The sequence below is a fragment of the Providencia sp. PROV033 genome (assembly GCF_028484855.1).
Lineage (GTDB): Bacteria > Pseudomonadota > Gammaproteobacteria > Enterobacterales > Enterobacteriaceae > Providencia > Providencia alcalifaciens.
Genome location: NZ_JAMPSW010000023.1, coordinates 1 through 46,524, shown reverse-complemented (window position 1 = coordinate 46,524; position 46,524 = coordinate 1). Strand labels below are relative to the sequence as shown.

The following is a 46,524-nucleotide window of genomic DNA, read 5'->3' as shown; positions in this document are numbered from 1 at the left end:
ATTTTTAATATAAAGCTTAATCAAACATCAATTATAACTTTATTTATTCCCTAGCATTAGTAAATTTAAAAAATAAAAAACCCGAAGTAAAAAATTATTAAAAAGTATTTCAAAATGTTATTACCTGCATTATAGCGCCCATGAAATGTTGCGCAAGTGTTTTTTTATTTTATTTAAGCAAAACTAAAAAATAAACAAAAAATAGTTTAATAACAATTAGATAAGCTTATTGCTGATAATAAAATCATCAAGGTGATATTTATAACAGCAATTACATATTTATATTTCATTATTTAAGGTGATTTAACATTGTTTTATTAATAACACTTATATTAATAAAATAAACTCGTTAATTTACTCTCTTTTTTATCCTTTCAATTCAGGTGAAATATATTAATTATTTTTTACCTTTTGTAAGCTAGGCTTTAGCTGGTTAACTATACATCTGTTTTGAATAGAGTGTATACATTTCTTATACTTCACTCTAATAATCAGTAAGTTCCACTGAAACCCACATTGCTCCCAGCCGAATCAATACCCTTAATTGGCGTATTTACTACTCTTACTCCCCTCATGAATAATCCCATACAATATAAATGGTTTATTTTCAATTAACCTTCTTCATTTCTTATTTGATAAGAATTTTATCTCGGCAGGATTTAAAATTACTCTAACTTAAATAAAATTTTAAGAAATACAGAATAAAATTGAACGTTTTATTTATGAAACTATAAGGATAAACAACAGTTTTTATCAGAAATATTGCAAAGATATGCAAGAAGCTTGGCGTGAAAAAAGTATTGATATGAAAATACGTTTTATCTCAAAACATCAGTGTCATGATGCCCACACGTGCTACTGAGATAAAACGCATGATTACGAGCCGCTATTTAGCGCTAGCGGCTGTTGCTTCCATCCCGACTAGGCCAATCTTGAGATATCCTGATTGACGTAATGCGTTCATCACATCCATCATCGTCTCATAATCTACGCTCTTGTCTGCTTGGAAAAAGATGGTAGTTTCTTTATTGGTATTCGTCGCTTGATCTAACGTTGAGCCCAATTGCTCTTTCGTAACTGCTTGTTCACCAATAAATAACTGACTATCTGACTTCACCGTTAAGAATACTGGCTTTTCAGGTCGAGGCTGAGGCTTCGCCGTGGAAGCAGGTAAATCAACTTTAATATCAACAGTAGCCAGTGGCGCTGCAACCATAAAGATAATCAGCAGAACCAACATAACATCGATAAACGGTGTTACGTTGATTTCATGCATTTCACCGCTATCGTCTTGTTCGTCACCTAAACGCATTGCCATAATGATTACCTTGCTTTGCTGTTTGCCAGATCGAGGTCACGCCCCAGTAACAACGCTGCCTGAGCCGCAACATCGCCCACTTGACCACGGTAGTTATTGATCATCCGAGCAAAAATATTGTAAATCACGACCGCAGGAATCGCCGCGATCAAACCAATTGCTGTGGCAAGTAGCGCTTCTGCAATTCCTGGAGCAACAACCGCTAAGTTTGTCGTTTGAGAATGGGCGATACCGATAAAGCTGTTCATGATCCCCCACACTGTACCGAACAGACCCACAAATGGAGAAATCGCACCGATTGTCGCTAAATAACCATTACCACGCCCCATATAGCGACTGATTGCCGCGACCGAGCGCTCTAAGCGAAAGGCAGTACGATCTTTGATTCCTGACAGATCTTGGCTACTCGCAGAAAGTGCTCTTTCTGTTGTCGCTTCCGCTAATAACATACGTGTAATACTGTTCGCTTTAAATCCATCAGCGATAGAAACCGCTTCATCAAGGGATTTTACTTCGGCGATTGCTTTGGCTTCGTCTTTTAAACGACGACGCGCAACTAAAATTTCGCTTCCCTTAGATAAGAATAATGCCCATGTGATCACTGATGCGAGTAACAGACCGATCATAACCGTTTTCACAACGACGTCTGCGTTCTGGTACATACCCCAAACAGATAAATCTTGGTCAAAACCACCGCCATGAGCTTCTGTAGCAATTTCCACGTTTTCAGTGACTGCGGTATTCGTAATGACAGTCTCAGTTGCTACCACTGGTGTAGACGCTGATTCAGGTGTGGAAGTCGTATTGACAGGGGTTGCTGTTGAACCTTGGCTTGCTACTGGTGTACTAGGAGTGGCAGCGGGTGTTGTTTCCGCGGATGCTGTGCCCATTAAGCCGATCGCCAATAGAATAGAAGCTGTTAATTTACGCATCAGTTGGCCTTTACTCTCTTATTTGTGTTGTATAAAAAAATTTATATCGATGATTGTGCCATTCATCGACTAACCATTAAAAGCGAAATTTGACTCGCGAATTCATCTCTTTTCGTCAAGATGTGCAGATAATATCAAACACAGCGCGAATTGATAGTAATTATCATTAGTATTCACAATTTTTTGTGACCTATCAACGTTGTCATTGATAGCGGTCACGCAATGCCATCATGATTTTGCTGGTTATAATGAAGAAAATTCAGCTAGCAACTTTTGTTCTTGCGTTAAGCAACTGAAATCATTTAACGTCAGGTGATAACTTAACCAATCATTTGGATTTTCTATCGGTAAATAAGGCATCGCTCAATGACAAAAATTAGACCCGAAACCCAGCTCGTACACCTTGGTAGAAACCCTACATTCACGCAAAAAGGGGTCAATCCCGTCATTCAACGTACCTCTTCCGTGATCTTTGACTCAGTAGAAGATAAAAAACATGCCGTACGTAACCGTGCTAATGGTGTTTTAATGTATGGTCGCCGAGGCACACAAACCCATTTTGCATTCCAAGAAGCCATGACTGAATTAGAGTGTGGTGCTGGCTGTGTCCTTTATCCTTCCGGAGCAGCGGCGATCACCAATGCCATCATGTCATTCATCAACGCAGGGGATCATATTCTCGTTACAGGCTCCGCATATGATCCGACCCAAAATTTTTGTGACAAAATTCTAACTGGTCTCAATGTCGAGACAAACTACTTTGACCCACTGATTGGTGACAAAATTGCCGATCTAATTCGCCCTAACACTAAAATCGTCTTTCTAGAGTCACCAGGGTCTATTACGATGGAGGTCCACGACCTTCCCGCCATTGTGAAAGCGGTTCGTCAGAAATCCCCTGAAATCATTATCATGATCGACAATACATGGGCTGCAGGCGTTTTACTCAAACCGCTTCTGTTTGATGTGGATATCTCGATTCAATCAGCGACTAAGTATATTAATGGGCATTCGGATGGCATGCTAGGATTGGCAGTTGCCAACCAGCGATGCATTGAAACATTGCGTGAAAACTCCTATCTATTGGGGCAAACCGCCGATCCAGATACCGTGTATATGGCTGGTCGAGGGCTTCACACCCTACCAACTCGCCTTAAACAACATGAAGCAAATAGCTTAACCGTCGCAAATTGGTTAGTAGAGCACCCATCCGTTGCTCACGTTTTTCATCCCGCGCTTCCAAGTCATCCGGGTCATGCCGTTTTTAAACGCGACTTTAGCGGCTGCAATGGATTGTTTTCATTCCAGTTAATATCCCGTTTATCACCTAAACAATTCAGTGATTTTCTCGATCATTTCAGTCATTTTAAAATGGGCTATTCATGGGGAGGATTTGAATCTCTGATTTTAGGTTATCAAACAGAAGATTTGCTCAATATGCGTCAATATGATTACCAACCAGATTCAGGGTCATTCTTCCGCCTACATGTTGGGTTAGAACATCCACAAGATCTTATCGATGATTTACAGCGTGCATTTGAACGTATTTAAGCGTCAACATTTCATCATGATTATTAGGCAGTTAATCACTGCCTTTTAATTAATTCCCTAAACAAATCAAACTAGGCTGAAATTTTTCCTGTAAGATAGACCCCAATGATTCGCTTTATGCAGATACAGGAACGGTTATGGAAGTCATACGCGAAATCGTACTGGCACTTTGGCAACACGATTTTATGAAGCTCTCCAACCCAGAGGTGCTTTGGGTTATTTACACCATTCTCTTCATGGTGATTGTCTTAGAAAATGGAGTGCTCCCCGCTGCATTTTTACCGGGTGATACCCTTTTACTGCTTTCTGGCGCGTTGATCGCTAAAGGCGTTTTACACTTTATCCCCACTATTTTGCTATTAGCAACTGCCGCCAGCTTAGGGTGTTGGCTTGGATTTATTCAAGGTCGCTGGCTAAGCGAAACCAAAGTTGTTAAACGCTGGCTTTCTCAACTCCCTGAGGAATATCATAAAAAAGCCAATGATATGTTTAACCGCCAAGGCTTATATGCCCTCCTCATTGGGCGTTTTCTGGCATTCGTCAGAACGCTGTTACCACTGTTAGCGGGATTATCCGACCTTAGTCACCGCCGTTTTCAGTTATTTAACTGGCTTAGCGGATTATTGTGGGTCGGTATTATTGTGACTTTGGGTTATGCAATTAATCAAATTCCCTTTGTCAAAGAACACGAACAAATCGTCATTACCGCTCTGATGATCATCCCTGTTATCCTGTTGGTCAGCGGCTTAATTGGTTCCATTATCGTTTACTGGAAACACCGTAAGGCCCTAAAAGGCAGTAAAGAAAGCCAATAGTAAATCTATAAAATATAGCGACCAGTGTAGGCCTAACTACTTGGTCGCCTTAGTAAACCTACATATTCACCTCCACTAAATACCTAATAAGGTAGGCGCATTTTATTACCTTGGAGTCACCATGTCATACGAGACCACACACGCATCAGAGTATGAAATCAACGTTTATCTTGTAAACTCATTTACCCGTGATAACACAGGTGGTAATCCCGCAGGAGTCATACTCAACCCGCCAGAACTCAGCGATACACAGAAAATAGAGATTGCTCGACAAGTAGGATTTTCCGAAACGGCTTTTGTCTATACCGGTGAAAGTGCAGGTGAAGAAACGGATTATAAAGTGGATTTCTTTACCCCTGAAAGTGAAGTCGACTTTTGTGGACATGCAACATTGGCTGTCTTTTTTACCCTATTTTCATTGAACCAGTTAGGCGCTGGCACCTACTCCCAAAAAACCAAAGCAGGTATTTTAAATGTTACGGTCAGTGCTGATGGCGTTATTATGGAGCAAGCACTCCCCATTACCCGCCAAGGACCCGATGTGAATGCCGTTGCTGCTGCATTAGGTATTCCAACCGAAACAATCACGAAAACGGGTTTGCCTATTGAAATTATCTCCACTGGATTACCTGATATTTTAGTTCCAGTGCAACCCAGTCAATTAGATAACTTAAAACCCAATTATGATGCTATCGCACAACTGAGCCGTGAATTCGATTCGATTGGTTTTCATGTGTTTGAGTTGAGCCAAGAGCTACCTTTCACCGCTCATTGTCGGAATTTCGCACCGCTGTATGGTATTAATGAAGAGTCCGCAACAGGCAGTGCTAGCGGTGCATTAGGGTGCTATTTGGTCAAGCATGTTTTCCCTACTGAAAATCATTTTTTGTTAGAGCAAGGGCGGGCAATGGGATGCTCCTCGCAAATTCAAGTGGAAATTTCTCATCAAGATCAGGCTATCAGCCGAGTTTGTGTGGGTGGACAAGCCGCAACAATCGGTATCCAAACCGTCCATTTTTAGTCCCCCTAAAAACTGAAAAGTCGCAACGTGTTTTGCCCGCGGTCTTTTGCTGTGACTATTTTCCCTTTATTTCATTTTCAATAACTCATAAAAAAACCCCAGTGGCAATAACGCCGCTGGGGTTAATAATTATCGAATCAATAATTATTTGATTAACGCATGCATCTCTTGCACAGAAATCACTTTATCAGTTGGATCTGCGCTGAGTGATAATGCCGTCGCGAAGCCGCCGTTTAGGGTTGTATCATAGTGAACTTTATAACGTAGCGCGCTACCACGAATGAGTTTTGAATCTTCAATCGCTTGTCGACCTGCTGTTGTATTCACAATGTAGTTATACTCACCATTCTTAATGCGGTCTTGAATGTGCGGACGACCTTCGTGCACTTTGTTGACCAGACGAGGGTTAATACCCGCTTCTCCCAGAACAATCGCAGTTCCGTGAGTTGCGTCTAACTCAAAGCCGTGCTTCAGCAATTTGGCAGCTAAATCTACAACGCGAGTTTTATCACCTTCACGAACTGACAGTAGTGCGCGACCTGATTTTTTCATAGTTGAGTTGCTGCCTAACATCGCTTTAGCAAACGCTTCAGCAAATGTGCGTCCCACCCCCATCACTTCACCTGTTGAGCGCATTTCAGGTCCAAGAATTGGGTCAACACCTTGGAATTTGTTAAACGGCAGAACAACTTCTTTCACCGAGTAGTAAGGTGGAATAACTTCTTGAGTCACGCCTTGCTGGGTCAATGTTTGCCCCGCCATCACGCGCGCAGCAACTTTCGCTAACTGCACACCTGTTGCTTTCGAGACGAATGGTACCGTTCTTGCTGCACGTGGGTTTACTTCAATCAGGTAAACTTCGTTATTCTTCACCGCGAACTGGACGTTCATCAGACCGCGAACGCGCAGTTCAAATGCAAGGCTACGCACTTGCTCACGCATGACATCCTGAATTTCTTGGCTTAATGTATAAGCTGGCAGTGAACACGCGGAGTCACCAGAGTGAACACCCGCTTGCTCGATGTGCTCCATAATTCCGCCGATTAGCACCATTTCACCGTCGCAGATGGCATCCACGTCAACTTCAATTGCATCATCTAGGAAGCGGTCTAACAATACTGGCGCGTCGTTAGAAACACTGACTGCGGTTTGGAAGTAGCGACGCAGGTCGATTTCATCGTATACGATTTCCATTGCTCGACCACCCAGAACATAAGATGGACGCACCACCAGCGGGTAACCAATCCCCGCAGCTTTTTCGACGGCTTGTTCGATAGTCGCAACCGTCGCGTTTTGTGGCTGTTTCAGGTTTAAGCGGTTAACAGCTTGTTGGAAACGCTCACGGTCTTCTGCACGGTCAATCGCATCTGGACTAGTACCAATCACCGGTACACCTGCAGCTTCTAACGCACGCGCTAATTTCAGTGGTGTTTGACCACCGTACTGAACAATGACGCCTTTCGGCTGTTCAATGCGCACGATTTCCAGCACATCTTCCAGTGTGACAGGTTCAAAATAGAGGCGGTCTGAAGTATCGTAGTCCGTTGAAACGGTTTCTGGGTTACAGTTCACCATGATGGTTTCATAACCATCTTCACGCAGCGCTAATGACGCGTGTACACAGCAGTAGTCGAATTCGATACCTTGTCCGATACGGTTTGGACCGCCACCTAATACCATGATTTTTGGCTTGTCGCTGTTCGGGTTAGATTCGCATTCGTCTTCATAAGTGGAGTACATGTATGCAGTGTCGGTTGCAAACTCTGCCGCACAGGTATCTACACGCTTATAAACTGGGTGTAAATCATAACCTTGGCGTAATTTACGCAACTCCGCTTCAGAAACACCCACTAAGCTTGCCAGACGCGCATCCGCAAAACCTTTACGCTTCAGGTGGCGTAAGAAATCTTTCGTCAGACCATTGATACCTAATTCTGCCACTTCGTTTTCTAAACGCACCAGCTCTTCAATTTGCACTAAGAACCAGCGGTCGATATTGGTCAGGTTGAAGATACCATCGATAGATAGGCCTGCGCGGAATGCATCAGCGATGTACCAAATACGGTCAGAGCCCGCATCTTTCAATTCTCGACGAATACGAGTTAACGATTCTGGGTCGTCCTGGCTCACTTTCGGGTCAAAGCCTGTTGCGCCCACTTCCAGACCACGCAGTGCTTTTTGCATAGATTCTTGGAATGTGCGACCGATAGCCATCACCTCACCCACTGATTTCATTTGGGTGGTCAAACGGTCGTTGCTACCTGCGAATTTTTCGAAGTTAAAGCGTGGAATTTTGGTCACAACGTAGTCGATGGACGGTTCAAATGACGCCGGTGTGCGACCACCTGTAATGTCATTCATCAATTCATCAAGGGTGTAACCTACCGCAAGTTTTGCGGCAATTTTTGCAATTGGAAAGCCGGTTGCTTTTGACGCGAGTGCGGATGAACGAGAAACGCGTGGGTTCATTTCGATAACGATTAAACGACCGTCTTTAGGGTTAACAGCGAACTGAACGTTAGAGCCCCCCGTTTCAACACCGATTTCACGCAATACTGCCATCGAGGCGTCACGCATGATTTGGTATTCTTTATCGGTCAGTGTTTGTGCAGGAGCCACAGTGATGGAATCACCTGTGTGGATCCCCATTGCATCAAAGTTTTCAATCGAGCAGACGATAATACAGTTATCTTTCTTATCGCGTACGACTTCCATTTCATACTCTTTCCAGCCAATTAACGACTCATCAATTAAGAGTTCGTTAGTTGGGGATAAATCTAAGCCACGAGTACAGATTTCTTCAAATTCTTCACGGTTATATGCGATACCACCACCAGACCCACCCATGGTGAATGATGGACGGATAATGCATGGGAAGCCGACATCATCAGCAACTGCATTCGCTTCTTCCATCGTATGGGCGATACCTGAACGAGCAGTACCTAAACCAATTTTTTTCATCGCTTTATCAAAGCGCTGGCGATCTTCTGCCTTATCAATTGCATCCGCAGTTGCACCAATCATGGTCACGCCAAATTCAGCGAGTACGCCTTGACGCTCAAGCTCTAGAGCACAGTTCAGCGCGGTTTGCCCACCCATGGTTGGTAATACTGCATCTGGGCGCTCTTTTTCAATAATTTTGCGGACCACTTCCCAGTGAATTGGCTCGATATATGTCGCATCAGCCATCTCTGGGTCGGTCATGATTGTCGCTGGGTTAGAGTTCACCAGAATAACGCGGTAGCCTTCTTCTCTTAGCGCTTTACACGCTTGTGCACCTGAATAGTCAAACTCACATGCTTGTCCGATAACAATCGGGCCCGCTCCAAGAATCAGAATGCTTTTAATATCTGTACGTTTTGCCATTGTCTTGCTCCCGATTATTTTGCGTTTGAACGTGGTGTGTTTTGACGATATTCATTAATTAAGTCAATGAAGTGGTCAAAAAGACCGGCAGCATCATGAGGACCAGAACTGGCTTCTGGGTGACCTTGGAAACTGAATGCTGGTTTATCTGTGCGATGAATACCTTGTAAGGTGCCATCAAACAGAGATTTGTGTGTCACACGCAATGTGTCGGGTAATGTGGATTCATCAACCGCAAAACCGTGGTTTTGAGCCGTAATCATCACAACATCTTTATCTAAATCTTTGACTGGGTGGTTAGCACCGTGATGACCAAACTTCATTTTCACGGTATTGGCACCGCTCGCTAATGCTAACAGTTGGTGACCTAAGCAAATTCCAAAGACTGGAATATCGGTTTTCAAAAATTCTTGAATTGCGTTGATAGCATAGTCACAAGGTGCAGGGTCGCCAGGTCCGTTTGATAAGAAGATGCCATCTGGATTCATCGCTAAGACTGTTTCTGCTGGCGTTGTTGCAGGCACAACGGTTAATCGGCAGCCACGGTCAACCAACATACGTAGAATGTTGCGTTTCGCACCAAAGTCGTAAGCAACAACGTGTAATGGCAACTCGTCTTCTTTACTCGCAGCGGGTTGCCCTTCATCTAAGTTCCAAGAGCGTTGAGTCCAGCTGTAAATCTCTTTGGTGCAAACTTCTTTTGCTAAATCTAAACCATTTAAACCTGAGAAGCTGCGGGCTTTTTCTAAAGCCAGCGCCGCATCTGGGTTATCCCCTGCGATAATGCAGCCGTTTTGCGCACCTTTTTCTCTTAACAGGCGGGTTAATTTACGCGTGTCGATATCAGCGATAGCCACCACATTGTGGCGTTTTAGATATTCAGACAAGCCTTCCTGACCACGAAAGTTACTGTAGATTAATGGTAAGTCGCGAATGATAAGGCCTTGAGCGTGTACGTTAGGAGATTCTTCGTCATCAGCATTAGTGCCGACATTACCAATATGGGGATAAGTGAGAGTAACAATTTGGCGGGAATAGGAAGGGTCAGTAATTATTTCTTGATATCCGGTCATTGAAGTATTGAAAACGACTTCTCCAATAGCGGCCCCTTCAGCACCAATGGCGCGCCCGTGGAATTGGGTTCCGTCTTCCAGAACCAATATAGCTGAGTTAATCAAAACATCCTCCGGAGAATAATCAATCATATTTTTTGCATATTAATTCAGATTTTACGATCTAAATCAATGCCAAAATGAGTTTTTAAGCAAATTTTTGGCAAATTGCGCGCATTCTAATGATGGGATAGAGTCTTGTCTAGAAAAAAATGCATTTTTTTCACTTTTAGCTTACTTTTTTGCATTCTTACCTATTTTTTCTATAGAAGGCTAATGAAATAACTATTCATGGGTAAAAAAGCAAACGATTAATAGCGAAGAAAAGTGCAAAATGGATAATAGCGCAGACAATGGAGGATCTAAAGTGCAATTTTTAAGTAAAAAAGAGACAAAACAACACAAAGACAACAAAAAATAAGAGTTACAATTATATTACATAAATAGACACCAATAAATCAGAGACTTCAAATGAAGTCATCTGATTTTAAAGAAAAAATTATTTTACAAAAAACTACAAACCATCAAGATTAAGGACATCCTTCATATTGTATAGACCATCTTTCTTACCATTAACCCAAGATGATGCCCTTATCGCACCTTTAGCAAAGGTCATACGACTGGAAGCCTTGTGGCTTATTTCTACACGCTCGCCAATATCAGCAAACATTGCAGTATGCTCACCAACAATATCGCCAGCACGTACAGTAGCAAAACCAATCGTGCCCGGTTCACGCTCTCCGGTATAGCCTTCACGTGCATACACTGCGCACTCTTTCAGATCTTTGCCTAATGCATCCGCGATAGATTCACCCATCGCCAGCGCAGTACCTGAAGGTGCATCGACTTTATGACGATGATGAGCTTCAATAATTTCAATATCGGTGTAATCTCCCATCACTTTCGCCGCTTTTCCCAGTAATTTCAGCACCAGATTCACACCAACGCTAAAGTTAGCAGCGAAGACAATTGGGATAGATTTTGCGGCTTCAGCAATAGCCAATTTTCCTTGTTCATCAAACCCTGTGGTTCCAATGACCATGCCTTTTTGGTGAGATTGACAGAATGCTAAGTATTGCAAGGTGCCTTCAGGGCGAGTGAAATCAATCAGTACATCAAAATCATTAACGACAGAATCTAAGTGACCAACGACTTTCACTCCAATTTGCCCAATTCCCGCCAGTTCACCCGCATCGATGCCAATAAGTGAAGAGCCTTCTCGCTCAATAGCTGCGCCAAGTTGAATTCCGTCTTGTTCTTGTGCTGCTTGAATTAATTGGCGCCCCATGCGCCCACCCGCACCGACAATCGCAACGCGTACAGTTGAATCTGCCATTTTTGATCCTTTCGTAAATATTGAGGCGAAAACCAAAATAAAATCTTGGCTATACCTTAAAGAAACTTGAATCGGGACGCCAGCACTAATCTGGAGATATTAATAAAAGCGTAGAAAGAGGCGTGATTATCAGAAAAAATTGTATTGAGGGAGGAAAAATAAATAAAAATAGAAAATGATAGCCACTCATAAAGTCGCTATCATTATAATAAATTCAGTATGTTAGTTAATTTCTTTTACTTCAACGCGCAATTCTTTTGGGACTTCAAAAACGATGTTTTCTTCTCGTCCTTGTAACTCAACGACGGAATCTGCACCTAACTCTTTTAGTCTATCAATCACTTGGCGGACTAAAATATCGGGGGCTGAAGCTCCAGCGGTTAACCCAATAATACTCTTACCTTTTAACCACTCAGTTTGGATATCTTCCGCACCATCAATCAGAAACGCAGCTTTACCCATTCTCGACGCTAACTCAGCTAAGCGGTTTGAGTTAGATGAATTTTTTGAGCCAACAACCAGCACGATATCTGCTTTCTCAGCCAATTCACGCGCCGCTTCTTGACGGTTAGTCGTTGCATAACAAATATCATCTTTACGAGGACCCACAATATTTGGGAATCGACGAGTTAATGCATCAATCACATCAGACGTATCATCTACAGACAGCGTAGTCTGAGTCATAAAGCTCAGGTTATTTTCATCTTTGACCTGTAATTTCCATACATCTTCAGGGCTTTCAACAAGGTACATACCCCCTTCAGGGTTATTGTACTGCCCCATTGTGCCTTCCACTTCAGGATGCCCAGCATGACCAATTAAAATAGCTTCTTTGCCTTTACGGCTCGCTCTCGCCACTTCCATATGAACTTTGGTGACTAATGGGCAGGTTGCATCAAATAACATGGTTAAATCACGTGAGCGAGCCTCTTGACGGATCGCTTGTGAAACGCCATGGGCTGAGAAAATCAAAATAGAGCCGTCAGGAACCTCTGAGATTTCCTCAATAAAAATAGCGCCACGCTGGCGTAAATCATCAACCACATAGCGGTTATGCACCACTTCATGGCGGACATAGATTGGTGCGCCATAAATTTCTAAAGCACGCTCAACAATACTGATTGCACGGTCAACACCCGCACAAAATCCACGAGGATTAGCCATTAATATTTGCATGGTGACTCTCCAATTGTGGGTCTATTTCAAGAACTTCAATTTCAAAAGTGATTTGTTGCTCAGCAAGCGGGTGATTAAAATCAACAGTGATTGACTCACCCTCAATAGCTTTTACAACGCCTGGCATTTCGCTGCCATTCATTGCTGTAAACAGCATGATGGTACCAATTTCAGGGGTCCCCGTTTCCATAAAATCACGTAATGAAAAGTATTGCACTAAATCTGGATTATGCTTCCCAAATACCGTATCCCCCGCGAGTGAAAATGTTTTCTTTTCACCTTCAGATAACCCAATCAGTTGAGCTTCTAATTCCGGTGATAGCGAGTCATTTCCAAGGGCAAACAACGCAGGCTTTCCTTGTGCCTGAGAAGAATCCGCCGTTGAGCCATCTTCTAATTTCAGAGTGAAATTCAGTAAAACAGAACTCTGCGCCTGTATTTGAGTAGACATAACCTAAACCTGTTTTCCGTCATAAAGTTCAGCCCGGTGCTTACCGGGCTGAAGTTATTTGTATGCAATATAGGGCTTTATTTACCTATCGTGCTATCTGTTCTATTTGGCATCTTGCTGTTTGGGTTTATCTGGCAAAAAGCCTTCAAAAATCACCAATGCCGCACCAATACAAATCGCCATGTCAGCCAAATTAAAGGTTGGCCAATGCCAGTTACCAACATAAAAATCGATGTAGTCAACCACAAAGCCATGTACTAATCGGTCAAATAAGTTACCGATCGCACCACCAATAATTAATGCATAAGCAATATTACTCAGGCGTTTCTTCACACTTTGGCGATACATCATCACCATGAGAATAATAGAGATGGCGATAGCTATGCCAGCAAAGAACCAGCGCTGCCAGCCGCCTTTATCCGCCAGAAAACTAAATGCCGCACCAAAGTTTTGGGCGTACATAATGTTAAAGTACGGAATTACAGGATGTGGTTCGTACAGAGTCAGCTCTTTTAAGACCAATTGCTTAATAGCTAAATCCGCGACGATAATCACAACCGTTAGCCACAGCCAACGCAAACCAGTAGAACAAATAGGTGTCTTCATTAAGCAAACTTACGTAATTCACCGTTTCCGGCTACGTTAGTCACACAGCGACCACAGATTTCAGGTTGTTCTGCCACTGCACCAATATCACTTGCGTAATGCCAGCAACGAGGACATTTTTCCCCAGCCGCTTTACTGAAGGTAATTTTCAGGCCTTTCAGCTCACTGTCTTTTGCATCTTCAGGAGCAGTAGCAATATCCGCTACACTTGCTTGAGATGTTAACAGTGCGAAGCGGAGTTCATCACCTAAGCTATTCAGCTTAGCCGCTAATGCGCTATCAGCATATAAAGTTACTGATGCTTCCAGTGAACCACCAATCAGCTTGTCGGTACGCGCTTGTTCTAATACTTTATTGACTTCGCCACGTACGGCTAACAAATCTGCCCAGAAGTTATCATTCATCGCTTCAGATGAATCTAAGCCAAATAAACCGTTGTACCACTCTTCTGTCAGAACAAACTGAGCACGCTCACCCGGTAACTCGTTCCAGATTTCATCAGACGTGAAGGACAGTACTGGTGCAATCCAGCGAACCAAGGCTTCCACAATATGGAACAGCGCAGTTTGGCAACTACGGCGCGCAAGGCTATCACTTTTCGCGGTATACTGGCGGTCTTTGATAATATCCAGATAGAATGAACCCATCTCGATAGAGCAGAAATGCATTAAGCGTTGAATAACACCTAAGAAATCATACTCATCGTACGCTTTTGTAATCTCTTTTTGTGCTTCTAATGCACGACCAACCGCCCAGCGGTCTAACACCACCATATCTTCGGGTTTCACCATATCTGTTTCTGGATTGAAACCATTTAAGTTCGCCAGTAAGAAGCGAGCGGTGTTACGAATACGACGATAAGAATCTGCTGCACGTTTTAAAATTTCATCAGAGACCGCGATTTCACCCGTGTAGTCTGTTGATGCAACCCAAAGACGCAGAATATCAGCACCGAGCTTGTTCATTACATCTTGTGGGCTAACTGTATTACCTAACGATTTAGACATCTTACGACCTTGACCATCAACGGTGAAACCGTGAGTCAATACTTGGCGATAAGGTGCTTTACCTTTCATCGAGGTAGACAGCATCAGAGAAGACATGAACCAACCACGATGTTGGTCAGAACCTTCCAAATACATATCCGCAGAGTTACCGTGGAATTCAGGGCGAGCATCAACCACGGCAAAGTGGGTCGATCCTGAATCAAACCAAACGTCTAAGGTGTCTGGAACTTTACGATAAGTGTCAGCATCAGCGCCTAGCAGATCAGCCGGATCTAAATCCCACCATGCTTGAATACCATCGACTTCAACACGTTTAGCGACTTCTTCCATCAACTCTAAGGTACGCGGATGCAGTTCTTCGGTGTCTTTATGCACGAATAACGACATTGGAGTACCCCAAGTACGTTGACGCGAAATACACCAGTCAGGACGATTTTCGACCATTGATTCGATACGTGCACGACCCCAACCTGGGATCCACTGAACAATGTCGATCTCTTTCAGAGATTGTTCACGCAGACCATTTTTATCCATGCCGATAAACCATTGTGGTGTCGCACGGAAAATAACAGGGGTCTTATGACGCCAGCAACATGGATAGCTGTGAGAAATCGCTTTTTTGTACATCAGCAAGCCTTTCTCGTTCAGGATTTCCAGTACCACATCGTTAGCTTTAAAAATAAATAAGCCATCTAAGCTAGGGTAAGTATTTGGTAAGAAGCAGCCATCTGGACCGACTGGGTTCGCGGTTTCTAAGCCATATTTTTGACCCACAACATAGTCTTCAGGACCATGACCGGGTGCTGTATGGACTGCACCAGTACCGGCATCCAGAGTCACGTGGTCACCTAAAATTGCAGGAACATCGAAGCCCATAAATGGATGTTCAAATCGCAGCAACTCGAGTGCACTGCCGTCACATTCACCTAATACCGTCCATGACTCAATGCCTACCGTTTTCATGACATCGTCGACTAGATCAGTTGCCAGAATAACTAAATCGCCATTCGCGTCTACTAATGAATATTTGAATTCCGGATTCAGAGAAATCGCACGGTTAGCTGGCAATGTCCAAGGTGTAGTCGTCCAGATCACTAAAGATGGGACTTTGTCGCTGGACACACCAAATTTTTCGCAAACAGCTTTGCTATCTACCGCTGGGAAGCGAACGTAGATAGATGGGGAAGTTTTATCGTAATATTCAACTTCAGCTTCAGCCAATGAAGAACCACACGCTGTACACCAATGAACAGGCTTAGCACCCTTCACTAAGTGACCATTCGCGATAGTTTTTGCCAGAGCTCGGATGATGTTCGCTTCGGTTTTAAAATCCATTGTCAGATAAGGTTTGTCCCACTCACCTAACACACCTAAACGCATAAAATCAGCTTTTTGCCCTTCAATTTGCTCTTTAGCATATTCACGGCATTTTGCACGAAATTCAGCGGCGGAAACTTTTTCCCCTGGTTTACCTACAATTTGTTCAACTTTGTGTTCAATAGGTAAGCCGTGGCAGTCCCAACCAGGGATGTATGGGGAATCAAAGCCCGCCAACCCTTTGGATTTAATAATAATATCTTTGAGAATTTTGTTTACTGAGTGACCAATATGAATACTACCGTTAGCATACGGAGGACCATCGTGCAGAATAAACGTTTTCTTGCCCGATTTTGCTTTACGGATTGCTTGATACAAACCTTCTTTGTACCAGCGTTCTAACATCTGTGGTTCGCGTTTAGCGAGATCGCCACGCATTGGGAACCCTGTTTCTGGTAGATTCAGGGTATTTTTATAGTCACTCATCGATTCTCAGTTCCAATTTTCCGCTAAATTATCTGATTCCAATTGCAGCGAGGTATTCTCTTGCTGCAACTACATCATTAGCAATTTGCTCCTTCAGCGCGTCCAACGAAGCAAACCGCTGTTCATCACGTAACTTTTTACGCAACACAACATCAATATGACGCCCATATAAATCCATATGTGCATCAATCAGATGGACTTCTAACTGGGTACCTTTTCCAGATACCGTTGGGCGTGTACCAATATTTGCCACACCCGGCACAGGCTTATCACCCAAGCCATGAACTTCTACAGCATACACACCTGTAACAGGCGTGACTAAACGTTTTAACGGTAGGTTTGCCGTCGGAAAACCTATTGTTCGACCTAACTGATTACCATGAACCACTCGCCCGCTGATACGGTAAGTGTGCCCGAGTAAATTTTCAGCTAATGGCAGATCATTGTTTTGAATCGCTTTACGGATTGCTGTGCTGCTGACACGCACACCTGAATCACAAAAGCTTTCCGTGTCGGCAACTTCAAAACCAAACTTTTGACCCGCTTGCTGTAAAAAAGCAAAATCTCCCATGCGATTTTTTCCAAATCGGAAATCATCACCAATGGCGAGATATTTCACACCGAGTTTATCGACCAACAAGTCAGATACAAAAGCATCAGGTGTTAATGAGGCAAAATGCTGGTTAAATTCCACACATAACAGATAATCGACCCCGCTATCTGCAAGGTACTTCACTTTATCTCTTAGGCGTGTCAAACGCGCAGGCGCCTTGTCACCCGTAAAAAACTCAAGGGGCTGTGGTTCAAAAATCATCACAACAGTTGGTAAACCTAACTGCTTACCCTTAAGCTTCAAATTTTGAAGTAACACTTGGTGCCCACGATGAACACCATCAAAATTACCAATAGTCAGTACGCAACCATGATGGTACGACCGGATATTTTGTATACCGCGAATTAGCTCCATAACTGGCTCAATACCGAGGAAATTGCAGGATTATACCTTGTACGACGCATAAGGTTAACCTAAGTTCGTAAAAGCTTTCATTAAACCCTATTTTTTTGATCTCTACACTATTTAATCCGATGATTTTACACTGCGAAGCATCTTTCTGCACGACACTGCGCCATTGAATCTCATCCTTGTGGGTAAACAAATCAAAAAAGTTTGGATAACCAATAGATTATCAATACAACAAATTTACTCGGAGATCTCTAAAAATATTTAATTTTTATAGTTTTCTTATCATCCATTTTGGATCGCAAACCAAACTGTATAAAAAACAACCTACTGGCAGCCAAATTTTCTCTTGATGAATGATGGATATCACTAAAATATTTTTTTCTGCAAAATGATTTAAAATATCTTCCATCAATTATGCTTTTTTTCACGCTCAGATCTGTATTCTTCTGATATTTACTGATAGAATCTTGCACCATTCACAACGCATTGGCATCGAAGTACACGATGTTTATTTGCACAAATCCATTGACAAATGAAGGGCGAAAGGGCATATTCCTTGACCTTTAAATTGTCCTCAATAGAATACATTTGGGAGTTGGACCTTGGCTAATATCAAATCAGCTAAGAAACGTGCCGTTCAATCAGAGAAACGTCGCCAGCACAACGCTAGCCGTCGCTCTATGGTACGTACTTTTATTAAGAAAGTTTACCTTGCTATCGCTGCAGGCGATAAAGAAGCTGCTCAGAAAGCATTCAATGACATGCAACCTATTGTTGATCGCCACGCTAGCAAAGGCCTGATCCACAAAAACAAAGCAGCACGTCATAAAGCTAACTTAGTTGCTCAAATCAAAGCAATGTAATTTCGCTTCTTGATTATTAAAAAAACCGGCTTAGGCCGGTTTTTTTGTCTGCAAAATTTATCGCTCTACACTTTCTGTTCTAAATTATTGAATGGCGCTGAGAATAACTCAGAAAAATCTTTGTTGCAGACCCGTTGCACTGCTGGATGTTGGATCATCCGTTCCGCAAAAATTACGTAATATTCTTCTTTAACGCTATCTAAACACCCAATCTCTTGCACTTCATCATCAGCAAAAATATCTTTTGCATACAAAGAAGGTGCCACAAAAATAGCATTGTGATACATCCCAAATGCTTTCATTAAAGCTGCATCATCAAATTCACCTAGCACTTCCACTTGCAGGTTTTTATTGCGAATCCATGTTAATAAATGACGACCTAACATAGAGCGACGCCCAGGAATTAATAACCGACGCTCCTCAAGACATTCAGGGAATGGTTTCTTCGGTACAGGCTGACGACAGAAAAAACTGACGCTGCATTCACCTAATTTTACGGAAAATAGCCCCTCTTGCTGTGAAGAATCCACCGGACAATCAGACAAAATCATATCCAGTTTATGTTGGCTTAATTGCTCTAATAACAATTCATGCGTAGATTCAAAACAGCGTAAATGAATTTGTTCATGTTCCACAACTGCCGTTTCTAGTACTCGACTTACCAAACGTTTCGATAATGCATCAGCCACACCCACATCAAATAGCAGATTTGATTCTCTGCTGTAGTTGACAATATCCAGCATTTCTTGGCTGAGCATGAACATTTTGTCTGCATAACGGAAAATAAGCTGTCCCAATTCCGAAGGAACTAATCCTCGACCTTGACGCTTAAATAATTTGCCACCTAAACGCTCTTCTAGCGCCTTAATTTGCCCAGTAATTGTTTGTGGAGTCAGGTAAAGAGCTTCAGCAGCCCCGACAACAGAGCCTTCCTTACAAACATGCCAGAAATAGTAAAGGTGGTTAAAATTAAGATGTGAAACCCGCATATCGATTCCTTTTGTATCGCCAATAATTATCGTAGTACATACTGACCATACGCTTTACCCGTACCCCGTAATCGGGAGTTATAAGTTAAAATACCCGCAGTATGCAACTCATACCGCGGGCATATCATAGAAGATTAACTCGAAAATTCTTACTAATAATTACGTCTATTATGTTTATTCTTCACTACTGAGTGCATTTTTTGGTTTCGGTAACACGACTCTTAACATAAAGTACCCAAGCACTGCTGCTGTTGTCGAACCGATTAAAATACCCAACCTAGAGTAGGTACTATACACCTCATCAAGTCCTTCAAAGGCAAGACCAGTGATAAAGATAGACATAGTAAAACCGATCCCACAAAGCACTGAAACCGCAAATACTTGCTTCAAGTTAATCGATGCTGGCAGTTTCGCCAACCCTACTTTTACTGAAATCCAGCTAAATAAGAAAATACCGACTGGTTTGCCTAATATTAACCCCGCCGCGACACCAAGTGGTAATGAACTCATTAACCCATCAAAAGTGACGCCATTGAGCTGTACCCCTGAGTTTGCAAACGCAAAAATTGGCAAAATTAAATAAACAACCCAAGGGTGTAGCACATGCTCCAACTCTTCTGAGGGTTTTGTATTGTTTGTGCCTCTTAATGGAATTAAGAAACCGACAATCACCCCAGCCAGCGTGGCATGAACTCCTGATTTTAAAATACAGACCCATAAAATAAGGCCGATCACTAAGTAAGCCGCTGTATTCTCTACTCGACGCCAGTTCATCATACAAAGAATCGCCACACACAACGCCGCTAAACTCAATGCGATGACAGACACTGAACTTGTGTAAAAGAAGGCGATAATCACAATAACACCCAGGTCATCAATGATAGCTAACGCCAACAAGAATACTTTCAGTTCCGTAGGAACTCGCTTACCCAGCAGCGCCATCACGCCTAACGCAAACGCGATATCTGTTGCGGCAGGGATAGCCCATCCTTGACGAGTAATATCATCTGCACCATTAAACGCTAGATAAACTAACGCGGGTGCAATCATTCCACCCACAGCAGCGATTGCTGGAAATATTGCTTTATCGCGCCCCGCGAGGGATCCTTCCAATAATTCACGCTTTACCTCTAAACCTACAACAAGGAAAAAGATCGCCATTAAAAAATCATTAATCCATAGAATCAGAGGTTTATCTAATCCAAATGAGGAAATTTTAATGGATACCGGAATATCTAAAAATTGCTGGTAAGCTCCCTGTAATGGCGTGTTAGCCATTATTAAAGCGACGATGGCAGCAATAATTAGGAGTAGCCCTCCTGCTGCTTCTAACTTTAAAAATTTACGAATAATTGCTGTCATATGAATAACCTCAAAAAATATTTTTGAATGTTAATATTATGATAATCATTAATTCGTAAAAAATCGTTTATTTATCCATTAATGATCGTAATTTCCGAGCATTTGATAATTGAGATCACAACGAATGATAATAAATCGTTAATTTAACTATAGGCAACTATTCTAAAAACCAACAATAAATTTATTAAGTTAAGCACTTTAAAAATTCAAATTTTTTAGAGACTAAGGAAAAATAATTGTTCTGGAAAGCCTAAAAAATCATTTATTTTTTGATTTTCGAAGCCCTTCGCAAAAATAAAAGCCCCTTTCCGCTATTCCTTGTGAGTCCCTTCATAAAAAAGCCACTTTGTGTGATACTCAGGCATCCCTTGGGCAATCATTATTTCTCTATATTATGTCTCTATACGTTCTGCTTTCTGTGGTGTTTGCCGCGTTTTGTCATGCCAGTTGGAACGCTCTCGTTAAATTTGGTAATGACCGTTTCTTCGGTCTAGTGATGATTGCCGTTTTTTCAGGTATTTTAACCATTCCCGCGCTATTTTGGTTTGGGCTCCCGACACCTGAAGCGGTGCCATGGTTAATTTTGTCGGTATTCTTTCATATCGGTTATATCTACTTTCTCAGCCAAGCATACAACCATGGCGATCTCAGCCAGATTTACCCTATTTCTCGGGGTTCTGCTCCGTTAATTACTGCGTTATTAAGTATTGTTTTATTTAATGAATCCCTACCATTCATGAGTTTTGTTGGAATTATATTTATCATTTCAGGGGTGATCGCCATCGCTTTTGCAGGGCGAAAATTTTCATTGAATATCAAAGGAAAGGCTCTAATTTTTGCATTATCCACCGCCTTTTTTACTGCCTGCTATACCCTCTCTGATGGATATGGTTCAAGAGCCAGCCAAGATCCGATTGTCTATACCTTATGGCTATTCTTACTTAATGGCGCAGTACTCGCGCTCCCCGGAGTAATGAAATATAAAAGTTCACTCCTACACGGATTTCAACAATATTGGCGTTCGGGATTACTCGGTGGGTTAATGCAACTAATTAGTTATGGCATCGCAATCTGGGCTATGAGCCAAGCGCCTATCGTTATTGTTGCTGCCATCCGTGAAACCAGCGTTCTCTTCGCTATGTTTCTCTCAATTGTATTTCTCAAGGAAAAATTTAATGCCATGCGAGTACTTGCTTGTATTGTCATTTTACTTGGGGTGTTACTTGCAAAACTATCCAGTTAAGATAGTGATGTTATTAATGTGTTTTTCACATCCTATTTTCAATACCAATAATATTTAGCGTTAATTTTTCATTTAGTCATGAGGTAAAAATGACCTTACTCCGATCTTTAGTTGCCATGTCAATGATAGCGGCGCCAATAGCGGCACTTGCCGCCACGCCAGCGGATTTAATGATTGTTGATGGAACCATTTTGACGATGGATGCCCACAATAAAGTGATTGAAAATGGCACTGTCGTTATTGATAAAAACAAAATTGTGGCGGTGGGTGGTCCTGAACTCACCAAGCAATATACTGCCAAAAAACAACTTAATGTTGATGGTGATATTGTCATGCCAGGATTAATCAATACCCACACTCATGCATCAATGACAGTATTTCGCTCCCTTGCTGATGATGTACCAGATCGATTACACCGCTACATTTTTCCATTAGAAAGTAAGATGGTTTCCCGAGAAATGGTGCGGGTAGGCGCTAACTTAGCCAATGTCGAGATGCTAAAAGGGGGCGTTACCACATACGTAGATATGTACTATTTTGAAGATGAAGTAGCAAAAACTGTCGATAAAATTGGTATGCGTGCAATCCTTGGTGAATCTGTTATTAAATTCCCAGTTGCTGATGCCCAAAATGCGGATGAAGGCATCGCCTATGCAGTGAATTTTATCAATCAATACAAAGATCATCCTCGCATTACGCCAGCTTTTGCACCTCATGCCCCTTATACCAATACTACCGAGCATTTACAGAAAATTTCCAAACTTTCTCAAGAGCTTGATGTCCCCGTTATGATCCACTTAGCGGAAACCGACCGAGAACAAGAAGAAATTGCCAAACGTACTGGAGGCAAAAGCCCAGTGCAATACATGGCGGATATTGGTGCATTAAACAGTAAAGTGATCGCAGCTCATGCCATTATGGTCAATGACAGCGATATCGACCTCCTCAAGCAATACGATGTCGGAGTCGCGCATAATGTCAGCGCGAATACAAAATCAGCCAAGGGCGTTGCCCCTGTCACCGCCATGTTAGCGAAAGGGGTTCGCGTAGGCTTAGGAACTGATGGCCCTATGTCGAGCAATACCTTAACAACCATGAATGAACTTAATTTAGTCGGTAAAATTCATAAGCTTGAGAATAAAGATAGAGCTGCGATGCCACCGATAACCGTGGTTGAACTAGCGACTAAAGGCTCCGCGAAAGCGATTCATATGGAAGATAAATTAGGGTCTCTTGAAGCAGGGAAGTTGGCGGATATCATTGTTGTTGATACTAAATCACCTAATATGGTACCGATGTACAGCCCTTATGCCGCTCTCGTTTATGGTGCTAATGCATCCAATGTACGTCATTCTATCGTTGATGGAAGCCTACTAATGGAAGATCGTAAAGTGCTCACAGTAGATGAAAGTGCCATTGTGAAAGAAGCTCTGCAATTTGCGGATCAAGTTCGAAAAACCGTCATTGATAGTGGCGAAGTCGTCAAATAAAAAAATGGCTGATTCAGTATTTCACTGGATCAGCCATTATTTTTTACTGAGAGATCAAACCATTATTTGTTGGTGAGATCATCAAAGAATTTCTTCACGCCATCTAAAAAACGTTTTGAACGTGGGCTATTTTTTTCGCCTCCAGAGCCACCTAACGATTCACCAAACTCTCTAAGCAACTCTTTTTGTTTCTCATTCAGTTTCACTGGCGTTTCAACAACAATGTGACACATTAAGTCACCTTGCATTCCACCACGCACTGATTTCACGCCCTTACCTTTCATACGGAATGTTTTACCCGTTTGGGTTTCCGCAGGAATTTTCAGTTTAACGCGCCCATCAAGTGTTGGCACTTCGATTTCGCCACCCAGTGCTGCCGTTGCAAAGTTGATTGGTACTTCGCAATGTAAGTTATTACCATCACGCTCAAAAATATCGTGAGGTAAAACATGCATTTGAACGAATAAATCACCTGCTGGTGCGCCATTTGCTCCGGCTTCACCCTCACCTGATAAACGAACGCGGTCACCAGTATCAACCCCAGCAGGGATCTTAACGGATAAGGTTTTGTATTTCTCTACGCGACCTTGACCATGACATTTATTGCATGGGTCTTTGATAATTTTTCCGCGACCGTGACAGGTTGGACAAGCTTGTTGCACTGAGAAGAAACCTTGGCGCATATGGACTTGCCCCATACCATGACAGGTTTGGCAAGTTTCCGCACTCGTCCCCGGTTTCGCACCACTACCGTGGCACACATCACAACTTTCAAGTGTTGGGATACGGATCTCTTTGGTCACTCCACGGACTGCTTCTTCAAGAGTCAGTTCCATGTTGTATTGCAGATCAGAACCACGGCTTGGGCGCTGTTGGCGTCGACCTCCACCAAAAATGTCACCGAAGATGTCACCAAAAATATCACTATTGAAGTCGCCGCCACCAAAGCCGCCGAATCCACCGCCACCGCCGCCCATACCGCCTTGTTCAAACGCGGCATGACCATATTGATCATAAGCTGCACGTTTTTGCTCGTCGGATAGGACTTCGTAAGCTTCTTTTATCTCTTTAAATTTCTCTTCCGCTTCATCTTTTTTCTCCTGATTACGGTCAGGATGGTGCTTCATCGCTAAGCGCTTATACGCTCGCTTGATGTCTTTGTCTGAAGCATTTTTTTCGAGGCCTAAAACCTCATAAAAATCTCTTTTCGCCATTTATTTTTCCCTTAACATGCAGACACGGGCGCAGAGTTCCCTCAACGCCCGTGTCCGGTATCAGTCACTATGTCACATTCTTGCTATAGTCACTGCGCCCGCTAAGGGCCTTATTTTTTGTCTTTGTCGTTAACTTCTTCGAATTCAGCATCAACAACGTCGTCATCTTTCTTCGCTTCTGCACCTGCACCCGCAGCGCCCGCTTGAGCTTGTTGCTGTGCAATTTCCAGAAGTTTCGCAGATGCCGTTACCAGCACTTGGATTTTCGCTTCGATATCAGCTTTATCTTCACCTTTAGAAGCGACTTCTAATTCTGAAGTTGCTTTTTCGATGTTAGCTTTATCTTCTGCTGGTAATTTATCGCCCGCTTCTTCGATTTGTTTACGAGTACCGTGGATCAGTTGGTCAGCTTGGTTACGAACCTGTACTAACTCTTCAAATTTACGGTCTGCTTCAGCGTTTGCTTCCGCATCACGTACCATTTTTTCGATTTCTTCATCATTCAGACCAGAAGAAGCCTTAATGGTAATGTTTTGCTCACGACCGCTGTTTTTGTCTTTCGCAGAAACATGCAAGATACCATCCGCATCGATGTCAAAAGTCACTTCGATTTGTGGCATGCCGCGTGGTGCTGCTTGAATACCATCTAAATTAAACTGACCCAGTGATTTGTTATCACTTGCACGTTTACGTTCACCTTGCAGCACGTGAATAGTCACGGCAGCTTGGTTATCTTCAGCAGTTGAGAACACTTGGCTGTGTTTAGTTGGGATAGTGGTGTTTTTCGAAATTAACGAAGTCATCACGCCACCCATGGTTTCGATACCTAAAGACAGTGGTGTTACATCAAGTAACAGAACGTCTTTAACATCACCTGCTAATACACCACCTTGTACTGCTGCACCGATTGCAACGGCTTCATCTGGGTTCACATCTTTACGTGGTTCTTTACCGAAGAAATCAGCAACCACTTTTTGAACCATTGGCATACGAGTCTGACCACCAACTAAGATAACGTCGTTGATGTCACCTACGCTTAAGCCAGCGTCTTGCAGAGCAACTTTGACTGGCTCCATAGAACGTTTAACTAAATCTTCTACCAGTGACTCCAGTTTTGCACGAGTCACTTTGATGTTCATGTGTTTTGGACCAGTTGCATCCGCAGTGATGTATGGCAGGTTAACGTCAGTTTGTTGAGCGGAAGACAGCTCAATTTTTGCTTTTTCAGCAGATTCTTTCAGACGTTGCATTGCCAGCGGATCATTGCGCAGGTCAACACCTTGTTCTTTCTTAAACTCATCAACTAAGTAGTTGATTAAACGAGTATCGAAGTCTTCACCACCTAAGTGAGTATCACCGTTGGTTGCCAGAACTTCATAGGTTTTTTCGCCATCAACTTCATCGATTTCGATGATAGATAAGTCGAATGTACCACCACCTAAGTCATATACCGCGATAGTACGGTTGCCGACTTCTCTATCCAAACCGTACGCCAGCGCTGCTGCTGTTGGTTCGTTGATGATACGTTTTACGTCTAAACCAGCGATACGACCCGCATCTTTGGTTGCTTGACGCTGAGCATCGTTAAAGTATGCTGGTACAGTGATAACCGCTTCAGTTACTGGCTCACCCAGATAATCTTCCGCAGTTTTCTTCATTTTTTTCAAAACTTCAGCAGAGACTTGTGGTGGAGCCATTTTTTGGCCTTTCACATCTAACCACGCATCACCGTTATCAGCCGCAATAATTTTGTATGGCATGATAGACACGTCGCGCTGAACTTCTTCGTCTTGGAAACGACGACCGATCAAACGTTTGATCGCAAATAATGTGTTTTCTGGGTTAGTTACAGCCTGACGTTTTGCTGGCTGACCAACTAAAATTTCACCATCTTGTGTATACGCAATGATGGAAGGAGTAGTTCTATCACCTTCGCTGTTCTCAAGAACACGCGCAGTAGTGCCATCCATAATTGCAACGCATGAGTTAGTTGTACCTAAGTCGATACCAATAATTTTACCCATTTAAAACGCCTCCAAAGGAATTCTTTTCATTTAATTTCGATATCAATCTATATAAGGCTCAATATTTCATTTTCAAGGGAGTTTTTACTCCAACCTTAATTTTTTTTGCAACTCGCAATAATTTAGATTGATAACTGTTGATGTCTTAAAGATGGGGTCACAAATTCATTCATCAAGGGGGAAAACTAAAAAAATTTTACATTTAATGTAAATAAACCCGTCTCTTGATCATTGTTTCGACAATTAAAACTGCGTATTATGCGCCTCCCCTTCCTATAGGGGAATAATCATTCATTATATCTATTTGATTTTTAAATACTTTACCAGAGGTTATATGCAATCTAGTTCGCTTGCCAATCCAGGCCCACTCGGTTTATTGGGCTTTGGTATGACAACAATCCTGCTGAATATTCATAATGCAGGTTTTTTCCCTCTCTCATCGGTTATTTTAAGCATGGGAATTTTCTACGGTGGTATCGCGCAAGTGATTGCTGGAATTATTGAATATAAGAAAGGCAATACTTTCGGTGCAACTGCATTTACCTCTTACGGCTTTTTTTGGCTTGCATTAGTCGGTTTGCTGTTTTTACCTACTATGGGATTAGCAGAAGCCACTGATCCTGCATTTTTAGGGATGTTCCTGCTGTTGTGGGGAATTTTTACATTCTTTATGTTCTTAGGCACCTTCAAAACAAACTTTGTGCTGCAATTTATCTTCGGCAGCTTAACCGTACTGTTCGCCATGTTAGCAATAGGCAATTTCACGAACAATGCCACTTTACTTCAGTTCGCTGGCTATGAAGGGATTATCTGTGGCGCAAGCGCCTTTTATCTAGCAATGGCTGAAGTCTTGAATGAGCAGTATGGCAAAACAATTCTGCCAATTGGTCAGCGTAGTTAGTTTTACGACGTAGCTAATTTCGAATATTAATAGAAGCTGTAATCAGAATTATCAGGCAGGCATGACGCTCTGCCTGATTTTTTAGAAGAGATCACTCAACTACACGAATGGCGGATTTTGGTCTGAATGCTTTAACGATAGTCTCATCCGTTTCAATGTATGGACCATCAAGTAGTTGAATACAATAAGGAACGCTGGCAAAAATACCCGATACTAATACATTCCCTTCTTTATCTTTCAGGCCTTCCAAGGTTTCAGCAATCGCTTTTGGCTGCCCCGGTAAATTTAGAATCAATGACTGATTACGGATCACGCCGACTTGACGAGATAAAATCGCTGTTGGTACGAATTTCAAGCTGATTTGGCGCATCTGCTCTCCAAATCCTGGCATTTCACGATCAGCAATGGCGAGAGTCGCATCTGGCGTGACATCGCGGCGAGCTGGTCCTGTCCCACCCGTTGTCAAAACTAAATGGCAAGAAAACTCGTCCACCAGCTCACACAGCGTCTGCTCTATCATGACTTGCTCATCAGGGATCAAACGAGTTTCTACACGAAAAGGTGTGGTGATTGTTTTCGTTAGCCACTCCTCGAGTGCTGGGATCCCTTTATCTTCGTAGATACCGCCTGAAGCACGATCAGAAACCGACACCAGACCTATGCGCAACTCATTCATACAAACCTCAAAAATTAATCATTTAAATTCGTTCACTTGGCGAGAAAATACCACACCAACAATAATAAACATGCTGCATCATACCATGAGCATGAATCGCTGACAGCGTCGTGTTTGTGCCGAAATATGGAATTGCGAGTTTAATCAATGAAAAAACGACATAAAAAAACCCAGCCAATTTGACTGGGTTTTCTAAGAAAAAGGAAATTACAGCAGAGCTGCGATCATTTTTTCCAGTTTTTCTTGGTCAACAGCGAACTTACGGATACCGTCAGACAGTTTATCAACCGCCATTGGATCTTGGTTATGCTGCCAGTAGAACTCAGCTTCTGTCAATTTAGCGCCCGGCTCTTGAGTTTTGCCAGCATCTTTCAGCTTACAAACTAATTCACCTTGTGATTCAGACAGCTCTTTCAGTAATGCTGGAGAGATTGTCAGACGGTCGCAACCCGCTAGCTCAATGATTTCACCAACGTTACGGAAGCTTGCGCCCATTACGACAGTTTTATAACCATGCGCTTTATAGAAGTTGTAAATTTCAGTCACTGAAACCACGCCTGGATCTTCGTGTGCAGCAAACTCTTTCTTATCTGTGTTTGCTTTGTACCAGTCAAGGATTCGACCCACGAATGGGGAGATCAGGTAAACACCCGCTTCCGCACAAGCACGCGCTTGAGCAAAAGAGAATAATAAGGTTAAGTTACAGTTGATGCCTTCTTTTTCCAGTTTTTCCGCAGCGCGGATACCCTGCCAAGTAGAGGCTAATTTGATCAAAATACGATCGTTGCTGATACCAGCTTCGTTGTACATTTTCATCAAACGGCGAGCTTTAGTAATACACGCTTCTTCATCATAAGAAAGACGCGCATCAACTTCTGTTGAGATACGACCCGGTACTAATTTCAGAATTTCCAGACCGATATTAACAGCCAGTTTGTCACATGCATCGACAATTTGTTGCTCACGGTTGTTACTTTGCTTACGAGCCCATTCTACCGCTTCATCAATTAATTTACGGTATTCAGGAATTTGTGCAGCATTTAAAATCAGCGATGGGTTAGTCGTCGCATCTTGTGGTTTGTACAGCTTCATCGCTTCGATGTCGCCAGTGTCGGCAACAACAGTTGTCAGACTACGTAAGGAGGTTAGTTTGTCGGTCATTTCTTTAATCTCGTTGTTATACCCGTCATATTTCAAGTTGTAGGGGTGTTGGCTGCGTTCACTCATCCTAGTCACATACTTGTGTATGCTCCTAGGAATTCATTTTCTTGCCGCCTACCTACCACTTGAACTATTTAGGGTGAACCCGTCATGCTTCAAGTTGTAGGGGTGTTGGCTGCATTCACTCATCCTAGTCACATACTTGTGTATGCTCCTAGGAATTCGATTTCTTGCCGCCTACCTGCAACTTAAACTACTTTGTGTATTATTAAGGAATTGAGGCTAGCGCCGCACCGTCCCATGATAATATCACGCATCTACGTTGCTGCAAGCGAGGAAATATCCTTGCAAGCAACTATTTGATCAGCAATCGTTTTCGCAATAACCTTAGGAACTGAATGCATTTAGCTTGAGAGTGTCATAACCTCAGTAAACCAGATAACCATCATAAGAGCGACTTATTACAGCGATTCGCTATTCCATCCGATTTTTTGTTAAAGTAACGGATAAATTTACTATCATAAGGGTCAAGTTATGCTGATTACCATTTCACCTGCCAAAACATTAGACTACGAAAGCCCGCTACCTATCGACACTTTTACCCAACCAGAGCTACTCTCTGAATCTGAGAAATTAATAAAAACGTGCCGAAAACTCACGCCGGCAGATATCGCAAGCCTAATGAAAATCAGTGACAAACTCGCAGGATTAAATGCAGCGCGTTTTGGTGAATGGCAACCCAACTTTACTCCTGATAACGCACGCCAAGCTATCCTTGCCTTTAAAGGTGATGTGTATACTGGTATGCAAGCAGAGACCTTCTCGCCTGCTGATTTCGAATTTGCTCAACAACATTTACGTATGTTATCAGGGTTATACGGTGTTTTACGCCCATTAGATTTAATGCAACCTTATCGTTTAGAAATGGGTATCCGCCTTAAAAATAGCCGCGGCAAAGACTTATACGAATTTTGGGGAAACATCATCACTGAGCATTTGAATAAGGCGCTCGCGGCCCAAGGGGATAACATCCTCGTTAATTTAGCATCTGATGAATATTTTAAATCTGTGAACACCAAAAAATTAGACGGCACAATTATCAAGCCGGTCTTCTTAGATGAAAAAAATGGTAAATATAAAGTCATCAGCTTTTATGCAAAAAAAGCACGAGGATTAATGAGCCGTTTTATTATCCAAAATAAACTCACTAAATCAGAACAGTTGTCCGACTTTAATTTAGACGGTTATCAGTTTGACCAGTCACAATCGAAAGGCAATGAATTAGTCTTTACACGCCCCGAACAAGCTTAAAAACCAAACTCACCATCTTGATTTGTAGGGTGCACACCACGCCCTACAAAATTCATACTCAACATTCGACACTCTATTTCAAATCTCCGTCACAATTTGGCGATAAAATAAACACGCGCATGGGGTATAGCATTCTTTCACCAGTGGACTTGAAAGACTTATGCCAGAATCCAAGTCAGTCTTTGCCATTTATTTTGGAGGTGATCAATGCCATATTCTGCTGCATCACATCGTTACACAGAAATGGAATATCGTCAGTGCGGTCGGAGTGGATTAAAACTCCCACTTATCTCTTTGGGACTCTGGCATAATTTTGGTGATAACAAACCAATTGATAACTGCCGTGCCATGCTAAGGCATGCTTTTGATCATGGCATCACTCATTTCGATCTTGCCAATAATTACGGTCCCCCTCCAGGCTCCGCAGAACAACAATTTGGGCGTATCCTTAAGCAAGATTTTCTACCTTATCGTGATGAAATGATCATCTCCTCTAAAGCAGGTTACACCATGTGGGAAGGACCTTATGGGGATTGGGGCAGTAAAAAATATTTAATTGCTAGCCTGAACCAAAGTTTAAAAAGAATTGGGGTCGATTACGTAGATATTTTCTATCACCATAGACCTGATCCTCAAACACCATTGGAAGAAACGATGGCTGCCCTTGATCTGATTGTTCGTCAAGGTAAGGCTCTCTATGTAGGAATCTCTAACTACCCCGCAGAAACCGCGCAAGAAGCCATTCGTATTCTCGAGCAACTGGGCACTCCTTGCTTAATCCATCAACCCAAGTATTCCATGCTAGAACGAACACCTGAAGAAGGTCTTCTTGATTTACTCGAAGAAGAAGGTGTCGGCTCTATTGCTTATTCTCCATTAGCTGGCGGGATTTTAACGGACCGATATCTTAATGGCATTCCTGCTGATTCTCGTGCCGCAGGTAATCCATCACTCCCTCCAGAAAGACTGACCTCTGCTGTGCTGGCTAAAGTGAAAAAGCTCAATGACCTTGCATTCGCTCGAGGACAAAAACTGAGCCAAATGTCCCTTGCGTGGTTACTACGTCACGACCGTATTACCTCTGTACTCATTGGAGCAAGCCGTATCAGCCAAATTGATGATGCACTCGGTATGATGGAAAAACGGGATTTTAACCAAGATGAATTAAAGGCCATTGAGCTTATTCTTGAAGATTCTATTTAACCTTTCTGCTAGAGCTATCGCTTAATAAGGTATTTAAGGGATAGCTTTCTATTTTCGTATATTTATTTAAATACAAACGAACGAATAAAACTTTTGTTTACTATTTTATATTCACCTAGACTAAATTTAATCCATTAATTAACCAACAACATTCTTTAATTATTTAAGTGAGTCATTTAAGCTTTATTTGCAGTTTAATTAATTCACTTTATAACGAGGAATTTATATGCGTAAAATCTCTACTATCCTAATCACCTTATTATTCCCTTTATCAACTTTTGCTATGACAATACCGGTTAATGACCAGCAATCTACCACTGAATACTTATGGAGCAATGGCGGAAATGGCGGTAATGGCGGACACGGAGGCAATGGTGGTAATGGCGGAAGTGGTGGTAGCGGTGGGCATGGTGGAAATGGTGGTAATGGCGGCAATGGAAATTAAATAAACCCGATTATTTAATTATTCCCCCCTTCTCTAATAAGGGGGGATGGAGGATACAATGAAAACTCAATCTCTATTTCAATTATTCACTATTTTATTTTTCACAACAACACCAATACTAAGTCATTCAAATAACTTTCAACTTAATAAACATAATTTATTTAATATAAATAAATTTATTATTATCGATAATATTTATCGATCTAATTTTTGTGTACCTCTTTATTGCCACGGTCATTATTTTTATTTCTCGGAACAATCTATCAATGGTAGCCACGGTCAAAATGGCAGCGGTGGTAATGACCACAATGGAGGTCTAGGTGGAAATGGGGGCTCTGGAGGTAATGGCCAACATGGAGGAAATGGAGGGAATGGCGGCAACAATGGGCACGGTAGTCATGGGGGACACGCCACACCAGGCAGTAATGGAAATGGCGGTAACGGTGGGAATGGGGGAATAAATGGGGGTAATGGCGGACACGGTGGCAACGGAGATGGTTTAGGTAACGGAGGAAATGGCGGTAACGGCTCCACCAATGGAAATGGGGGTAATGGAGGGCATGGAGGAAGCAATGGCGGTCACGGAGGCAATGGAGGAGATGGTGACGGGAGTGGTAATGGCGGAAATGGTGGAAATGCAGGTATCGGAGGACAAGCGGGTAAAGGTGGAAAAGGCGGACCAAATGGCGGTCAAGATGGCGCAGATGGCTCAATCTATTGATCCTCCAATAAACGACACCATAAAAAACGGAAGCCAACTTAGCTTCCGTTTTTAAACCACCTATTGATAAAAACTATTGTTTAGGCGCTAACTTCATTAAAAATTCACGTAACTGAGCGAAATCTGATGGTAAGAAGTGAGAAAGCAGTGGTAAATCTGCGCGTTCAGCCAGTTCTTGTGGCAGTGTAATTTGCTTATTTAAAATCGCTTCAACGCTCTCTTTAAATTTCGCTGGGTGAGCAGTTCCCAAGAACAAGCCATACTCACCATCTTGTAATTGATCACGCAGCACACGATACGCAACCGCAGCATGAGGCTCAGATAAATACCCCTTTTTGTCCAGCTCACGTACCGTCTCTTGAGTCACTTCATCACTCACCGCCCCGTAACCAAGGTCTTTTAATGACCACCCTTTACGGCGGAATAATTCCTCAATACGTGGCCAGTTATTTGGCTGACTCACATCCATTGCATTAGATAAAGTTGCCACCGTTTGATGCGGTGCCCATTTTCCATCGACTAGGTAGCGAGGAACCGTATCATTAACGTTAGTCGCAGCAATAAAGCGTTTTACTGGTAATCCCATGGATTTTGCCAATAAGCCGGCGGTCAGATCCCCAAAGTTACCGCTTGGGACTGAGATCACCAATTGATCACGTTTTTCTGCTGGGATCTGAGCAACGGCTTCAAAGTAATAGCAAATTTGCGCTAATAGGCGGCTAATGTTGATTGAGTTAGCTGAATTCAAATACAGGGCTTTTTTCAATTCTTCATCATCAAAAGCATGTTTTACTAGCGCCTGACACGCATCGAAATCATCTTTAATTGCCACAGTATGAATATTTTTACCCAGTGTGCAGAACAACTTTTCTTGCAGAGGGCTAATTTTGCCTTCTGGGTACAAGATCACGACTTGGACATTATCCAAACCATAAAATGCATGTGCTACCGCAGCGCCTGTATCCCCTGACGTTGCTGTTAAGATAGTCACGGGTGCCCCACCGGCTACTTGGCTTAATGCTTGCGCCATAAAACGCCCGCCAAAGTCTTTAAATGCTAATGTAGGTCCGTGGTATAACTCTAAAGTCGCAACATCATCTTCAACTTTAGAAACGGGAGCTGGGAAAGCAAACGCAGCGTTGACCCGAGCAGCAAGCTGATCCGCAGGAATTTCGTCGCCGATAAATGCACTTAAAATACGGCTACTACGAGTGACAAAATCCAATTTCAGCAATTCATCAATTTCACTAGCGCTAAACTCAGGTAAGTCTTGAGGGAAAAAGAGACCCTGCTGCTTACCTAATCCCTGTTTCACGGCTTGCGCGAAGCTGACCTGTTCGTTGTTATCTTTTAAATTATACAGTTTCATCGTTTACCCTATTGTCCTTGCACCCGCCATATCTAAACGACAGATATGCACAAAGCCTTCATCATTTTGAATGTAATGTTGTTGTAGGTACTGCACCATCTCTTCCGCGATTTTTTTATCATCGCAAATTGTGAATATCGTTGGTCCTGAACCTGAAATACCACAGGCTAATGCCCCAATTTGCTTCGCATGTTCGCGCGCCTTCGCAAAACCAGGGAGCAGTTGTGTACGATATGGCTCCGCCACAACATCTTTAATCATCGTCACCGCTAATTCAGGCTGATGAGTATGGCAAGCATGGATAAAGCCAGATAGATAACGCCCATGGTTCACAATGTCATGGCGAGAATAACTATCAGGTAAAATAGCGCGCGCTTCCGCAGTCGATACTTTGATGCCAGGGTACGCCATCACCCAATACCAATTTTCGAACGCAGGTACTGGCTGAGAAATAATGCCATTTTGCTCAATGATCAGTTGTAAACCACCCAAATAGCACGGTGCAACGTTATCATAATGAATACTGCCGGAAATACGCCCTTCTAACTCCCCCATCATGCCAAGCAATGCAGTTTCATCAAATGGCTTGTCAGCAAATTCATTAAGCGCCATCAGTGCAGCCACCACAGAACATGCACTTGAACCTAAACCAGAGCCAATCGGCATGTTTTTTTCAAGGGTCATTGCCACATTCAGCTTTTTACCCAGTCGCTCGCAAAACAGTTCCCAGCACTGGTAAACAATGTTGTGTTCCATTTTTTTCGGTAACTTAGAAACAAACCGACCTTTGTTTTCTAATGAAAATGTCTTCGCTACTTCAATGCTGACACAGTCGCCGAGTAGCGAGCCATCAATCGGAGAGACTGCTGCGCCAAGCACATCAAACCCAACGCTCACATTGCCAATTGAAGCGGGTGCATAAACTTTGATCACTTCTTAAACTCCCAATTTCCATGATAGGGTACGCAGCATATCCGCAAATACACCCGCTGCTGTTACATCATTACCAGCGCCATAACCTCTTAATACTAAAGGAATTGGTTGATAGTAGCGTGTGTAAAATGCCAATGCGTTTTCGCCATTTTTCACTTTAAACAGTGGGTCATTTCCGTCAACGGCAACCATTTTCACCTGACAACGACCTTCTTCGATAAGACCCACATAGCGTAACACTTTTTCTTCGGCTTCAGCGGCTTTTATACGCGCTGCAAAAGGTTCATCTAATTGTGGGAGACGCGCCATAAATTCAGCAATGCTCCCGGAACTATCAAAGTCAGTAGGGAGTACAGATTCAATTTCAATATCACTGAGTTCGAGTTCATAGCCTGCTTCACGAGCTAAAATCAGTAGCTTACGTGCCACATCCATTCCAGATAAATCATCACGAGGATCAGGCTCAGTAAAACCTTTTTCTTTTGCCAATGTTGTCGCTTCAGATAAAGACATGCCTTCATCCAGCTTACCGAAAATGAAGGACAGTGAACCGGATAAGATCCCACTAAAGTGAACCAATTCATCCCCTGCATTGAGCAAGTTTTGTAAGTTCTCAATAACCGGTAATCCTGCCCCTACGTTGGTATCGTAGAGAAATTTACGTTTCGAACTCTCTGCTGCCTCACGTAATTGATGATAATAATCCATCGATAATGTGTTGGCTTTTTTGTTCGGCGTCACAACGTTAAAACCATCTTTTAAGAAGCTGGCATATTGCTCTGCAATTTCTTGGTTAGAGGTACAGTCGATGATCACCGGATTTAAGAAGTGATACTCGCGTTCTAAACGGATCAGGCGGCTAAGACTAAATGGCTCTTTAGCTTCCGCTAATTCAGTTTTCCAGTTATCTAAATCAATCCCTTGCATATTAATCAACATTGCTCTTGAGTTGGCGATACCGCACACGCGCAGATCAATATGTTTTTGCTTCAGCCATTGCTGTTGACGGTGAATCTGTTCGATCAATGCATTACCCACCCCGCCAACACCGACGATAAAGGCTTCAATCACTTGCTCAGCATTGAATAACATTTGATGGCATAAGCGTACCGCTGAAGTTGCCGACTCATTAGCGATAACCGCAGAAATGGAACGCTCTGATGAACCTTGGGCTATCGCAACAATATTGATGTTGCCGCGCGTTAATGCAGAGAAGAAACGAGCTGAGATACCTTTCAATGTGCGCATACCATCCCCTACAACGGAGATAATAGCCAGCTGCTCCATCACATCTAACGGGTCTAACACACCATCTTTAAGCTCTAAATAGAACTCTTCTTCTAACGCACCACGGGCACGCTGTAACTCATTTTGAGGAACACAGAAGCTGATACTGTATTCAGAAGATGACTGAGTGATCAACACCACGGAAATCCCTTTACGAGACATCACCGAGAAAATACGGGCGGCCATGCCAACCATACCTTTCATTCCCGGACCTGAAACGTTGATCATCGCCATGTTATTCAGGTTAGTGATCCCTTTTACAGGCGTGCTAACATCCGTTTGCCCATCACCAATCAGCGTACCCGGCGCGCTTGGATTAGTGGTATTTTTGATGAGACAAGGAATTTGGAATTGTGCAATTGGTGCGATAGTACGTGGGTGCAGAACTTTCGCACCAAAATAAGAGAGCTCCATCGCTTCTTGATATGACATGCCTTTAAGTAAGCGTGCATCTGGCACTAAACGCGGGTCACAAGTATAAACACCATCAACATCCGTCCAGATCTCACAACAATCTGCACGTAAGCATGCCGCTAATACCGCAGCCGAATAGTCGGAACCATTGCGCCCTAAAACAACCAGCTCCCCTTTATCATTCCCCGCAGTAAAACCTGCCATTAGAATAAAATGATCTTTAGGGATATTTAGCTCAGCAATACGCTTCGTTGATTCATTGATATCCACAGTGGACTCAAGGTAGTGACCTTTTGCCAGTAAGCTTTTTACCGGATCAATAACTGTCACTTGGTGACCACGTGCTTTTAATACCGATTCCATGATGGCGATGGAGAGTTTTTCTCCACGGCAGATAATTGAGGCGTTGATGCTATCAGGACATTGCCCTAGAAGAGTAATACCATGCAGTACTTGCTTGATTTGCGCGAATTCATGCTCAGTGAGTTTTTTCAGCTTGTCATATTCAAAACCGGGTTGTTTTTCTTTTAAGCCCTTTAACAGATTAGCAAAAATCATCTCTGCATCACTGACACGCGTGATGACATCTTGACCTGCTGCTGTTTTTTCAATCATTGCGACCAAATGGTTAGTAATCTTAGCTGGTGCCGATAGCACCAAAGCCACTTGCCCATCAGCTAATTTACTTTCAGCGATGTCAGCAACATTGAGTACCCGTTCATCATTTGCAACTGAGGTACCGCCAAATTTAAGCACACGCATGGTATTTCTCTCCTGAATTAGCGCCAAAAAAAAGCCCACATCTTTTTAGGATGCGGGCTTTTTCATTTTTATTTTTTGGATGCGTCAGCCCGCCCCGTTTCCTGTGGTCACGGTGGTGGTGGTAATAATCGTAATCAGGCTGATGTTACGCATAAATTTTGTTTGTCTCGTAGGGAACATTTTGGTTTCTCCCTATACGGTTAAAGTAATCGCATAATAATGTCAAATTTATTTGCATTTACACCCCCTCAAAGCCTCTAAATTCAGCTAAGCGATCCTCTGCTATCATCAAAAAAATCTTCATAAAAAGAGAGTTTATCGCTGACATTTAGTCATAAAGTTCATTTATTCTTAAATTAATGGTTTTTAATTTTATTTAAAATAAAAATTATTTTTGCGTACAAAAAACAACCAAAAGGCAAACTTTATGGTGTGTTATCTATCTCCAGACCCCACAATCAATTTGAGGCAAATAGCGTCAAATTTCCAAGCTTCAGAGTTTAGCGAATTCAGATCAATATTCACCCCAACTGTAAAAAAACGTTACTTAGTTTCAGATCAAAATTGTACATTGGCGCTCAAAATAATTAGCTGACTCATTATTATCATGAAAACATTAATTCGGATATTTCTGAGGCGGTTTATTGCATTTTTGTAAAAAAAAATAGATTCACGCAAAGTGGATAAGTACAACCCCTTACTTTAGACTATAAAAAACCAAAAATACTATTTTTACGCGATTTTGGGGTAAATAACAAAATTTTACTCTTCAATAATTTTACATTATTCAAGGGAGCAGAAAACCAACTCGCAAACAAACTTAAGTCAAATCACCATCTTACTATCCCTATTAAGATCCCCCTTTATTTGTGATATCACGCTGAAAAAATGGCAGTATCTCAATTTTTTCATCTTGTTTTTGTCATCATTTCGATATCTCAATAACAAATAATTTTGGTATAATTATCTACCTAACAATCATTGTTAACGTGCTACAATTGATTTTGATATGTATCAACAAAAGTTAGTTTTTTAGGTGGTAAATGCAGTATTAGCTGTTATATTGCTGTTAACAGCCCAATATTGGGAAAGTGCTTAAGTTTTGGTTCGTTTTACAGCCTTTTGCCTAGCGGATAGGCAGCGTTAAGTCACTGAAAAATGTAAAGACAAATTTATACTCATGAACGTGTTTTTCCAGATAATCATACCAACAACCACCTAACTGGAAACGGCTCATGGGTTCAGTATTTTTATTTTAATACTTTAGGTAGCAAATATGCAGACCCCACACATTTTGATCGTTGAAGACGAGATTGTCACACGTAATACGCTGAAAAGTATCTTTGAAGCGGAAGGTTATGTTGTTCACGAAGCCACCGATGGTGAAGAAATGAACAATGTTCTTTCAGAACATGACATCAACTTAGTGATCATGGATATAAACTTACCAGGTAAAAACGGTTTACTGCTAGCTCGTGAATTACGCGAGCAAGAAAGTATTGCATTAATGTTCTTAACTGGTCGTGATAACGAAGTTGATAAAATCCTTGGTCTGGAAATTGGTGCAGATGATTACATCACCAAACCATTCAACCCACGCGAATTGACTATCCGTGCACGTAACTTACTGTCCCGAACTATGAATTTAGCCGGTGGCTCAGAAGAACGTCGTCTAGTTGAAAGCTATAAATTCAATGGCTGGGAATTAGATATTAATAGCCGTTCATTAGTCAGCCCTGCGGGTGAGCACTACAAATTACCACGTAGTGAATTCCGTGCAATGCTGCATTTCTGTGAAAACCCAGGCAAAATTCAAACCCGTGCAGACTTACTGAAGAAAATGACAGGTCGTGAGTTAAAACCACACGACAGAACTGTTGACGTAACGATTCGTCGTATTCGTAAGCACTTCGAGTCAACACCTGATACCCCAGAAATCATCGCCACTATCCATGGTGAAGGTTACCGTTTCTGCGGTGATTTAGACGAGTAATCGTCACTAAGCTATGCACAGAACCGGCGAAAGCCGGTTTTTTATTGACTGCAAAATATAAAAACTTAATGTGGCATTAAATAACTCGAATAATATTCCGATATATCTATCTATTCATCACATATTTATAGGTAGAACCCATGACTGATTTTAACCAATATAAAAATACACTCAGTAGCCTCAAATTTTATGTTTATGCCTTATGCGAAGTTACAGGAACGACCCGAATTCCTTTTTATATCGGGAAAGGTACAGGCTCTCGTTGTTTAACACATATTAAAGATGCATTAACGAGAGATAAACTATCAAGAGAGGAAGACCCAAAGCTAAAACGAATTTATGAATTACATAAAGAAAACTTACTGGGTATTGATATTCTTTGTCATGGTTTAGATTCAGACACGGCTTTTATGGTAGAAACAACTTGCATAGACTTGTACGGGCTTGAGGGTTTAACCAATAAGATCAATGGTAAAAGCACCAGTAATGACATTGATATTCTCAAGCAAGGACGATTAACATTAGAAGAAACAGCTTCACTTTATTCACAAGAAGTTATGAATGTTTCAGATATTAAGCACCAAGGTATAGGGTTTATTTTAAATAAGCTTTATAGATTTAATATGAGTGAACTTGAATTATTTGAGGCAACTCGTGGAGTATGGCATAACCCCCCTCGAAAAAACCAAGATATAAAATATGCTTATGCTACCTATAACAATATCATTAAAGAAGTGTATGAAATTCACTCTTGGGTAGAAGCAGGTACTCAACAATACTTTACTCGAAATGTCACTCAAGGAAGTGGGCGTTGGGAATTTATTGGCAGAAAAGCAAGTGATGAAATACGTTCGCTTTATGTGGGTAAAAGCATAAAACGAGATAGAAACTTTGCTCAACCATTTTTCAAAGTTGGCTTTAATAATTCAGATACACAAATCTAGTGAGTTATATTTTCTAAGAGCCATAAAAAACCGCCACTGACTTTAAACGTAATCAGTGGTGGTTTTTATATCAAAAAGGATTACCACGGCATAATCGGTACCGCACTCAGCGCATTCTTCGGCGAGCCATCAATCATCTTATCGGAATAGGTTAAATAGATCAGTGCGTTACGTTTAGGGTCGTAAAAACGAACGACTTGAAGCTTTTTAAACACCAATGACGTTCTCTTCTGGAAGACTACTTGCCCTTTTTTCGGGTTACGTTTTACGCGGTCATTTAATTCAATAGGACCCACTTGTTGGCAAGAAATTGCGGCGTCAGATGTGTCTTCTGCCAACCCAAGCCCACCTTTAATTCCACCTGTTTTCGAGCGGCTTAAATAGCAAGTGACATTAGCAACATCGGGGTCATCAAATGCTTCTACCACAATTTTATGGTCAGGACCGAATACTTTAAAAACAGTATCTACTGAGCCAATTTCTTCTGCGGCTGCCACAAAAGATAATGCAGACAATATTGTTCCCAAAACGAGATTTTTCAGTGTATTGCCTTTCGCAATACCCTTTTTAAATTTGGAAGAACGCATACAGTATTCCCTTTTCAGCTTAACGTCTAAATTTCAAATAATCTAAACGGCAATAATTCTGTTTATTAATGAAATATTAAATACAACTCATTTACTATAAACGAAAATGATAAGTTGTTATAGAATAGCTATTCATTGATTACTCATATCTGTTCTGTGAGTCGTATTGCCTGGGGATATCCATGGATCAAACAAATATTATTCGCGACCTTCTTCGTTGGATAGATGACAATCTTGATAAACCATTATCATTGGATAATGTTGCCGCTAGAGCGGGTTACTCAAAGTGGCATTTACAGAGAATGTTCAAGGATGTGACCGACCAAGCAATTGGTGCTTATATTCGCGCTAGACGCTTATCTCGTGCCGCAGTTGCGTTACGTTTAACTAGCCGTCCCATCCTTGATATTGCATTACAGTATCGGTTTGACTCACAACAAACTTTCACACGCGCATTCAAGAAACAGTTTAATCTCACACCAGCATTTTATCGCCGTACCGAAGAATGGTGCGCAACAGGCATCTGCCCTCCAATTGTTTTAGATGACCATTCACCTCTTGATTATGAATTTATCACCATGGAAGAGCAACCACTGGTTGGCTTAGAACAAAGTTGTTCTTATGCGCTTGAAGAATGGTCAACAGCCTGTTCCCAAATGCGTCAATCTTTCTGGCGGTACTATTTAGAGCACACCACCCATGTGGCTTCAGAAGTGTTCGGTTTGCACCATGCCATTCATAGTTCAGAAAAAGATGATGAGCAAACGGTGTTTTATACCACTGCGGTTAAACCTGAAGATGCTAGCTTTAGTAATACCGAATATAGCCATGTCACCATTCCTGCAGGTGAGTACGTGAAATTTAACTATCACGGAGAAGCCACGAGAGAACGAATGCAAGAGTTCCTATACCATGTTTATGGGGTTTACTTGCCAAAACTGAATCTGACTCGTCGCCCTGGTTATGACGTTGAGCACTATAAAATTAAAAATGTGGAACATCATGTGAGCGCTGATGCGGATCCAAGAACTCATATTGATACATTTAGCTATTATGTTCCGATTAAAAAGCCTGAAATTCATTAAATCTTTATAGAATTTCACTCGCACGAAAAAAAGGCGCTTCATGAATTGAAACGCCTTTTTTATTTATTCGATTTTTAACCTTGCTGTTCATCAAGGGCGGGTTGCGAAAGATGGGTCACTTCTCCTGCCGTTTCGACAATCCAACCATTCGCTAGCCATGGGCTATTTTGGTAATCCACACGAGATAATGAACAATTGCGCAGACGTAAGCGACGTGGAGAATTTGCAGGTACGCCTAAGATACGGCTTAGCAATGTACTGAGTGCAAGACCATGGCTAACTAATAATGGTCGACTTCCCTCAGGCAAATCTAAGCAGCTATTGAGTGCTGCAAACATACGCATGAAGAGCTCGTCCATGGATTCACCATCAGGAATTCGACCACCTTCAGCGCCATTTATCAGGCTTTGACGCCATTGTTCTTCCTGTTCAGATAACGAGCCTATCTCTCGCTGTTCTAAAACGCCCATATTTAATTCACGCAGGCGCGGTTCTGTGATAATTTCACACCCGCACACTTGCGCAATAATTTGTGCAGTTTCTCGTGTGCGTCCCATATCACTAGTGATAATATGGGTAATACCTTCGGATTTAACCCGTTGAGCGACCTGCATTGCCTGTTGGCGACCAAGTGTCGTCAAAGGGCTATCGGATTGTCCCTGTATGCGACGAGCAACGTTCCATTCAGTTTCGCCATGGCGAACAAGATAAACCTGTAACATAGATGTGTTCCGTTATTACTGTACAAAGTATGTGTTCAAAGGAAAATAATTAATGTACCAAGTTATAGCTGCAACGACGAATCCAGCCAAAATTAAAGCGATTCATCTTGCTTTCGATGCCGTTTTTGGGCCTGGCAGTTATCAAATTGAAGATATTAATGTCGATAGCAGTGTTCCACAGCAACCTATCGGTAATAATGAAACCCGTACAGGAGCAAGACAACGTGTAATGGCATCACGCCAAGTACGCCCAGAAGCCGACTTTTGGGTGGGTATTGAGGCGGGTGTTGAAGATGACATGACATTTGCATGGATTGTGATTGAGCATCATCAAATCCGTGGAGAATCCCGTTCCGCCAGCATTATGATCCCAGAAAAAGTTCTTGCAGGGATCCGTGAGGGTCGTGAACTGGGAGATGAAATGGCTGATCTCACTGGTATTGATAATATCAAGCAACAAGGCGGTGCAATTGGCTTTTTCACCAATGGCGTATTAACGCGCACCAGCGTTTATCAACAAGCATTAATATTGGCTTTAGTTCCTATCAAACACGAAATTTATAAAGAGCTAAATCACATAGAAGACTAATTATACTCAAAACAATCTAAAATGCATGTAGGGCGCTTAGCAATAAGAGCCCTACATGTAGCACTTTGAAAAAATTATAAAAACTACAATAGCTTAGATTCCAGCCACTCTTTTACCGGAATAGGAGCTGACTTCAAACTGTTTGAACCACGAGTAATGGTGGCAATACCAACACCCAGCTCATTTTTCAATTCGCGTTGGCTCATTTTTCCACGCATTAATTCTTGTACAATTCTTACGCGTGTTCCTAATGCCGTCCGTTCATCCGGTGTCAGTAATAATTGAAGAATTGAATCCTGTATATTTTGCTCAAAAGCCATTTGCAGCAGTTCCACAAAACGTTGCCAATCCGCGTTCTCATCGGCGGTTAATGCCGGATCTGATTTATATTCTACAGTCATCATCCTACCCTTCCATACTATTAAACTAGTACAAATAATAGCACAGAACACTATTACTCCTAATGAAAAATACACAGCCCATCTTATCGATGGTCAATCGCGCCACTCGATAAGATGGTACATCACACGGATCAGTACTTCATATTCCATTCTGACGCAGAGAGTACATTACCTTTCTCACCTAAGAAATGTTTATAAAACAAATCGTAAGAGAGCACATTTTTCACATAACCACGGGTTTCTGCAAACGGAATACTTTCCACAAAAGCCACCGCATCAATACGCCCTGCACTGTTGCCTAACCAGCGCGTGACTCGAGATGGTCCCGCATTGTAAGCAGCACTCGCTAGAATACGGTTATTGCCAAATTGTTGATAAACATCGTCTAAATACGCAGTACCTAGCTCAATATTCATCACCGGGTTGGTCAATTGCCCTGCATTTACATAGCCGCTGATCCCTTGCTTTTGCGCCGTATGTTTTGCGGTCGCAGGCATTAACTGCATTAAGCCCGTCGCACCCACAGGCGATTGCGCTTGTGGATTCCATGCACTTTCTTGGCGAGCGATCGCCATTGCATAGCTTTTTTGGATCATTTTACTGCGGGTGTAATTATCAAACTGTTTTTCCCACGCAAGAGGGAAACGCTCTTCAAGATGATCCCACAATTTCGCTGTGATCGTCGCTTGAACACTAAGATCAGCCCATTTATTGTCGAATGCATAACGAGCCAGCTGCTCTTGTTGATTCGTGGACATTGAAGAGACTAAGTTGATCCACTCAGAGCGAGCAAGGTTATCCATCTCCCAATACATTAGCTCTCGAATACGTTGAATTTGCGGCATGTTGCGAATACTTTCATCGGGTTTCACCGCTTTGTTCACCATGACCGGATAGTCCATTTTTAGTTGCTGGGCCGCAACCATTGGATAGAATCCGCGCTTCGAGGTTAACTCACGCAATATGGCTTCCCCTTCTGCGGTTTTGCCCTGATCAATTAACGTGATAGCCTGCCAATATTGCCACTCTTCTTTATTTTTCACTTCATTTGGCAATTGTCTCAGCCATGAAGCCAAACCTGTTTTATCCCCTTCTCCCAGAGCTAAACGCACTCGACGCTCTTTTAAGGCTGCGGAGTTAGTTTCTCGGATCACCTCGTCACGCCACATTGCCTGTTCTGGGGTTACATCAACGCCCATATACTGCCAAGCAACGCTGTCTTTCATTTGCTGGTTTTCTGCCATATTCATTTTCTGGGCAGAACTGATCCCCGCTAATGCAGAACGAGCGGCATCAGGAGATTGACGTGCATAACGGCTAAATCCAGCTAATGTTGCTTGACGTGTAAAATCAGTTGGCGTCAGAATTTTAGCAAACGTGACCACTGTTGAAGGGTCATTTTGCAGTTTCACAAGTGCATCAGAAATAGTTTTGTAGCTACTTGGTAAGCGCTTCGCAAGGTAAGTTGCCGTTGACGTGTTACCGTCTTTGATAGCAAGGTGAATACGCGCCAAAATCATATCCGTTGAAAGATATCCGGCTTTTTCCCATTCAGTAAATAGCTTATCGCACGCCGTAGGCATGGAATTACCATTCAGCCATAATTTTTCAGCACCTTGCCACGCGACCTGTTTATTTCCCGTCGCCCAATTGGCAAAATAGAAATTACATTGTGCTTCCGTTGGCTGTGGCGGTTCAGGGCTAAATGACAATAATGATGCCCACTCTTGGCGACGAGCTAACTCATTCACGAACCGACTTTTTAAGGTTTTAGCGACTGGCAATGTTGGATAAGCATTGATAAATTCTTGCGCTTGTCTTGGCGAGATAATATCTAAATCTTGAGACAACTCGCGATATTCCAGATATGGATACAACGGATAATCACGTAAAGTTGGCATTAAGCGTTCGACTTCATCCATTTTATTGGCATCCCAAGCAAGTTTAATTGCTTGATAACGTTCACGTTGTGCCTGTAAAGAATCCGCCCAAACTGCTGTAGAGACTAACAACATTGTTACCGGAACCGCCGCTAACCAACCTTTCATATTTATTCGCTCCATCGCTTAAATCTTGTTAGAGATTGACCTCAAACATACATAAAGCATTTATTAGATACATCAATAATGTTAATGCTACCTAAAGTTTTCAGCCAGCGACAGAGGAGATTTCTTGAAATGGTTGGGTTTACAATCTTTTACTTATTCGATTCGTTAACCCTGACAACACGGATAACCTAGACCAGCCTAGGGGCGATCGGGTATAGGCCTCTGCCGACTTCCCCTAAAATAAGATAATTATAATTAGATTTTCTGCCCTACTATTGCAAAAGTCATATTCAAGAAGCAGGTTTGACAGAAACTCAGATAGTGAATAC

At 42.2% G+C, this 46,524-nt stretch carries 39 protein-coding genes and 1 other annotated feature; of the genes, 15 read left to right on the top strand and 24 right to left on the bottom strand.

What is annotated here, in order from left to right; genetic code table 11:
* Positions 1-886: 886 nt before the first annotated feature.
* Positions 887-1,318 (bottom strand): TonB system transport protein ExbD, encoded by a 432-nt coding sequence (gene exbD / locus PSF16_RS06235; RefSeq protein ID WP_006657163.1) that lies wholly within the window; start codon positions 1,316-1,318, stop codon positions 887-889.
* Between the two features lie 5 nt (positions 1,319-1,323).
* Positions 1,324-2,250 carry a tonB-system energizer ExbB gene (exbB, locus tag PSF16_RS06230; RefSeq protein WP_006662806.1) on the bottom strand — a complete coding sequence of 309 codons (927 nt, stop codon included), beginning with the start codon at positions 2,248-2,250 and terminating at the stop codon, positions 1,324-1,326.
* Between the two features lie 366 nt (positions 2,251-2,616).
* Here exbB and metC point away from each other — a divergent pair, with 366 nt between their 5' ends.
* From metC to PSF16_RS06215, 3 genes are all read left to right on the top strand, one after another.
* A complete protein-coding gene (gene metC / locus PSF16_RS06225; protein ID WP_006657160.1) occupies positions 2,617-3,801 on the top strand; it encodes a cystathionine beta-lyase in 1,185 nt (394 codons plus the stop codon).
* 137 nt (positions 3,802-3,938) lie between these two features.
* Entirely contained in the window at positions 3,939-4,616 is a 678-nt protein-coding gene (locus PSF16_RS06220; protein WP_036963016.1) for a DedA family protein, read from the top strand.
* Positions 4,617-4,737: 121 nt separating this feature from the next.
* The gene (locus PSF16_RS06215) at positions 4,738-5,637 is read left to right on the top strand and encodes a PhzF family phenazine biosynthesis protein (RefSeq protein ID WP_272688973.1); all 900 of its coding nucleotides are present in this window, start codon (positions 4,738-4,740) and stop codon (positions 5,635-5,637) included.
* Between the two features lie 144 nt (positions 5,638-5,781).
* On the opposite strand, the gene carB is transcribed toward PSF16_RS06215, so the two are convergent.
* The 8 genes from carB to ribF all read right to left on the bottom strand — a co-directional run bounded on the left by carB (position 5,782) and on the right by ribF (position 17,461).
* A complete protein-coding gene (gene carB / locus PSF16_RS06210; RefSeq protein WP_006657157.1) occupies positions 5,782-9,003 on the bottom strand; it encodes a carbamoyl-phosphate synthase large subunit in 3,222 nt (1,073 codons plus the stop codon).
* 14 nt (positions 9,004-9,017) lie between these two features.
* Positions 9,018-10,181, bottom strand: coding sequence for a glutamine-hydrolyzing carbamoyl-phosphate synthase small subunit (gene carA / locus PSF16_RS06205; RefSeq protein WP_096759666.1), 1,164 nt, complete (start codon positions 10,179-10,181; stop codon positions 9,018-9,020).
* Between the two features lie 448 nt (positions 10,182-10,629).
* Positions 10,630-11,451 carry a 4-hydroxy-tetrahydrodipicolinate reductase gene (gene dapB / locus PSF16_RS06200; protein WP_272688972.1) on the bottom strand — a complete coding sequence of 274 codons (822 nt, stop codon included), beginning with the start codon at positions 11,449-11,451 and terminating at the stop codon, positions 10,630-10,632.
* 222 nt (positions 11,452-11,673) lie between these two features.
* Positions 11,674-12,627 (bottom strand): 4-hydroxy-3-methylbut-2-enyl diphosphate reductase, encoded by a 954-nt coding sequence (gene ispH, locus PSF16_RS06195; protein ID WP_006657154.1) that lies wholly within the window; start codon positions 12,625-12,627, stop codon positions 11,674-11,676.
* A complete protein-coding gene (fkpB, locus tag PSF16_RS06190) occupies positions 12,608-13,078 on the bottom strand; it encodes an FKBP-type peptidyl-prolyl cis-trans isomerase (RefSeq protein ID WP_006657153.1) in 471 nt (156 codons plus the stop codon). The genes ispH and fkpB overlap by 20 nt, the downstream gene beginning before the upstream one ends.
* A gap of 102 nt (positions 13,079-13,180) precedes the next feature.
* Positions 13,181-13,684: a signal peptidase II gene (lspA, locus tag PSF16_RS06185; protein WP_006657152.1), complete on the bottom strand. Its 504-nt coding sequence runs from the start codon at positions 13,682-13,684 to the stop codon at positions 13,181-13,183.
* Positions 13,684-16,494, bottom strand: coding sequence for an isoleucine--tRNA ligase (ileS, locus tag PSF16_RS06180; protein ID WP_154631661.1), 2,811 nt, complete (start codon positions 16,492-16,494; stop codon positions 13,684-13,686). The genes lspA and ileS overlap by 1 nt, the downstream gene beginning before the upstream one ends.
* Positions 16,495-16,522: 28 nt before the next feature.
* Complete coding sequence (gene ribF / locus PSF16_RS06175) at positions 16,523-17,461, bottom strand: bifunctional riboflavin kinase/FAD synthetase (RefSeq protein WP_006657150.1); 939 nt, start codon at positions 17,459-17,461, stop codon at positions 16,523-16,525.
* A gap of 599 nt (positions 17,462-18,060) precedes the next feature.
* On the opposite strand from ribF, the gene rpsT reads away from it, so the two are divergent.
* Positions 18,061-18,321 carry a 30S ribosomal protein S20 gene (gene rpsT / locus PSF16_RS06170; protein ID WP_006662810.1) on the top strand — a complete coding sequence of 87 codons (261 nt, stop codon included), beginning with the start codon at positions 18,061-18,063 and terminating at the stop codon, positions 18,319-18,321.
* Between the two features lie 65 nt (positions 18,322-18,386).
* On the opposite strand, the gene nhaR is transcribed toward rpsT, so the two are convergent.
* Together nhaR and nhaA are read right to left on the bottom strand one after the other, a co-directional pair.
* Positions 18,387-19,310, bottom strand: coding sequence for a transcriptional activator NhaR (gene nhaR / locus PSF16_RS06165; protein WP_006657147.1), 924 nt, complete (start codon positions 19,308-19,310; stop codon positions 18,387-18,389).
* 174 nt (positions 19,311-19,484) lie between these two features.
* On the bottom strand, positions 19,485-20,672 hold the full coding sequence (gene nhaA / locus PSF16_RS06160) for a Na+/H+ antiporter NhaA (protein WP_006657146.1): 1,188 nt from the start codon (positions 20,670-20,672) through the stop codon (positions 19,485-19,487).
* 394 nt (positions 20,673-21,066) lie between these two features.
* On the opposite strand from nhaA, the gene PSF16_RS06155 reads away from it, so the two are divergent.
* Positions 21,067-21,915, top strand: a complete 849-nt coding sequence (locus PSF16_RS06155; RefSeq protein ID WP_272688974.1) for an EamA family transporter — start codon at positions 21,067-21,069, stop codon at positions 21,913-21,915.
* 89 nt (positions 21,916-22,004) lie between these two features.
* Complete coding sequence (locus PSF16_RS06150) at positions 22,005-23,405, top strand: amidohydrolase (RefSeq protein ID WP_036963010.1); 1,401 nt, start codon at positions 22,005-22,007, stop codon at positions 23,403-23,405.
* Between the two features lie 62 nt (positions 23,406-23,467).
* Here the strand turns inward: PSF16_RS06150 and dnaJ are convergent, their stop codons facing one another.
* Positions 23,468-24,619 carry a molecular chaperone DnaJ gene (gene dnaJ, locus PSF16_RS06145; protein WP_006662812.1) on the bottom strand — a complete coding sequence of 384 codons (1,152 nt, stop codon included), beginning with the start codon at positions 24,617-24,619 and terminating at the stop codon, positions 23,468-23,470.
* Positions 24,620-24,729: 110 nt separating this feature from the next.
* Complete coding sequence (gene dnaK / locus PSF16_RS06140) at positions 24,730-26,643, bottom strand: molecular chaperone DnaK (protein ID WP_272688971.1); 1,914 nt, start codon at positions 26,641-26,643, stop codon at positions 24,730-24,732.
* Positions 26,644-26,977: 334 nt separating this feature from the next.
* On the opposite strand from dnaK, the gene satP reads away from it, so the two are divergent.
* Positions 26,978-27,544: an acetate uptake transporter gene (gene satP / locus PSF16_RS06135; protein ID WP_006657141.1), complete on the top strand. Its 567-nt coding sequence runs from the start codon at positions 26,978-26,980 to the stop codon at positions 27,542-27,544.
* 91 nt (positions 27,545-27,635) lie between these two features.
* On the opposite strand, the gene mog is transcribed toward satP, so the two are convergent.
* Positions 27,636-28,220, bottom strand: coding sequence for a molybdopterin adenylyltransferase (gene mog / locus PSF16_RS06130; RefSeq protein WP_006657140.1), 585 nt, complete (start codon positions 28,218-28,220; stop codon positions 27,636-27,638).
* 207 nt (positions 28,221-28,427) lie between these two features.
* Positions 28,428-29,381 carry a transaldolase gene (gene tal / locus PSF16_RS06125; protein WP_006662814.1) on the bottom strand — a complete coding sequence of 318 codons (954 nt, stop codon included), beginning with the start codon at positions 29,379-29,381 and terminating at the stop codon, positions 28,428-28,430.
* Positions 29,382-29,915: 534 nt separating this feature from the next.
* On the opposite strand from tal, the gene yaaA reads away from it, so the two are divergent.
* The 4 genes from yaaA (at position 29,916) to PSF16_RS06105 (ending at position 33,061) form a co-directional block, all read left to right on the top strand.
* Positions 29,916-30,692: a peroxide stress protein YaaA gene (gene yaaA / locus PSF16_RS06120; protein ID WP_006657137.1), complete on the top strand. Its 777-nt coding sequence runs from the start codon at positions 29,916-29,918 to the stop codon at positions 30,690-30,692.
* 207 nt (positions 30,693-30,899) lie between these two features.
* Positions 30,900-31,895, top strand: a complete 996-nt coding sequence (locus tag PSF16_RS06115; RefSeq protein WP_036974925.1) for an aldo/keto reductase — start codon at positions 30,900-30,902, stop codon at positions 31,893-31,895.
* A gap of 226 nt (positions 31,896-32,121) precedes the next feature.
* Positions 32,122-32,340, top strand: coding sequence for a hypothetical protein (locus PSF16_RS06110; RefSeq protein ID WP_006657135.1), 219 nt, complete (start codon positions 32,122-32,124; stop codon positions 32,338-32,340).
* Positions 32,341-32,398: 58 nt separating this feature from the next.
* Complete coding sequence (locus tag PSF16_RS06105; protein ID WP_112860347.1) at positions 32,399-33,061, top strand: hypothetical protein; 663 nt, start codon at positions 32,399-32,401, stop codon at positions 33,059-33,061.
* 73 nt (positions 33,062-33,134) lie between these two features.
* On the opposite strand, the gene thrC is transcribed toward PSF16_RS06105, so the two are convergent.
* From thrC to thrL, 4 genes are all read right to left on the bottom strand, one after another.
* Positions 33,135-34,430: a threonine synthase gene (gene thrC, locus PSF16_RS06100; RefSeq protein WP_272688970.1), complete on the bottom strand. Its 1,296-nt coding sequence runs from the start codon at positions 34,428-34,430 to the stop codon at positions 33,135-33,137.
* 3 nt (positions 34,431-34,433) lie between these two features.
* Positions 34,434-35,363, bottom strand: a complete 930-nt coding sequence (gene thrB, locus PSF16_RS06095; protein ID WP_272688969.1) for a homoserine kinase — start codon at positions 35,361-35,363, stop codon at positions 34,434-34,436.
* 3 nt (positions 35,364-35,366) lie between these two features.
* Entirely contained in the window at positions 35,367-37,826 is a 2,460-nt protein-coding gene (gene thrA, locus PSF16_RS06090; RefSeq protein WP_272688968.1) for a bifunctional aspartate kinase/homoserine dehydrogenase I, read from the bottom strand.
* A gap of 24 nt (positions 37,827-37,850) precedes the next feature.
* Positions 37,851-37,972 (bottom strand) — a sequence feature (Thr leader region).
* Positions 37,911-38,006, bottom strand: a complete 96-nt coding sequence (thrL, locus tag PSF16_RS06085; protein ID WP_071524960.1) for a thr operon leader peptide — start codon at positions 38,004-38,006, stop codon at positions 37,911-37,913. Its footprint overlaps the feature before it by 62 nt.
* Before the next feature lie 1,096 nt (positions 38,007-39,102).
* Here thrL and arcA point away from each other — a divergent pair.
* Positions 39,103-39,819: a two-component system response regulator ArcA gene (gene arcA, locus PSF16_RS06080; protein WP_006657130.1), complete on the top strand. Its 717-nt coding sequence runs from the start codon at positions 39,103-39,105 to the stop codon at positions 39,817-39,819.
* 140 nt (positions 39,820-39,959) lie between these two features.
* The gene (locus tag PSF16_RS06075) at positions 39,960-40,763 is read left to right on the top strand and encodes an LEM-3-like GIY-YIG domain-containing protein (RefSeq protein ID WP_006657129.1); all 804 of its coding nucleotides are present in this window, start codon (positions 39,960-39,962) and stop codon (positions 40,761-40,763) included.
* Positions 40,764-40,843: 80 nt separating this feature from the next.
* On the opposite strand, the gene creA is transcribed toward PSF16_RS06075, so the two are convergent.
* Positions 40,844-41,350: a protein CreA gene (gene creA, locus PSF16_RS06070; RefSeq protein ID WP_006657128.1), complete on the bottom strand. Its 507-nt coding sequence runs from the start codon at positions 41,348-41,350 to the stop codon at positions 40,844-40,846.
* A 182-nt stretch (positions 41,351-41,532) separates the two neighbouring features.
* Between creA and robA the strand changes: the two genes are divergently transcribed.
* Positions 41,533-42,435, top strand: coding sequence for an MDR efflux pump AcrAB transcriptional activator RobA (gene robA, locus PSF16_RS06065; protein ID WP_272688967.1), 903 nt, complete (start codon positions 41,533-41,535; stop codon positions 42,433-42,435).
* 74 nt (positions 42,436-42,509) lie between these two features.
* Here the strand turns inward: robA and gpmB are convergent, their stop codons facing one another.
* Positions 42,510-43,157 carry a 2,3-diphosphoglycerate-dependent phosphoglycerate mutase GpmB gene (gpmB, locus tag PSF16_RS06060; RefSeq protein ID WP_006657126.1) on the bottom strand — a complete coding sequence of 216 codons (648 nt, stop codon included), beginning with the start codon at positions 43,155-43,157 and terminating at the stop codon, positions 42,510-42,512.
* A 52-nt stretch (positions 43,158-43,209) separates the two neighbouring features.
* Here gpmB and yjjX point away from each other — a divergent pair, with 52 nt between their 5' ends.
* Positions 43,210-43,746, top strand: coding sequence for an inosine/xanthosine triphosphatase (yjjX, locus tag PSF16_RS06055; protein WP_006657125.1), 537 nt, complete (start codon positions 43,210-43,212; stop codon positions 43,744-43,746).
* An 83-nt stretch (positions 43,747-43,829) separates the two neighbouring features.
* Here the strand turns inward: yjjX and trpR are convergent, their stop codons facing one another.
* Positions 43,830-44,147: a trp operon repressor gene (gene trpR / locus PSF16_RS06050; RefSeq protein ID WP_006662822.1), complete on the bottom strand. Its 318-nt coding sequence runs from the start codon at positions 44,145-44,147 to the stop codon at positions 43,830-43,832.
* Positions 44,148-44,278: 131 nt separating this feature from the next.
* Positions 44,279-46,195: a murein transglycosylase gene (gene sltY, locus PSF16_RS06045; RefSeq protein ID WP_230083852.1), complete on the bottom strand. Its 1,917-nt coding sequence runs from the start codon at positions 46,193-46,195 to the stop codon at positions 44,279-44,281.
* Positions 46,196-46,524: the final 329 nt, after the last annotated feature.

Bases quoted from the DNA above. Each gene is read 5' to 3' on its own strand.
- thrC (WP_272688970.1), bottom strand. From the start codon at position 34,430: ATGAAACTGTATAATTTAAAAGATAACAACGAACAGGTCAGCTTCGCG.
- PSF16_RS06220 (WP_036963016.1), top strand. From the start codon at position 3,939: ATGGAAGTCATACGCGAAATCGTACTGGCACTTTGGCAACACGATTTT.
- arcA (WP_006657130.1), top strand. From the start codon at position 39,103: ATGCAGACCCCACACATTTTGATCGTTGAAGACGAGATTGTCACACGT.
- satP (WP_006657141.1), top strand. From the start codon at position 26,978: ATGCAATCTAGTTCGCTTGCCAATCCAGGCCCACTCGGTTTATTGGGC.
- dnaK (WP_272688971.1), bottom strand. From the start codon at position 26,643: ATGGGTAAAATTATTGGTATCGACTTAGGTACAACTAACTCATGCGTT.
- ileS (WP_154631661.1), bottom strand. From the start codon at position 16,494: ATGAGTGACTATAAAAATACCCTGAATCTACCAGAAACAGGGTTCCCA.
- carB (WP_006657157.1), bottom strand. From the start codon at position 9,003: ATGGCAAAACGTACAGATATTAAAAGCATTCTGATTCTTGGAGCGGGC.
- metC (WP_006657160.1), top strand. From the start codon at position 2,617: ATGACAAAAATTAGACCCGAAACCCAGCTCGTACACCTTGGTAGAAAC.
- nhaR (WP_006657147.1), bottom strand. From the start codon at position 19,310: ATGCGGGTTTCACATCTTAATTTTAACCACCTTTACTATTTCTGGCAT.
- PSF16_RS06115 (WP_036974925.1), top strand. From the start codon at position 30,900: ATGCCATATTCTGCTGCATCACATCGTTACACAGAAATGGAATATCGT.
- thrL (WP_071524960.1), bottom strand. From the start codon at position 38,006: ATGTTCCCTACGAGACAAACAAAATTTATGCGTAACATCAGCCTGATT.
- PSF16_RS06155 (WP_272688974.1), top strand. From the start codon at position 21,067: ATGTCTCTATACGTTCTGCTTTCTGTGGTGTTTGCCGCGTTTTGTCAT.
- PSF16_RS06215 (WP_272688973.1), top strand. From the start codon at position 4,738: ATGTCATACGAGACCACACACGCATCAGAGTATGAAATCAACGTTTAT.
- dnaJ (WP_006662812.1), bottom strand. From the start codon at position 24,619: ATGGCGAAAAGAGATTTTTATGAGGTTTTAGGCCTCGAAAAAAATGCT.
- gpmB (WP_006657126.1), bottom strand. From the start codon at position 43,157: ATGTTACAGGTTTATCTTGTTCGCCATGGCGAAACTGAATGGAACGTT.
- exbD (WP_006657163.1), bottom strand. From the start codon at position 1,318: ATGGCAATGCGTTTAGGTGACGAACAAGACGATAGCGGTGAAATGCAT.
- PSF16_RS06110 (WP_006657135.1), top strand. From the start codon at position 32,122: ATGCGTAAAATCTCTACTATCCTAATCACCTTATTATTCCCTTTATCA.
- ispH (WP_006657154.1), bottom strand. From the start codon at position 12,627: ATGCAAATATTAATGGCTAATCCTCGTGGATTTTGTGCGGGTGTTGAC.
- ribF (WP_006657150.1), bottom strand. From the start codon at position 17,461: ATGGAGCTAATTCGCGGTATACAAAATATCCGGTCGTACCATCATGGT.
- PSF16_RS06150 (WP_036963010.1), top strand. From the start codon at position 22,005: ATGACCTTACTCCGATCTTTAGTTGCCATGTCAATGATAGCGGCGCCA.
- robA (WP_272688967.1), top strand. From the start codon at position 41,533: ATGGATCAAACAAATATTATTCGCGACCTTCTTCGTTGGATAGATGAC.
- PSF16_RS06105 (WP_112860347.1), top strand. From the start codon at position 32,399: ATGAAAACTCAATCTCTATTTCAATTATTCACTATTTTATTTTTCACA.
- exbB (WP_006662806.1), bottom strand. From the start codon at position 2,250: ATGCGTAAATTAACAGCTTCTATTCTATTGGCGATCGGCTTAATGGGC.
- mog (WP_006657140.1), bottom strand. From the start codon at position 28,220: ATGAATGAGTTGCGCATAGGTCTGGTGTCGGTTTCTGATCGTGCTTCA.
- yaaA (WP_006657137.1), top strand. From the start codon at position 29,916: ATGCTGATTACCATTTCACCTGCCAAAACATTAGACTACGAAAGCCCG.
- PSF16_RS06075 (WP_006657129.1), top strand. From the start codon at position 39,960: ATGACTGATTTTAACCAATATAAAAATACACTCAGTAGCCTCAAATTT.
- creA (WP_006657128.1), bottom strand. From the start codon at position 41,350: ATGCGTTCTTCCAAATTTAAAAAGGGTATTGCGAAAGGCAATACACTG.
- dapB (WP_272688972.1), bottom strand. From the start codon at position 11,451: ATGGCAGATTCAACTGTACGCGTTGCGATTGTCGGTGCGGGTGGGCGC.
- yjjX (WP_006657125.1), top strand. From the start codon at position 43,210: ATGTACCAAGTTATAGCTGCAACGACGAATCCAGCCAAAATTAAAGCG.
- trpR (WP_006662822.1), bottom strand. From the start codon at position 44,147: ATGACTGTAGAATATAAATCAGATCCGGCATTAACCGCCGATGAGAAC.
- fkpB (WP_006657153.1), bottom strand. From the start codon at position 13,078: ATGTCTACTCAAATACAGGCGCAGAGTTCTGTTTTACTGAATTTCACT.
- sltY (WP_230083852.1), bottom strand. From the start codon at position 46,195: ATGAAAGGTTGGTTAGCGGCGGTTCCGGTAACAATGTTGTTAGTCTCT.
- tal (WP_006662814.1), bottom strand. From the start codon at position 29,381: ATGACCGACAAACTAACCTCCTTACGTAGTCTGACAACTGTTGTTGCC.
- thrA (WP_272688968.1), bottom strand. From the start codon at position 37,826: ATGCGTGTGCTTAAATTTGGCGGTACCTCAGTTGCAAATGATGAACGG.
- lspA (WP_006657152.1), bottom strand. From the start codon at position 13,684: ATGAAGACACCTATTTGTTCTACTGGTTTGCGTTGGCTGTGGCTAACG.
- nhaA (WP_006657146.1), bottom strand. From the start codon at position 20,672: ATGACAGCAATTATTCGTAAATTTTTAAAGTTAGAAGCAGCAGGAGGG.